The sequence below is a fragment of the Streptomyces drozdowiczii genome, from assembly GCF_026167665.1.
Taxonomy (GTDB): domain Bacteria; phylum Actinomycetota; class Actinomycetes; order Streptomycetales; family Streptomycetaceae; genus Streptomyces; species Streptomyces drozdowiczii_A.
This window is the reverse complement of the sequence record NZ_CP098740.1, coordinates 7,262,893-7,318,657: the sequence shown is the minus strand read 5'-3', so window position 1 is coordinate 7,318,657 and position 55,765 is coordinate 7,262,893. Positions and strand designations below refer to the sequence as shown.

Here is a 55,765-nt window from a genome sequence, read left to right as displayed (position 1 = left end):
AACCGGGTCCCCTTGTCCAGCCAACTCGGGCGCCTCGAAGAGCTTGGACTGATCAGCCGCACCAGCCGCCTCCACCCCCGACCCCGGTCCTGCGCGGGCCGGGGCGGAAACGCTGACCCATTTGCTGCGGGCAGTGACCCAAACAGTGCCCCAAGCCCCGCGAACCGGTTCGGGGTGGTTGCGTTTCTCCTGGACAGGGTTCGCTACCGGGCACCGTCAGACCGCGGACAAGGGGTCTCTTCGCATGCTGCCCGGGTCCTGTCCTGGTGGCTGTGAAGGAGCCCTCGATGACCACTACCACTCGCCCGCGAACCGGCCGCCGTACGGTGCGCACCGTACGAGCCAGCATCCTGGCACCCCGGCGGATCAGGCCCGGCAGCGCCCTGCGGCGGCCACTGTGGATGCCCCTTGGGATTCCCCTTTGGTGCCCGGCCGCCGAAACCAGGCAAAGTTGCTGGTCAGGGCGGAACGGAGCGTTGTCACACCCCTTCTTCTCTCCTCCTTGTAGTGGAGGAGAGCATCGGGTGCCGGCCCCGGACGCCCGGCGAAGCCCAGCTGGCAGTCGGCTGGCAGCGGGACGCGCGGCGAAGGCGGCGAGCTGATGACGACGGGGAAGCAGAAGTCGAAGGCGGCCGGGTCGACGAATACCTCTCGCGCGGATGTGCTGCGCGTCCTCGGGGTGCTCAAGGTCGCCACCACGGATCAGATCCAGCGGATCGCTCTGCCGCACCTGAACCACCGCCACACGGAGAAGCCGACGGCGGCGAAGCGGAAGACAGCCCGCACCGCCACCCACACCGCCGCCCTGGCCGACCTGCGCACCCACCGCCTCACCGCGACCGGCGGTTCCACAAGCACGGGCGAGGCCCTGCGTCACCTGACCCTCAAGGGCCTGGAGGCCGCCGCCACGGAGCTCCAGCGCCCCCTGTCGGAGATGGGCGCCACCGCACGAGGTGCGGGCGCCGGCGGTGCCACCCACCCGATGGCTGTCAACGAAACCGTCATCGCGTTGCTGCGCCCGAAGCCGGACCTGGCCAAGCTGGCCACGGATCCGCCCGCGGTGCGGTCGGCCGCCCAGGCCGTCGTCGACGCACCTGACGGTGTGGGGAGCATCGGCTCGTACTGGACCGAGGTCCCGTTGCCGGTGGCCGGGTCCTGGAGTACGCCGGGCCGAGGCGGCGCTCAGGCCGACATCGTCCTGACCGCGCCCCAGGACGGTGTGCCGCTGCTGTTCGTTGAGGTCGACAACTGCCACGAGACCGCGGAGGAGCTCGCGGACAAGCTAGAGAAGTACGCCCGCTTCTTCCGCCGCAAGGTGAAGGACACCGAGGGCAAGGCCCAGCCGATGTGGCGCACCCGCTGGACCACCCCACCCGGGACGCGGCCCGAGGACTCGTACCCGCCGCTGCTCCTCGTCTTCAACCCGCGCGGCGCCCGCAACCTCGAACGCACCATCCCGCGCCTGGCCGCCCTCACCCGCCACCTCTGGGCAGGCACCAAGGACTACGACGAGGACTTCCACCACTACGACAGGAAGATCCCCGTCATCACGACCACCCTGGACGACCTCCGCGAGCACGGCCCGCACGGCCACGTCTTCCGCCGCTTCGGCCGCCCCACTTCACAGTCCCTGTTTGACGCGATCGGCAACCCCCGCCGCGACGCCGCCCACGCCCGCTACTGGGCCCAGCAGCGCGCCCGCGAGCGCGAGGCGAAGGAACGCGAGCGCCAGGAGGCCGAACAGCGCGCCGCGGAACGAGAAGCACAACGACCCGCGTGCGCGCGCTGCGGGACGAAGTTCACCGACGCAGGCTGGAAGGCGACCCAGACCGCAGACTGGGGCACCCCGGCCGACAGCCACCCCACGCTCTGCGATCGGTGCAAGCGCCGCGCCCTCGTCGCCGTACAGCTCGCCCAGACACTCCACAACCGTCCCGAGCGCCACGACCAGGAGGGCCAGGAGCAAGCAGGGCCGGAGCGGCGGGAGCCCGGCCGGTGGTTCTCACGCTGGCGCACTTGAGGTGTGGGTGGCTGCGAGCCCGTTGGTGACCTCCAGCCGCCTCCAGCGGTTAGAGGGTTGTGACGATCTCGCACCTGCCCCCCGGGGCTCCTGATGACGTTCCGTGCGAGCTGTGGGAGGGCGAGGAGGAGGCCCTGGCCGCCGCTGCGGCTGCCGGCCGCCGGGCAGCGGCCTGGATCCGCTCCCTGCCCGGCGCACCGACCCCCGGCCCGGTCGGGGCCTGGCTTGCCCGGGAGTTGCCGGAGGCGATCGAGACCGCGACGGCCTCCCTGACCCCGGAGGAGTGCGACCGCATGGACCCCTTTGGCGTGATGAGCGACGGGACGGGCGGCCTCGACGAAGTGACGCGCAGCGAGCTGGCCGCCGTGGCGTGCGTGGTCCAGGACGCGCCGTGGCTCACTGCGGATCAGCAGATCCGGCTGGTGGCGGTGGCTTCGCTGGTCGCAGGGGCAGCGCGGCTGCTCGCGCAGGACCCGGGCACGGCGATCGAGCACGGGCAACTGGATCGGATGTGGGCACTGGTGGACCACGCCATCGTCTGACGTGCTGACGCCCGGTGACTGAATCGAAGAGGAGAGCCTTGTGGCAGCGGATCGGCGCCCCATGGACCTGGACGCGTACGAGGCCAGGGTGCGTAACGGGCCATGCTTCATCTGCGCGTTCGTGGCGGGTGAGCCCGGGCATGTGACGGTGTACGAGGACGATCAGCACATCGCCTTTCTCGACCGGTATCCCACCGTGCCGGGAAAGGTGCTGGTGGCTCCCAAGACCCACATCGAGCACGCCGTCCGCGAACTTGGGGAACCCGCCTACCTTGCGCTCATGTCCGTGGTTCGCAAGGTGGCACTCGCGGTGGAAGCGGTCGTCGCACCCGAGCGCACCTACCTGCTGTCCCTGGGCAGCCAGCAGGGCAACGCGCACCTTCACTGGCACATCGCCGGCCTGCCCCCAGGAACGCCGTACAGGGAACAGCAGTTCCACGCCCTGATGACCGAGAACGGCACGCTGTCTTACACGGACGTGGAAGCAGCGGCGCTGGGGGAACGTCTACGCGCCACCCTTGCCGAAGGGTGAGTTTCCAAGCTGGCCGCGTCTCGAAGGTCTGCCGAGCGCGGGAGAGAGCAGGACTTCGGCGGACGAGACACGGGGCCGGACAGGATCACCCTGCCCGGCCCCGCTGCTCGTTCCCGGCTGCTCACCGGCTGAGTCGGATGCGCGGCCCCCACGCGAACTCGAGGTCGTCCAGGAAGACGGTCTCCAGCTCCTCCTCCCACCGGCTGATCGCAACTCGATACGCGCCCCAGCCGGGCCGTGATGGACCGGGCGGCTTCCCGCGCTATCGCGGCAGTCAGGCCAGCACCGACAGTGGGCTGTTGGCTCAACGATCTCCGCGAGGGGCCCGGGCTTCGAGCTCTTCGATGATGCTGGCCCAGATTTCATTTGCCTGGCTCGGCATTTTCGCCTGCGCGTCCTTCATGGCCTTAAGGATCTCGACATGCTTGTGCTGGAAGGTGAGGGACCATGATGCCGACGCCAGTACGGCAGAGAGCTCCGTGAGGACGCGCTCGGGCGCGGAGTGGTGTTGTAGCAGTTCGGCTGCGCAGTCAGCGCTGGCAGCGGCGTACGCGTGCGCCTGCCCGTCCTCGTTGACGAACAGCCCCTGGACCACCCCGTGCCGGTAGGCATCCGGCCACCGTTCCGGGTGTTTCGCACACGCGCAAATACCTTCCAGGCGGACATTATTCGTCTCGTTCGCCGCTCGTTGCCCGACGGCAACACCCAGGCGATGCTGCTCAGACTCCTCGAGTCCAGGGACGTTAGCTGCCTCCAGCCGAGCCTCAAGATCGCCCCCGTAGAAGACAGTGCCGTTCTGAAGATCAGACACCAGCGGCGAGACCGCGCCCAAGAGCACGGTATGAAGCCGAGCCAGCGCCCATCGCACCCACAGCAGTGCCGCATGGACGGCCGCCTCGGCAACCTCGTCGGTGACCTGGTGCACGACTGCTCGACCATGCCCAGTCCCGTAGGCGTTCCGTAGATCACGCAACTGGCCAGCCATCTTCTTCGCTGCGCCAGGTATCTGGCGCAGCGGATGATTCGCAGGCACCGCATCCCCGATGACATGCTCGACGACCGAATGCGCCTGTCCCAGCACCTTCATGTACTCGTCGCCGTCAGCAACTACACGGCCATAGGAAACGAGCGTGACGCGAGCAACGCTCTCGACCAGCTCCTTCGCCGATCCCACGACCAACGGACGGTCGTCGCAGGCAACGGCAGCTGACAAGCGACCGTAAGCGTCACTGATCGCTTCCCATTGATCGTCCTGCACCCACTCAGCACGAGGGAGGGGCTCCTGAACCAGATTCCTTATCACCATGCGATTCTCTCCTTTCTACTGCGTCCCTGGTCGGCGATCGGATCGCCCGCACGTCCCCGTTGCCTGGTCCTCGCTGCTGCTGTTTCCGTCGACGGCGCATCCACACCCTGACAAGGCCTGAGAGAATCTCCTGTCGCGCGGCCTACCTGCGTTCGAGGTGCGCCACCCAGGTAACGGCCTGGACGGTGCTGGGGAGTTCGCCGAGGCGGTGAGCGGCGAGACGGTAGCAGTCGGCGAGGGTGTTGTAGCGGCCGAGCGCGCCCAGGCCCCGTTCCCGTTGGCCGTAGATTTCGCGTACGGCGATGTCGTGGGCGTGACGGTCGATCACGACGGTTTCCGGGTGGTCCGGTTGTGCGATGCAGACGTAGAAGCATCCGGTCTTGATGTTCATGGGGAGGACTTCTGCGGGGTCCGTTCCGGCCATGATGCGGTTGGCCTTGCTGATCGCGTCGGAGAAATGTCCGCTTGCGGATCCTTCGTAGAATGCTTTTCGGGCCAGTCGGCAGTTCTCGCTCCACGACTTGTTGGCGGAGAGTGCGGCAAGAACGCCCGCGCCTTTGTGTGTGTTTCCGGCTGCGATTTCTGCTGCGAATTCGTGTGCTTTCGAGTACCACGTGCGGCCGCGTCGTACTTGGTCACGGGTGGCCGAGTTCCACATGTCGATAATTGCTTGGGTGTAGGAGGCGCGCTGCTCTTCGGTGCTCTTGACCGGAATCACGGGAGTCCCTAAAAGGATGGGGAACAGGCGAGGAGTGGTGAGGAGCGGGCCCTGTGGGCGGCTCAACTCGAACCGGATTGTGCGGAGATTGGTCTCGGGGGCGTCGGGGCTCTGCTCAGGCAGAGCCCCGACACCGCAGGTCAGCTACTTCGTGCGGAGGTGGGGAATCCTCGGCACGGAAATTTCGGCGAGCTTCAGAAACTCGCGGCAGGCGTCGAGGGTAAGGCCGGTGTGGGTGCCGTCATCGGCGTCGGTGAGTCCGCCGGTGAGCGCGATGCTGCCGTAGTAGTGCTCGGCGGCGAGGCCCGCTGCGCAGTGGACCCTCTCGGCGAACCGGTTCAGCGGCGCCGTTCCCTGTGCTGCCTCCGCGTCCGTCCACATCGAGCAGTCGGGCCAAAGGCCGAGCGCGGCAATGCTGAGGGTGCGGAACTCCTGGGCCAGGACGGTCAGGCCGGCCGCGAGTTCGGTGGGCCAGTCGATGACGTCGAAGGAGCCGCCGGGGCGGAGGATCAGCGCGAAGCGTGCTTCAGACATGGGTGTCCCCTTATTCGTGTGAGCGATCTCGGTTTGCGGTCGGCTGCCACCGCCGACCAACAAGAAAAGATACCTGAATTAGTGTCATCGATCAAGGGATCTCGGCGTGTTTCCGCAGGTCAGAGCGCACGCGTGCCCGGGGCGGGGCGTGGTCGGGGCGCCGCCTGCCCCGCTCCGCGCAGCGGAACGGGGGCCCGTCCGGCAGCGCGCAGCGCTCGGGGCGGGGAGCGAAGCGAACCGGTCCCGCTCGGCCGGGCGGCCCGACGTGGGAGCGCAGCGGACACGCCGGTGATGCGGAAGGGGAGCGCAGCGGACCCCGCATCCGCGTGAGACCGGCGAAGCGGTCGTCCGGGGTAGCGCAGCGGACCCGGCACGCGCGGGGCCGGGGAGCGCAGCGGACCGGCCCCCGCCACGGCGCCCCGGCCGCGCCCCGCCCCGGGCACCCGTACGGAAGGAATGTGGCGCCTGGCTGGCCGAGGGCGCCACACCGGCTTGTTGCGCCCAATTCCCCGTGCTGCGCCCCGTCCGCTCCCCTGTGCTGCGCCCCTGAGGGGCGGCAGGAGGGGCGGGGGCAAGACGGCCCGATGCGTGTGGGCGCCCCGGGGCGGCGTGGTGCCGCTCCGGGGCGCATGGGGGGGTGTCGGTCAGGCTGGCGGGGTCACGTTCGTGTCCCGTGTCCTGACGGGTCGGTGTGCTCGGGGTCCAGGTCGACCGTGACGTCTTCGGTGTCGCTGCGGACGGTAAAGACGGTGGCCCAGGACGCCGGATTGCGGTGGATGGCCAGCGCGGCCCGGGCGGCCTCGACGGGGCCCGGGGCCTCCAGCTCGATGGTCCAGGAGACCTCGTACTCGGGCATCGGATTCCTCTCGGTGCCGTGGGTGGCTGCCGCGCCACGTCGGGGCGCGGCAGCCACCAGGTGTGGGCGGTCAGGCGGTGAGCACGATGGCGGCCTGGTCCAGGTGCCGCTCGTTGATGTACAGGACTGCGCCGACGGGGTCGAGATCGTCCAGCCAGACGTCTTCGTTCTCGGAGAGGTAGTCGTGCAGCTCGTCGGGGTCGGCGGCAATGCCTGCCGGGATGTCGATTTCCGAGCGGAATTCGTAGGTGACGTCCTCGGTGACGGTCAGCTCGACCGTCACCGTGACGGTCTTCGCTGTGGCCTCCGGTGCGGTGTCGCACGGGGCCGGGGTGCGTGTGGTGGTCATGCGGTTCTCCTGGTCTCGGGACGGGCCCGGCGGTGCGACCGCCGGGCCCGGGGGGTGTCAGCTGTCGGCGCGCAGGAGCTGGTTGCCGGTGCGCTGCCAGTAACCGGCCGGGGCCCGGTCGGCGCGGTCCCGGTACGTCGCCGAGGGGACTACGGGGATCTCGAAGCCGTCGTCACAGAACAGCATGCGGGCGCCGGGGATGAGATCGAGGGTGGGGCTGTCGGCGGGGAGGTCACGGAAGCCCATGAAGCGGTGCGCCTCGTTGAGGAACCAGAAGGCGTCGCCCTGGACGAGGTCGTCGTAGCGGATGCTGACCGTGTCGGAGGGGCGGCGCTGGCGCCACATCCGGACGCCGAGGTCACGGCACACGGCGCCGAGGTGATCGTAGAAGTCCAGAACGGTGCCGGGCTCCATACCGGGCGCGAGGTACGGGCCGGTGGACACGCCGGTGAAGTGGACGGGCCCGTGGATGCGGGCCCCTTCGTGCCCGAAGCGGGCGGCAACTGCGACCGCGAGCTCGTTGTGGGCGCCGGGGTCGCCAGGGCAGTGGTGCATCTCCACCCCCGGCATGAGCGGGAGCGTCGCGTACGGCTGAGTGCCGATGCTGGTCAGCTCCAGCAGCGTCTCGGGCTTCTCGTACGTCTCGTCCGTGAGCAGGTACGGATCAACGATCGTGAAGACGCTGAACTCAAACGGGTTGCTGAGGTCGAAGGGCACGGGGCCTCCTCCGTGATGGGGTGTCTGATCTCGGTGTGGGTCGGCTACCACCACCGACCAACAAGAAAAGGATACCACGCATTCGTCATTCCCGGTGGTTCTCGAACCCTCAACGCCAAGCATTGACACAGGTCACAGCACCGCTGACTAGTGTCGCCGCAGGTCTGCCCCGAACGCGAGAAGGGCCCCGCAAGCGGGGCCCTTCTCTGGTCTGCGCTTCTGGCCGGCCCGGGGCGACGTTGCGCGGTGTGCCGCTACGTCTGCCAGGCTTCACCGGAGCAGGCCGTCGGGCGGTACGACTCGCGCGCCGCTCCACCCTGGGCCTGGCGGGCTGTCAGGGGGCGCCGCAGACGGGAGTCTGAATCTCCACCAGGTCGGCGCACCGGAGCACCCTGATCCGGTCCTCCCCGTCGTGGAACCCTTCCTCAACAAGGTGGCGGATGACGACGTACAGGCCCTCGTCGTCAAGGTGGTCGAGTACCTCGGCGCACCGTTCGTCACTCCAGCCGTTCGGGTCGAAGTCGGCCGGGTTCTTCCAGACGTCCAGCACCTCCACCCATCGGCCGTCGATCCGGACGCAGTCGCGAAACCGGAGGTCGACCGGCTTGATGTAACCCGTTGTCCACATGGCGCGGCTCGTGGTGCTCATCGCGGTTCCTTCTGCGGGGGGCGGTTGGTGAGCGGGGGCCGGGCAGGCGTGGGCTCGCGGCACACCCGCCCGGCGGTGCGGGTCGGCTCAGGTCGTCCACTCGCGTGCGAACTCGGCGGCGGCGGCCTCGTGGTCACCGCAGGCGGGGAGGGTGAAGCCGCAGTACGACACCATGCGCTCGGCGACAGTCGGAGCGTCATGCTCGGCGGAGTGGCAGATCAGGGGCCTACCAGCCGGGTAGATGAGGATCGGGCCGCACTGCGCGTGTGCGCGCCCCAGCTCGTCACCGCTGGTCGGCGCCGGGATCTCGATCATCAATTCCGAGGTTCCGGTAACGGCGGCCTGTACCGCGGACGCGACCCTCACCGACAGGGCAAACAGCCCCTCGGTGGCGCGGGCCGCTTCGAAGAACATGCCGCCGGGGTACACCGCGACACCATTCGGCATGACCTCGGGCAGGAGCTCGTCGGACGGGCGGGTGTAGTCGAGGCACAGGTCGCCGGACTCGTCCACCCAGAGCAGGAAGGTGCGCGACTCGTTGAAGAGGGTTGCGGAGACGCCCCAGTCTCCGCGCTTGACCGCCCAGTCGCGGCCAAGGGTCCTGACGGCCGCGCGAGCGAGATCGAAGATGCTGAACCGGGTCTGATCATCGGGGTGGGGATACATGGGTGTCCTCCGTGGATCGAGGGTGCGGATTTCGGAGTTGGGCGACTGCCACCGCCGACCAACAAGAGAAATATACCATGCGTCTGCCATGCATGTCGGTGGTTCGTGCGGCGCGGCGGCGCGGCCGACAAGGCATCGACCGCAGGAGCCGATCGCGCGAGCAGGGGCCCCGCCATGGGCGGGGCCCCTGCTCACTGCCACTGCATCCCCGGGCCGGTCAGGCCCGGGGGCGCGATGATTCAGTCGCCGATGACGGCGCGGATCGCGTCCGCGTACCGTCCGGCGAGGTAGTCCAGGCCGTCGCTGTAGGTGGCCAGTTCGAGGTAGATGCCGTCGTCGCACCCAAGGAAGCCGTCGGGCAGATCCAGGTCTTCAGGGATGTCATGGGACGGGCACTCGGCGATGAGGTCGCCTTCGTGGTCGACATAGATCTTGAAGACGGCTCCGCAGGGGCTGACGACGTTGCCGTCCAGGCCCCAGGAGCCGGTATCGACCGTCCACCCCTTGCCGAGGAGGCGGGCGACGGCGCGCACCACGTCGGAGACGGAGAAGGGGAACTCGGTCCCCGGCGGCGGGCAGTAGACACCGCTTGCGTGGACGGCCGGTGCGAGCGCGGGGGTGGCGGGAGCGTCGTGGCCCTCGCAGTCACCGGACTCCGCGTGCGCGCCGATCCACGCGGCAGCAGCCTCCCGTCGACCGGCGGCGCCGAACAGCGCGAGAAGAGCGTCCAGCTCCGCGCACGAAAGGGCGGGCGCAACGCTGGTGCTGCTGCTCCACACGGCCACGAAGTCGTTGAGAGCGACGGCGTGAGAACTAGTCATGATGTTGATCCTTAAGGGGGATGGCGTGAGTTCGGCGCTGGTCGACTGCCACCGCCAACCAACAAGAAAAATATACCATGCATTTGTCGCGGAGTGTTTGTGTTCCGCCCTCCCCAGCCAGGACACCCTCGGCATCAACTGCCGTTCCCGACGCGGACGACCGCATTCCCGGGCGGTCTCACAAAGATGGGCACCCGCCCGTAAGCCCACAGACCACACAAGCGGCGAGCAACGGCGCCTGAACGGACGGATGGCCCCGCGCACGTGCGAAGGTTCCGCGAGGCCACCCCTGAGCGCCACGTCCTGTCAGGAAGCACCCGATCCGACGGTAGGTCAGGCAGGCGCCGGCCGCGCGTCCACGGTGAGACTGATCATCCGGACGGCTGGCCCGCGTCAGACGACCAGGGTCAATCGCTCCAGATAGGCGTCCGACTCGTAGTCCGCCATCCGCTCCAGGTACGCCGCCGCGGCTTCACCCCCGAGGTGTGTGCGCAGGGCGTCTCCGCGTGTCCAGGTGAGCCGGCCTTCGCGCTCCTCGACGTGGCGGGCTTCGGCGACGACGTCGGCGAGGCTGTACTGGTCCTTGAACCGATGGCCGATGCGGGCTTCGAGATCGGTGTACTGCTCGGGCAGGGGCAAGTCCAGGGCCCAGCACAGGCGGACCGCGCGGACCAGGACGTCGAATCCGGCCAGGACGCAGAAGACGCAGCTCAGCCGTGGCATCAGCGCGTCGTAAGCCGGGTGGTACTCCAGGGTTTCGTCCGCGATCGTCTGCCAGACGGCGGTCTCGGAGAGATCGAGGATCGGATGCCACGTCAGTACGAGGCGCTTGTTGTTGCTGGTCCGGGTATCGATGGAGAGCGGGGACTTCTTGCTGCGGGCGGGTGACTCGGCCGCGCGCAGTCCCATGCAGTTGAGGACGAGCACCTGGCGGTCGAGGCCGAGCGCGGCGACGATCTCCGTGAGCAGGACGTTGGCCCGGTCCCGCTTCAAAGACGCCGTGCACAGGCGCCGGGCGGCGTCCGGGAACATTCCGCGCTTCTCGACGAGTCCGAGCAGGCCGCCCGTGGAGTCGACGGCGACGAAGCGCAGCCCGTACCGCTCGGCCTGGCGCTGGGCGAGCTTGCGCACCCCCGGCCACTCCGAGTTCTCGCCCAGGTCGCAGTGGACGACGACGACCTTGTCCGTGCAGCCCGCCCGGGCCGCCCAGGTGGCGATCCGGTGCAGCATCACGAGCGAGTCCTTGCCGCCGCTGGACTGCACGAGCAGGACGTCGGCCGCCTGGATCAGATCCAGCGGCATGGCCACCAGTTCATCCAGCAGACCCGCCGTCACAGACGAGAGGCGCTTGCCGCCTGTCCCGCGCCCTCGCGCGTGCGGCCGGTAAAGGGCGGCCAGCTCCCGATTCGCCCTCCGGGAAGCCGTGAACGCGCGGCGCCGCCTGCTGTCGGCCTTGCGGCGGCGGCCGGTGCAGTCGCGGTGCGCTTGCCGGGCGTCGTCCAGAGCAGCGCTCGCGGCCATGGCCTGGGAGAGGTGACGGGTGGCGGCCAGCTGCTCCTCGCAGTCCGTGATGGTCACAAGCGCCTGGGCGGTCGCCCGTGCGGAGCGGTGGAAGGAGCGGTCCGCGGCGCTCAGGGCGGTGTCGGCCTGGTAGGCGCGGCGGGCGGTGTCGAGGAGGTGGAGGCGGGTGGTGATGTCCACGGGTGTGTCCTCACGACGGAAGGGTGGTGTGTCTTCGGTCGGGGGTGGCTGCCACGGCCACCCCCGGGGTGGCGGGCCGGCCCGCCGGGTCGAGGGCCCGGCGGGCGGTGCAGCTCAGCTGGCGGTTCGGGTCAGCTGACGAGTGCGAGTCCGGAGCGCTCCAGCGCGGCCAGGCGCGCCGCCGGGTCCGGGAGATGGGCGGCGCCGAGTTCGCCGGTGGTGATGAACTGCTGGCCGATGTAGTGGGTATAGGCGGGCGGGATCGCCTCGGTCAGCTCCTCGTGCACGTCCGTCCAGGTGATGCCCATGGCCTTCTGCATCTCGGCGACGGTGCCCTTCCCGCCGCCCTTGCCGTACGCGGCGATGTAGGGGCCGTCCCGCCAGACACCGTGGCGCCATCCCCGTACGGAGCCCCGGTGCTTGAGATGCCGGGGCTGCTCCGGTCCCGGGGTGCCGAGCCATCCGGTCTCGAAGTCGCGGTGGCGGATGACCCCGAGCCCGAACATCTCCCCGCACAGGCTGAGGTCCCGGCGGATGTCGGCGCCCGGCACGTTCTCGATCACCCAGTCCACGCCGAACCACAGACACAGCTCCCGCATCTGCGGGATCAAGTCGATGTAGGTGCGGCCCTTGTTGGTGCCCTTGGTCAGCGTGGTGTGCGCCTGGCACGGCGGAGAGGCGTGGACCAGGTTGAACTCCTGCCCCCGCTCCCGCATGACGTCCAGGGCATCCCCCTGGATGAACTCGAAGGGGTATCGGGGCCGGGGCACGATGTCGACGCCGACGACGTCGAATCCGGCGAGCCAGTACCCCATCCCCGCACCCCCGAGCAGCAGAAGAGGTCGAGGACTCGCGGGCGGCGGAACCGCCTGCCCGTCGGCAGGAGCACGAAGGCGGTGGTGGACCGGGCCGACGGGCGTGCGGGCGCAGTCGTCGGCGCGCCCTGCGGCTCCCCGGCCTGCTGCGCCCCGGACTTCGGACCCTTCTCGGTGCGACGCCCGGGTTCCGGGCTCGGCGTGCCGACGCCCGGGCAGTAGCCGCCCTCGCTCTCCCACTGCTCGCTCGCCTCGCGCGCGGCGCGGGCCTCCTGCTCGACGAGGGTGACCGGGCGGCGGTAGCGGGCCATCCTCCAGCGGTCCAGGGCGGGCAGGCGCCGGGCGGCGGCCTTCTTGTCGTCCATGCTCATGTGCCGTTTCGCGACCCGGGCGTAGCGGGCCTCGTAGGCCGCCTTGTCGCTCTCGTGCAGGCCCTGCGGGTACAGACGGGCGAGCTCCAGGGCGACCTGACCCATCGGGGTCGGTGTCAGGACGCGGACCCCGTCGATGGCCCGGGCGGTGAGGAAGCGTGCGGCGTACAGGGCCTGGGTCCGGTCCTTGCTGACCCTGCGGCCGCCGCTGAACCCGCCGTCTGCGGGGGCGCGCCGTACCTGACCGTCGCGGACGTACAGCCGTCCGGTCGCGGCGGCCTCCAGGACGCGGAGGTGACCGGCGGTCCAGCCGAGGTCGGGCACCACCTCTTTGGCGAGGTAGCCGTTCATGGCGGCGAGGTGCCGGTTCTCCTGGTCCATGCCGGTGGCGGCACGCTCTGCGGCCTCTTCCTCGGCCTCCTGCTTGCGCTGGGCGCTCTCCCGCTCGGCGCGCTCCTGGGGGTGAGGGCGCGCTCCAGTTCGCCGCGCAGCGCGAGGGCCGTCAGCTCGACACCCGCTTCGCGCTGGGCGGCCAGGGCGTGGGTGACGGCCTGGGTCGCGCACCGCCGCAGCGCCCGGTCGGGCATGCTCGGGTCGGCGTCCCACTCCTCGGCGAGAGCGGCGTAGCGCTCGGCCTCGACCGCCTCGCGGTGGGTGGCATGCATGACCGTCTCCAGGCGGGCCATGCTCCTGGTGCTGCTCCTGCAGAATGCGTCCAGCGCCGCGTCGTCGGCGGCCGCGGCGAGAGTGGCGGCCGCTCGGACCACGCGCAGGCAGGTCTGCGGGGTCGCCTCCCCGAACTCGGTCGGGGTGGGGGGCTTGCTCAGGGCGGGGTCGAAGGACATAGGGGTCTCCCCTGGGGTGCGTGTGCTTTCGGATGCGGGTCGGCTGCCACCACCGACCAACGAGAAAAGCTTACCATGCATCTGTCACTTCGCGGGGTGTGTCGACCACCCCTCGGAACAGAACACCCGGATCCCCCACCACGACTGACGAGCGATCCGATGCGAGCACCACCGCAGCCCCGCACCCGCCAACGCCGCGCCCCTACCGCCCACAATCAGCTTGCCGCCCGCGCCCCGAGACCGGCGCCATGTCCGCTCAGCGCTGCGCGCCGACCTTCGCAAGCGAGCCGATCAGGACCTCCGGATCCGGGTGCGTACCGGAGGCGAGGTAGTGAATCCCCTCTCCTTCCGGGCGAGTGCCAGCGTCCTTGCCGATGGGGTGGCGGCGGCTGGTCGCGGTACGCCACCCGAACCGCTCGTCCCACACAAGAGCCGGCGCGCCCTGCCCCGCGGCGAGCGGAACGGCGGCAGCCAGGTGCCCGCCCGCCAGCTGGCGGACCTCGACCTGGACGGGCTCGGCCACCCCGGCCCGGGCCAGTACGTCTGCCACGTTCTGCAGGTACGGCAGGGCGCTGCGCGCATGGAGCTCCGCCTCAGCTGCGGCGACCGCGCCCTTGCGGGTGGCCTTCGGGAAGCCGAGGCGCTCGGCGGCCTGTGCGGCTGTCAGCTCCGGCTCGGCCTCGACCAGGTCGGCGATGCGCCGGCCGCGGACTCGGACGAGACCGGCCTGCGCGGTGGGGAACACGACGCCCAGGGCGTCGACGACGTCGCCGACCGTGACCGCCGGGTTCGCGTCGAGGAGTTCGGCGATCCGCGGCTGCAACTGGTCCCGTGGGACCACGTCACCGCTGCCCGTACGCCGCCCGCCCCCGGCGCCGCGGCCCGGCCTGGAGTTCTTGAACTCGCGCACGACATACCTGGGCCAGTGCTCCGTCCCCCCTCCTCCGGCACCTGGACCACATGCTCGGCCAGCCTGGGGTCGCTCTTGTAGCCGTTCCAGGTGGCCGCGGAGACGCCCAGTTCGAGAGCGGCTTCATGGCGGTCCAGGAGGTCCTGGTCGTCATCCGTGTCCGAAAGAGCCGGAACTGGCTTCCCCGCATGGAACGCCGCAGTCTGCTCCGAGTCCCAGAGCTGGACCCGCGCCGTCGGCGAACTGATCGGAGCCGGATGCCCCTCGACCGCGTGCAGCCTCTTGTTCCTCAAGGTGCCGTACGAGACACCCAGCTGCTCGGCCAGGCCGGCCAGCGTCTGCACGTACTTGAGCCGTCCGGCGCGGATCATCGCGTTCGTCCCGTCTTCGATTCGAGGAGGCAGGAGCTCAGGCGATCCCGCCGACAGCGACGTGGCACCCGGACCGACGAACGTCGACCCACGGCAACCACCCCACCAAGGGAGACAAAGATGCCACGTTTTTGTCATGCTCCGCAAGCTCTCACCACCACGCGCCCTCGCCACGGCCACACGAGCGGGACGGTAACCTGGTCAGCGAGTCCCCTCCCGGGTTCGCCTGCGGGGGTGTGATTTCGGTTGGCCGGTGCCCCTTGCCACCCGCTTCGGCGGACCGGGGCACCGGCCGCTTTCATGCCCGGGAACAGGTAGGTACACGGCCCTCGTGGCCTTGGGCCTTCAGCTGAGCCGAACCAGTTCTTCCGCTGCCGGCCGCCGCGGGGAGGGGAGAAGCAGAAGGTCTCTTCCCCTTCGGGGAAGAGGTGTCGCCGGAAGGAAGCGCTGACCCAATGACGGCTGACCTGCGGCTACGCACTCCCATGGATTTCGGGTAGACAACCCGTAGCACAACCCGTAGCGCACCTTGTCCGGCAACCTGTAGTACAACCCGTTGCGCAACCAATAGAGCAACCGGCGTTGAGTCGGCACCGCGGCGTGCCTTGCGGTCGGTGCTGTGCGACGCGGGCGGTGCCGTCGATGGGGACGGAAAAGGCGGCGGACGCCTCACGCAGGTCGATCGCGGCGAGGGCGCGAGGGGCCGCGAGGTTGAACGGCAAGCTGACGTGCCGTCTGCCTTCGGGGCAGCTGCGCCAACAGCTCTACCGAGTCGGCTTCACCACATGCCCCAGGACGACGAGGCCGACTCCCACGGCGTGAAGCGACGGTGAGTCCACGCTCAAGCTGAGCAGCATCAGCAGAGCGCCCCCTCCCCAGAGTCTCGGCTGCCGCACGCGCTGCTGGAGCCAGTGACCCGGCATGCGGCCAAGGAGCAGACCGTGCACGCCGAGAACGGCCCAGACGATGACCAGGATGAACAGCATCAGGCCCAGCAAAACAACGATGAACGTCGTGCCGGGGAGCGGAGCAGTGATGCTTCGAGCTGAGCGGCGCTGGTTTCTTCAGGGGAACCGCAGGTGGCTGACCCAGTGCTGACCCTGCTGACCCGGCTCCGTCCCCCAGGCCGGGGTCAGCATTTGGGCAACCCCTTGACCTGCGCTTTTTGGGGCTCGGGTCAGCGATTGGGTGGGGGGTCCTGAGAAGCATTCACGGCATCACCTGAACGGGAGTCGTCGTGAATGGAACACGGGTTTTTGAGTCGCTGAACGCCGAGTGGGACGTCGTGTGTGCCGAGCCGGGCCACGCGGAAACAGTGCTGGGCTGGCTGCGCGAGGGCGGCATTCCGCTCGCGGACACCGCAACCGCGGGTGGTCTGTCGGAGGTGCTGGCCGAGCTGGGGCGCCGGGGCCGGGCACAGGGGCGTGGGCACAGCGACCGGTGGCTTCGGGTGCTGCTCGAGCGTGCGGGTGGCGAGGGCGCGGGGGCGTTGCTCGCGGCGCGGGTGGTGGTGCAGGCGATGGTGCCGGCCGCGATGCGGCTGACGCGTCGGCTTCAGGCGGGCCGGGACTTCGACGAGACCGGGCAGGTGGTCCTCGCGTGTCTCTTCCAGGTGGTGCGCTGCTTTCCGCTCGGGCGTACGAGCGGGGCCGCGGCGAACTTGCTGTTGGAGACACTGCACCTGGCCAGTCGTGAGCTGAAGGCCGAGGGCGCCGAGTACGACGTCGTGCTGTATCCGTTCCTCGACGAGGTGCTGGTCGGTGAGCCGGCGGTTGACGATCCGGCCGAGGCCGTGTGGGCGGGCGTCCTGGGTCAGCGGGCCGTGCAGGCGGGGCTGCTGCGGGACGGGGAAGGCATCGACGGGGCGCGGGGCGAGCTGGTCGAGCTGTTGGTGTGGGCTGTTGACGCGGGCCGGATGGACGTGGGCCGGGCGCGGCTGATCGCGGAGGAGACCCGGGCCGGGGCACAGCGTGCCGGGGTGTCGGCGGTCGCGTGGCGAAAGCGGCGCAGCCGGGCGGTGCGGCAGATGCGGGCGGTCGCGGAGCAGTGGGTGCAGGCGGCATGACGCCTCATTTTCAGATTTCTCGGATTCGTGGGTCACGTCTGGGCGCTGGCGGCTCCTTGGGGTGGGTGGCGGCAGAGGTACTGCCGGAAAGGGGTGGGCGGGTCATGACGGACCCTGGGCTCACAACAACAGACAGCGACGCGAACGAACAGTCGGATCTCGCCGTGCTGGTGCGGGCACGCCAGAGGCTGCGCGAACTCGTGGTGCAGCTGGAGGTCGCACCGTTCGCACAGCAGACGGCGGAGTCGATGCGCGCGTATCTCGACGAGGACGCCACCCGGGCGAGCTCCGCTTTCGCCCGCTGGCGCCGCCTGCCGGAGCAGAGCCGGACCAGTCAGGTCGGCCAGGCGCTGCGGGGGCATCTGTGAGGCGGCGCACCGAGGACGTAGAACTTCAGGACGTACTGCCGGGTGAGGCCGGTGGGTGGGCGCTGGGTTCCCTCGGCGCCGCCGCCAATGCGGTGACGGTGCTGCGTCGTACGACGTGGGCGCTGATTGTGGCCGGGCCGGTCCTCACGGTGTGGGTGTTGGTCTCGCGGCCCGCTCCGGTGGCGCCGGTGGCTCCGGTCCGCCAGGAGCAGCCCGCGGTGGGGCAGTCGGCGGGGCCGGGCGGGTTCGCGGAGCTGTTCGTCAGCGCGTACCTGGCGGCCGGTGAGGGCACCGAGGACTCCCTCGCCCCGTTCCTGCCGACCGCCCGCGACGTGACGCTGAGGGCCGCTCCGGGGGCGCAGCGGGCGCAGGAGCTCGCGGCGGTGAAGGTGCGCGAGGTGTCGGGCGGGTACTGGTCGGTGACCGTCGCCGCCCGCGTCGTCCCCAGCGGGGCGACGGACACCAAGGCGAAGCCTGAGGGCAGGTCGGGGTCGGAGGCGGGCTCGGCTCCGTCGAGGGCGGTGCTGCGGTACTTCCAGGTCGCGGTGCGCTCCGGTGCAGGCGGGGCGTTGTCGGCGGCCGCGCTTCCCGCGGAGGTCGCAGCACCGGTCTCGGGTGAAGCGCCGGCCCTGGCGTACGGGCAGTCCGTGCCCGTACCGGCCGCGGATCCGGCCGGGCAAACGCTGACGGGGTTCTTCGCCGCGTACCTGGCCGGGAGCGGACAGCTGGACCGCTATCTCTCCCCCGGCACCACACTGTCCGCCGTCTCGCCCGCGCCGTACTCGCGGGTCGAGGTCGCGCAAGTTGCCGAGACCGGCACCAACGACCCGGGTGCGCAGCAATCGACGCCAGCCGACGGGGCGCGGCGGGAGCTGTTGGTGCAGGTCGCCGCGACGGATGCGGCCGGACAGGAGCGGCCGCTGGTGTACGCCATCGCGATCACCGCGCGGGACGGGCGCTGGGAGATCGGGTCCGTGGAGGGAGCTCCCGTGCTGAGCAAGGGCTCGGCGCGGGCCGATGAGAAGGAGGCGCAGTGATGCATGCGGATGTGATGGTGCTGGCGGGGGCGGTCGACGACGTCGACCGGCTGGCCCAGAAGGTGACGACGCTGCTGAGCGGCTCGGTGATGCTGCTGATGGTGGTGGCCGCCGTAGTGGTCACGTGGGCGAAGTCGAAGTCGGTGGTGGCGGCATTCGTCGCGGCGCTGGGTGGCGCGGCGCTCTGGTTCGTGGTGCTGAACGCGCCCATGTTCCGCGACAGCGTCGGTGACGACCTCACCCCCAGCAGCAGTAGCAGTAGCGCGGTCCACGGGGCGGGCCCCGAGAGCGCGGTCGTCCAGAGCTACGCCCCGTCGCCTGATCGGGGTGAGCAGCGGTGAGCAGCGCGGTGGTGGCCGGTTCGGGGCCGGAGGTGCTCGTCGGGCGGTGTTACACGCGATCTCGGCGGCATCCGTTGATGATCGGTCGGTGGCCCGGCGGGCGCGGCCGGATCTGGGGCGGGCCCTACACGGTGCCGCAGATGGTCGTTCTCGCCGGGTCACTGACCCTGCTGCTGCTGACCCGGGCGGTGTGGGCGCACTTCGGGCTCCTCAACTACGTGCTCGCGCTCGGCATGCCGTACGGGCTGTCCCTGCTGGTACGGCATGTGCAGGTCGACGGCCGTAGCCCGCTGTCGGTGGCCGCCAGTTCGCTCGGGCTGCTGACCCGGCCCTCCGGTGGCCGGCTCGGCGGGCGCCCCCTCAAGGCTCTGCGCGGTCGGCGGCCGGTGATCGGGGTGTGCAGCATCACCTGGGCCCCGGATGGAGCGGTACGGGCCCCAGAGCAGACGGTTGCCGCGCCGAGGCTCCGCGCCTCCCGGGCCGGTACGGGCGTGCCCGGCTCGGGGAGCGCCTTGCGCCCGGGCGCAGTTGCTCGTCGTTGCGTCGACCGCGACCAGGGCGACGACCTCGACCAGGACGACGTCGTCCTCCCGCCCACGGGCGGTCTCGGGGCAGCAGGGCGGGACTCGGCCGACGCGAATGGCGCAGGTGGGGCCGGTAGGGACGGGGCCTTGGTGGAGCGGCCGGTGCCGGTCGCCGCGGCGCTGCTGGCAGCCCGCCGCCGCAAGGTCCGGGAAGACGTGAGCGATCCGCGTGGTGCGCGGCGAGGGGTGTGATCCGGGGTGCGGATGCCGATCCGGCATGTGGCCGGGAATGTGATGTGGACGGTGCACGGGCAGGTCTGGGCGGTGTACCGGGTGGCGGGGTCGGGCGGCGGTGATACGTCGCGGCGTTCGAAGGACCGGCGGCTGGGGCAGCTGGAGGCGCTGGTCAAGTCGCTGACGGGTGAGTCGATGCTGCTGAGCCTGTGCCCGGCCGTCGACCCTGAGAGCGTCCTGGCGAAGATGACGACGGGCATCGACCTGACGGTCTCTGCCCGCTACCGGGAGTCCACCGAGCTGCTGCGCGGGCAGCTGGAGCAGCTGGAGCTGACCGGCCGTACCGACTGGCTCGCCGTCCCCTTGCCGTTGGCCCGTGGAGAGGCGGTACGCGAGGTGTTCGCCGCCGCCCGGGCCGACGTCGCCCTGCAGCTGGGGTTGCTGCCGCGGCCGGTGTCGGCGCGTGAGGAGGGCGAGCGCCTGGCCCAGGCCGAGCGGATGGCGTCGATGTGGCCGTCGGGGATCGCGCTGCGGGCCGCGACGACACCCGAAATCCTGTGGATCTACGGCCACAGCGCCCGGCGCGGCCTGCTCGAACCCGTACTTCCCGAAGGGGAACAGGCACGAAGGCGCGGGCGGGGCCGGGGCGCTGCGTCACTCGGGCAGGTCGCGCTCGCTGAAGGCGGCAACCTTCTGGAGGACCTGGAGGACGACGACGACGGCGGGGTGAACGTGGGCTGGGGCCCTCACCGTACGGGCCACGGAGCTGTTCATGGCCGGGCCGGAAGGCGCGGGCGCCGGCGCGGGCGCAAGACAGGGCCGGTGAGTCCGTTCGCGCGGCGGTGGCTGGAGGTCACGACGGAGTGGGGTCCGTCGTATCAGGTGATGCTCGCTCTGGCGGAGATGCCGGAGGCGTTCGTGTTTCCCGGCTCGGAGTACCTGGCTTCCCTGGACGCGTTTTCGTTCCCGGTGGACTGGGTGGTGCGGTTGCATGTGTCCTCCGGGGCCGAGGCGGAGGCGAAGACCCGGCGCCAGGCGCGCGAGCTCGCCCATCAGTACGCCGAGTACGAGGGCGAGAGTGCCGGTGTGCCGGCCAGCGTCGACAAGGCCGTCGGCGGTCTGGATGAGTACCGCGAGCGGCTGACCGCGTCGAGTACCGAGGTCGAGGTGCGGGCGATGGCCGCGCTGTGTGTCTGGGGCGGCACCCCCGAGGAGGCGGAGCGGCGTGCCGGGGAGCTGGCCGGGCACTTCGCCGGCAACGAGTACACCTTCGCCCGGCCGCGCGGGGAGCAGGAGAACCTCTGGTACGGGATGCTGCCCGGCACCCGCACCCCGCAGGTCATGGCCCAGTACGCCCAGTACTTGCTGGCGCGGGACTTCGCGATGGCCGCCCCGTTCAACGGCGGCGGGCTCGGCGACAGCACCGGGCCCCTGTTCGGGCTCCAGCTCGCCGGAGGCGGCGTACGCCCTGTGCTCACCGACTGGACACGCGGCCCCAGGGAGAACACGTCGGCGACGGCGGCGTTCATCGGGGAACTCGGCGCGGGCAAGTCGACCGCGATGAAAGCGGCGGTGTACTCAGTACTCGCAGCTGGCCGCAGAACAAGAGGGAGCTACCGGCGCGGCCGTGTCGTGATCGTGGACCGGACCCCACGTCAGGAATGGCTCCGCTACGCCCAGGCGTGCCCGGGCCAGACCGAGTGCATCACCATCGACGATCACGCCCGCATCTCCCTCGACCCTTTGCGGACCTTCACCGGCCGCGAAGCCCAACGCTTCACCGAGTCGTTTCTGACGTTGTTGCTGGGGCTCGCGCCGATGAGCGACGAAGGCATTGCTCTGTCCGAGGCGATCGAGACCGTCCTCGCCCAGCCGCATCCCTCGATGCGGGTCCTGGTCGAGGAGCTCACCAACCGCGGCACCTTGGGCGACGCCTGCTCGGCGATGGCCGCCCGCAGGCTGTCCGCTGTGCGCCGCAAGGACCTCGCCCGGGCGGTGTTCGACGAGACGCTGCCCGTGGTGAGGGGTTCGTCGGCCGACACCCTCGTCTTCTCCGTGGCCTCGCTCGCGCTGCCGACGAAGAGCGAGCTGCGCGAGGGTCGGCTGGAGAAGATGGAGTTCGAGAAGGTCTTCGGCCGGGCCGTGATGTACCTGATCGCCGCGCTGTGCCGGAAGATCGTGTACGCGGACCTGGACGAGTTCGCGCTCGTGGTGTGGGACGAGTGCTGGTGGCTGACCTCCAGCCCCGAAGGTCTCGCCCTGGCCCTGGAGCTCGTACGCGACGGGCGCAAGCACGGCGCCGGCGCCCTGTTCGGCGGGCACGACGACGAAGACATCGGCTCCGGGGACTTGGAGGACGGGCAGATCCTGCGCGGCCTCATCCCCCGCAAGTTCGTCTTCCGGCACACCGACGTCACCCTCGCCCGCCGCGCCCTGACGTTCCTGGGCTGCGACCCCAACGACCAGGACCTCCTCGCGCTCGTCACCACCGGGCTCTCGCCCAACAGCCCCGAGCTGAGCGATGACGAGCGTGCCGCCCGGGCCGGCGAGTGCCTGCACCGCGACCTCACCGGCCGGATCGGCGCCATGCAGATCACCCTGCCCGCCGACGAGCAAGCCGTCGCCCACATCCACTCCCAGCCCCTGCAGAGCACCACGGCATGACCCTGCGGCGGGCCGGGACACCGGCACAGACCAAGGACCAGCCCCGGGCCCGGGACGCAGCCGCCGAACGCGGCCGCAGCGGCTTGAACCGGGGCCGGTACGGACGTGTTCCCCTTCGGGGCGCGGCCCGGGCGCTGGGCGGGCGCGTTCCCGTACGCGTGCTGCGTGTAGTGCGCGGTGTGCGGCGGTGGTTGCGGCCGGGGAGGAGCATGGCGGCCGGGCTCGTCCTCCTCGCGCTCTCGTGCCTGATGTCCGTCGTACTCGCCGGTGTGGCCGCCCACGCGGCGCCCAGCCCGACGCCGTCCCCGTCGGCCAGCCGCGGGCTGCTCGACAACCCGTTCGTGCCCGGCCCTCAGGGGCCCGTTCCGGGTACGTCCGGGTCCACGTCCTCTCCCCCGATGCTGCCTGGGCCGCCGAACCCGCTCAAGCCGAGCCCGCTGGTACCCAGCCCATCAGCCACGGACAACGGCCTCTCCGACCTCCTCGACGATGCGCGTGCGAAGGAGGAACGCGAGAAGAGGGAAGCCGCCGAGGAGGAGCAGCGCAAGGAGAAGAAGGCCCAAGAGGAGTTCGACAAGAAGGTCGACGCGTACAAGAAGGACCGGGCGGCCCAGGGCGGGGTGCTGTCCGCGTTCGAGGTGACCGACCGGGACGGGAATCCGGTCAGCTCGTACCGCATCTACGCCGACACCGGTGACTGGAAGGACTGGGACCTGAGCATTGAGGGGTTCCTCGTCGACATGCTTTTCCTGGCCATCAAGTGGGCAGTGAGCTTCGCGTGCTTCCTCATCTCCTGGAGCCTGTCGTTCTTCCTGGCCGGGCTCCTGCTGAAGCCGGCCCTCCAGGTCTCGACGTCGCTGTACGGCAGCGTCGTCACCCAGCTCGGGCTTCCGCTGCTCTTCCTGACCGTCACCATGGTCGTGGCCGCCTTCCATCTGCTCTTCGGGAACCGGGTGCGGGGCTGGGGCGAGATGGCGGCCGCGCTGGTCATCTCCGCACTCGCCATCGGGGCACTCGCCTCTCCCCCGCAGCTCCTGCTCAGCAAGGACACCGGGGCCGTGGCGAGCGTACGGAACCTCGCCGTGGAGACGGCCGCCCTGGTCCTGGACAAGGAACCCATCGACACCACACGGCCCACCACCGACGCCGGATGGGAGAAGAAGCCGTCCGGGCACAGCGTCGGTGAGCAGGTGCGCTCCGCACCCAGCGCGCTGGCCCGGCCGATCACCGACGCCCTCGTCGACGCGTTCGTGGCCCGGCCCGCGATGCTCCTGTCCTACGGGCAGACCTTCGACGGGAAGTGCGGGAAGGAGTTCCGTGACTCCCGGATCGAGCAGGCCGTCTACGACCAGGAAGTCGACCAGCGCAAGGAGAAGGGCAAGTCCTTCCTCAAGCACATCCCCGGCCTCGGGGTCGCGCTGCCCGGCCCGGTGAAGGACTGGCTCCTCGACACCACCGTGGACGTGGCCACCGACGAAGTGATGAACATGATCCACGGCTCGGGGCCGGTCGCCAGCTTCGAGAAGGACTGCGTCAAGGACGCCGGCACGGTGAAGAAGGCGTCGATGGACAAGGTCGGCGGCGCCGCGTTCATGCTCCTGGCCGCGTTCCTCACCTGCGCGTTCATCACCGTCCTCGGATGCGGGTTCCTCTTCGCGCAGGTCAACATCGCCATCGAGGCGATGATCGCGAAAGTAGCCCTGGCCGCCGGCATCCTGCCCGGCCCCGGGCGGGCATGGCTGTGGGAACGGGCCGCGGCCATCGCCCGCAGCCTCGCCCTCATGCTGGCCTGCGTCACCTCCCTGGCCGTATTCGTGGTCGTCGTCAACACCGTCCTCAACACCCCGGAGAGCGATCTGCCCGGCGGGTTGACCGTGCGGTTCATCGTGCTCGACGGCATCTGCGTCGCCGCGTTCCTCTACCGCCGCAAACTCGCCCGCACCACCAAGGGCATGGTCACCCGGGTCCGCCAGCGGCTCGGGAACAGCCCCCTGGGCGGGGCCGCCACCACGCCCCCGGGGCGGGAGCGGCGCGGAGTCGGGAAGCGGCTGGTCCTCGGCGGGCTCGCCCTCGGCGCCGCAGTGGCCACCGGCGGCACCAGCACCGCGCTCGGCACAGCAGCCCGGATCGGCGGCGGGCGCGCGGCCGCCGGGATCACCACGCGCCTGGCCCGCACCGGCGGCCGCACCGCAACCGGACTGGCCAACGCCGCCGAACGCACCGTCCGGGCAGGAGCACGCACCGCCGTACGGGCCGGGAGGGTCGGGCTCCAGGCCACCGTCGGCCTGCCCGTCTACGGGCCCCGCGTCGCGCGCCGGGTCGGGCCCGCCGTGTCCGCGCTGCCGGGGCAGGCATCCGCGCGCCTCTCGGGTGCGGTCCGGCAACTGCACGACCGGAGGCAGGAGATGAGCACCCGGGTCCAGCCGGCTCTCGAACTCGGCCGGGAAGCCCGGCACAACGTGCGCTCTCTGGGACGCATCGTCCGCGGCCGCCCCGGCCTCGGCGCCTACCACCCCGCCACACCGCCGGCCCCGACGCCGGTCCCGCAGCAGGCTCCGCCGACTGTGCCCGCGGCCCGCCGCCTCCCCGCACCCACCACCCCGGCCGCCGAACCGGGGGCCGCAGAGCCGGGGTCCGGACCGGACCGGGCGCCGCGACCGGGCGGTGTGCGGCGGCGGCCGGCTCCCCGGCGCGGTCTCCAGCCGCCCGCCAGCGCGGCGCACGCACGCCTCCACCAACAACTCCACCGCGTACGGCACAACCGCGCCACCGACCCGGCGCCCGCGCCGCGCGCACCGGGGCAGCCGCGTACCGGGCGCCGCCGGAGAGGGCCGGGAGCAGCGTGACCGGGAAGGGGAAGGTGTTCCTGGCCGGGTCGGCGCTCCTGGCGCCGGTCGTCCTGGTCCTCGGACTGGTGGTGCTGTTCGTCGCGGCCGTCGCCAACGGGGCGGCCGGCCACGAAGAAGCAGAAGCCGCCCCTGTCGCGGGGGCGGGCGGGGCGCCGGGGAAGGTGGCGGGGATCAACCCGGTGATGCTGTCCGCCTACACGCGCGCCTCCAGCCAGGTCACTTCTGTGCGGCCGAAGTGCAAGGGCATGCGGTGGTCCGTCATCGCGGGGATCGGGAAGGTCGAGTCGAACCACGCCGCCGGGCGCACCGTCGCCGCCAACGGGAACATCACCCCGCACATCCTCGGTGTCAGGCTCAACGGCTCCGGCGTCGGCGGCAACCGCACCTCGTTCACGGACACCGACCGCGGCCGGCTCGACGGCGACACCTCGTACGACCGGGCGGTCGGCCCCATGCAGTTCCTGCCCTCCACCTGGAACGGACCCACCGGGCAGGACGGCAACAACGACGGCCTCAAAGACCCGCACAACGCGTTCGACGCCGCGCTCGGCACCGCCGCTTACCTCTGCGGCACCACCGCCACCAACCTGAAGAAGACCGACCAACTACGCAAGGCGATCTACCGCTACAACCACTCCAACACCTACGTGAACGACGTCACCGGCTACGTCGCCGAGTACGACGCCCTGCCCGTCGGCACTGGCGGGAGTGCGGCGGCGGCCGGGCAGGCCGGGGCGGTGATCAGGGCTGCGAGCGCCGAGATCGGCACACCGTATGTGTGGGGCGGGGGCAGTACCACCGGGCCGACCAAGGGCGGCTACGACTGCTCCGGCCTCATGCTCTACGCCTTCCACACGGGCGCGGGTGTCGCCCTTCCTCGCACCTCCCAGCAGATGCGCCACACCGGCACGCACGTCGACCGCGCGGACATGCAGCCCGGCGACCTCATCGTGATCAACAACGACGGGAACTGGGGACACGTCGGCCTCTACACCGGCAACCACACCATGATCCACGCACCCCGGCCCGGCAAGACCGTCGAGACCACATCCCTGGCCGGGTACTGGGAGAAGTACGACTGGGACGTGCGAAGGGTGCTGTAGCGCCCGGGCCTCGGCCGGTGGCGGAGGCCCGGGCGGCTCGGCCGCGGGCCAAGATCCCGTCGGAACATCGGCCGGCAGCCAGACAGCCATGGGGCGGTATGCCTCGGCCCTCCACGGCGAACGTACGAGTCTGGCCTCCCGGCTTGCGAGCTGACGAAACTTCTTCGCGATTCGCTGTCACGTTTCGACCCGACGGCGTCCTTGTGGTGGGTGCGAACGGCAGAGCGCCGTCGTTTGGGAGGTGCGCATGGCTGGGGTGCCTGATGTTGCCGCCGGTCCGGACTGGCTGGTGGGGGCGGTGCGGGGCAGCCGGTGGTGGGTGCTGGCCGGGTGCGTGGGCGCCGTGTGCGTCTGGAGGGCGGTGCGGTGGTGGTGGCTTCGGCGGGCACGGATCATGCTGTCGGACAGGACGGTGGTGGCCCTGGTGCCGGCTGCCGGGTTCGATCCGTCGCCCGAAGAGATCGACCGGCATGCCGCGCGGCTCGCGAGGGTGCCGGCGGTTGTCGGTTGGGCGCCGCGGCGAGGTATGGCCGTGCGGCTGCGTCTCTCCAGTACGCAGAGCCAGCTCTCATATCGGCTGGAGGGCCCGTCCCAAGCGTCGGCGCTGCTTCAGCTCCAGGATTTCGCTGACGTCGATGTCGTCGATCCGTACGCGAGTCACGACGTGCCCCGGATCCGGTTCGACGGCGCTCCCCCTCTCCTGAGGGAGAGCACTGCCGAAAGGACGGGCGCATGAGCATCGACCTGGAGAAGACGCCGTCTGCCGGCGAAGGCGCCGACGACGAGGGCTGGCTCTACGTGGCCCGGGCGGAGTTGGTGCTCGCCCGGCCCGATCACCGCCAGCTGACAGCAGCCGCTCTGAACCCGGATCCGCTGCAATTGATGGCCTCCGCCTGTGCCCATGCCGATGCCGAGCTGGGTGAGGAGGTCCAGCTCGTTGTCGACCTGGTGCCGGTGTCGGGGCCGCGCGTGGCGAGGTGGAGACGGCGGCTGCTGCGGCGTGCGCAGCAGCGCGGGCCGTCGGCGTTCGGTGAGCAGCTGTCCGGTGCGGACGGTGCGGGGCCGGGCGGGCGGTGGTGGTCGAACGTGGCCGGCGGTCTGAACGCCGGCGGTCGGGAACGCGGGCAGGGCACCGGCCGGGCGCCGCGTGCCTCGGACCTGGCCGCCGGAGTGGGAAAGTTCCTGCCGACAGCCGACGCCACAGTCTTCGCGGCACAGGTCCTGCTGCGGGCCGTTGCCCCTCATCCGGGGCAGGCGCAGGGGCTTTTGCAGCGGGCCTTGGCGGTGATGGATGCGTGGTCGGGTGAGAACTGGTGGCGTCCGCGCGGGCCGCGGTTCGGTGCGTGGCATCCGTACAGCGATGTGTGGTGGCTGCGTCGCAGCTTCGACCGCCGGTTCGAGACCGGAGAGTTCGCGCCGTCGCGGCGCCAGTGGGTGACGGGGCGGGAGATCGCCGCGCTCCTGAAGCCGCCGTCGGTGCACTGCGCGGCGTCGAACGTGGTGCGTACCGGGGGTGTGGTGCCGGCGGCTCCGTCGCGGCTGCCGGAGTGGACCGGTCAGCCCGGGGTGGTGCCGCTGGGACTGGTGACCGGGCCGGACGGGCGGGAGCGGCTGGGGGCGGTGCCACAGGAGGATGTGCTGTTCGGGGCGGGGCTGGGGCGATCGGGTTTCGGGAAGTCGGAGCTCGCGCTGCTCCAGGCGCTGACGCTTGCCTATGCGGGGTTCGGGGTGTGGTTCCTGGACCCGCACGGTGCGGCGGTCCAGCGCGCACTCCCCTACCTGACCCATCCCACACTGACAGGCCGGGTGCTGCTGATCGACGTGAGCGTCAAGGACCCCACGGCCCGGATCGGCGCGTGGAACCCGCTGTCGATGGAAGGCCGGGATGTCCACCAGGTCCAGGAGGTCGTCGGCGCGGTCGTGGGCGGGCTCGCCTCGGCGCAGGGGTGGGGGATCGGGCGCCGCGTGCGCGAGCGATCCTGTCCCACGCCGTGCAGGTCCTGGCCCACCTCGCGCTCCTGATGTGCGCGCAGGGGCGGCCCGACCTTCAGCCCACCCTTTTCTCGATCACCCGGCTGCTGACCGACGAGGAGTGGCGGACACACGTCCTCAAGCAGCTGCCGAAGCGTCTTTCCCGGTTCTGGCAGCTGACGTTCCCGCAGTACGAGGCGGGGGCGGTCCCCGTCGTGACGCAGATGCTGGAGCAGCTGGAGACGTCGGACTCGCTGCGGGCGTTCCTGGGGCAGCCGCGGTCGACGTACGACGTGCGGGCCGCGATGGACGAGAACAAGATCGTGATGCTCCGCTGCTCCGGCTCAGGGAGCGCGGACCAGATCATCACGAGCCTGCTGCTGTTCGATCTTTTCCTGGCCGGTCTGTCGCGTGAGGGGGTGCCGCAGGAGGACCTGGCGACGATGTTCGCGTTCGCGGACGAGCTGACCGCGATCGACGGCGCCTCCCGCGGCTACGTCGCCGCGATCCTGGAGCAGCTGCGCAAGTACGAGGTGCGGCTGATGGGGCTCACACAGATGGTGATGCGCCTGTCGGAAGAGACCCGCCAGGCCCTGATGCAGAACCAGTCCCTGCTGACCGCTACCGGCGCGGACCACAACGAGGCCGCGTTCGTCGCCAAGCGCCTGGGCGGGATCGCGCCCGAGGTGCTGGAGCAGCTGGCGAAGTACCAGTACGTGGCCTCGACCATGCTCGACGGCGAACGCACCACACCTTTCCGGGTCCGGGGCGTCGCGGTCCACCAGGCCCTGGCCGACTACCACCGCCCCGACCTCATGCCCACGCTCGACGAGGCAATAGACCGCAACCTCAAACGGCGCCCCGTCGGAGAGGTCCTGCGCCTTCTCGACGGGGACGAGGACCAGCTAACGGGTCTCGACGACACGATCCTGACCCACCTCAAGAACCTCACATCCACGCAGAAGACCCCACCATCGAGCAGAGCGAGGTCGCCTGATGCCCCACCCCCTTGCCGAAGCACCCACGGGGAGCGTCTCCCGGTTCAGTCAGCGGCTGCTGCCTCTCCTGTACCAGCACCGGCTGATGTCCACCAGCCAGCTTCACCGCCTCCTGACACCGCACACGAAGCGCCCGGAGTACCTGCTGCGCCAGCTACGGCACCTCCGCACCACGGGACTCGTCGAGTCCGTCGACCGGCGCGCCAGCCGACTGGGGCGCTGTGAGCTGCTCTGGCACGTCACGCCTGCGGGCTGTGAGGTCGTCGAGGCCAGTAGCGCTGTGACCACGCGCTCGTACCGGATGAGCACCAGGGCGGCCGCTTCCCAGCTCCAGGAGCACACCCTCGCTGTCGTCGATACGGGAATCACGTTCACGAAATGGGCCGAGCATCTGGGTGATGAATGCGGCGCCCTGGACTGGGAGCCGGAGCTCGCGCACCGCGTCCGTGAGGGTGACAACCGCATGGGCGACGACGCGTTCCTCATCCCGGACGCGGTCCTGCGCTACACCCACACCACGCAGGAGGGGCGCCGGCAGATGCTGACGTTCTTCCTCGAAGTCGACCGGGCCACGATGCAGGTCGCCCGCCTCGGCCAGAAGCTCAGCACGTACGCCCGATACGCGACGTACACGCCGCTGGCGGGCAGGCGCCGGCAGGCCCGGGGTGCCCGGGAGGCGTGGCGCGACCGGTACCCAGTCTTCCCCAGGTTGCTGATCATCCTGTCCGGCGCCGGGCCGGCGGCGCTCGCGCGCCGGACGACGGACCTGCGCGCTCTCGCGGCGGTCGACCCGCGGCTCTCCCAGGGCGGGCTGCTGCGTGCAGGGGTCACGACCGCCGAACTCCTCAAGGAAAAGGGCCCGTTCGCGCCGGTCGTCACGCCGCTCCTCGGCCCGCCGGAGTTGACGAACGTACTGCTCACCCCGTTTCAGACCACGTGACGACACGATGCGCTGGAGGATTTCCCGATGAACCGCTATGCCTTCCGACGGGGCGTCACAAGGTCTCGGATTCATCAAATCCCGGAACAATGCACGGAGTTCCATCACGGAATGTGCCGTTTCACGGCGTGCGGGGCGATCTCAACTCCTCGAACTCTTTGGGGTTATGACGCGACTTTGCGTAACCTGACAGCCGACCGAAGGGTTTGTTTCAAGGGCGCGAGAAGGCCAACGCCACCTCTTGTGGGCGGATCGCGCAGTTCGGGGGGCATTGTGGCATATGCACAAGGAGGCTCGATGGCTCAGCAGGCACGACCAGCAGGAGCGAAAGTTCGCAAGCGGAACCATGCCTACATGGGCACTCTGGTTGCCGTGGCCTGCACGATGGTGGCCGCTTCCGGATGCAGTTCCGACAAGTCCTCGGACCCGAAGGCTGCCCCCTCGGCAACGGCTACGGCCAAGAAGCCGTCGGCCAAGCCGGCCGACCCCGCCGAGGCTGCCAAAGTCGAGGCCATCGCGACGTACAAGCGGTACTGGGAGGAAATGCAGCACCTCTACGCCGACAGCCACAACAACTTTGCCGGGCTGACGAAGTTCGCGGCAGGTCCCGCCCTGGAAGGGGCCAAGACGGACGCAAAGGGGATGCACGACAAGGGCAACCTCATCACCGGCACGGTCGTCGTCGGGAGACCCACCGTGACGACGATCGACGTCGACCGAAAGATTCCGAATGCCGTGATCTCAAGCTGCCTCGACATCACGCGCTGGAAGGTCGTCAAGGCCACAACGAACAAGGCCGTCCCGCTGCCGTCGGAGAGGCTGACTAAGTACCTCGTCGTCTCAACCGTCGAACGGTGGCCCGAAGGCTGGCGGGTCATCAAGGACGAGCCCCAGGGCAAGCCGTGCTGAGCCGGTGTCTGACCCTCGCCCTGTCCGTGGTGGCCCTGGCGGTCGCTGCCCCCGCCCATGCGCAGGAGAGCCCGGACGAGGGTGTGGAAGGCTGCGGACGCTACGTATGCGTCACCGCGAAGGAACAAGGGAAGACGGGCACCCGCGGCCCAGGATCTACGAAGACCGGGACCACACACAGTACGACGACGGGACCCAAGAATTCGGGCGGGGACACCAAGCCCACATGCACGTCGGCAAAGAAGCTTGACCCGCAGCCGCCGGCCTCAAGTGAGCTGTGGGAAGGCCATGACCCTTCCGAGGGTGGAGCCGTGTACGTGCGAAACTGCCCGGCCTTCATGGACGGGGGAGGATTGGCCATGATGCCCGAGGCGCTCTACGGCGGTCCCGACGGTCCGCCCGAACCCACGGTCGCGCCGGTCGTGCTCGCCCAGGTTGCCGTGGACAAGATGCTGCTCAAGGCCCCGGCGATCGGGATCACGCCGAAGCCTGGCGGCAAGGGCGTCGTGGGCATGCCGGTCTATATGTGGACGGCCAAGGGGCCCGAGACGTACGGGCCGAATACCGCGTCCGCGACGGCGGGGGCGGTGACCGTGTCGGCTACCGCGAGGGTCAGCAAGATCGTCTGGGCGATGGGTGACGGCACGACGGTCACCTGCACGACCGCGGGGACCCCGTACCGGGCGGAGTACGGCAAGAAGCCGTCCCCCGACTGCGGGCACCGCTACGCCTTGCCCTCTTCCACCCAGGGCTCCGGGAAGTACCACGTCACCGCGACGTCGACCTGGACGATCGACTGGGAGGGCGGCGGCCAGAGCGGCCAGCTCACCGAAGTCCGTGACAGCGCGGTGGACGTCACCGTCGCCGAGGTCCAGGTCCTCAACTAGCAGCCTTAGTGCACTGATCCGATATGAGAGGCAACACCCGCATGGAGTCCCCCGTCGCCGTGCCCCCCGCACCCCGAACCGGCGCGCCGACCCGCCCCGACGTGCCCATCACTACCACCGCACCGGTCAAGCGTGAGCGGCGCTGGTCGGTGACCGCCCTGTGCATCGTGCTCGCCGTCCTGTGCGGGCTGGGGGCAGCAGCGGCGGTCACCTCTGCGTCCGACCGGACCCAGGTGCTCGCTATCGCCCGCGACGTTCCTGCCGGTCAGGCACTCACCCAGGACGACCTGACGGTGGCCGAGGTATCGGCCGACGCACGCCTCTCGCCGGTGCCTGCTTCCGACCGGGCTTCCGTGATCGGGAAGCGTCCCGCCGTCGAGCTGCGCAAGGGCGGGCTGCTGACCGCCTCTCAACTGGCCGCCGGTACCGGGTTGGGTGACGACAAGCAGCAGGTCGGTGTGCAGGTCAAACGGGGCCAGGCCCCGGCAGGAGCACTGGCCCCCGGCGACAAGGTGCTGGCCGTCACCACCCCGGCCCCGGGTGAGCAGGCCGATCCGAAGGATGTCGAGGCGCCACCGACCTCGATCAAGGGGGTCGTGGTCTCCGTGTCCCGCCCGGACGCCTCGGGCACCATCGTGGTCAACCTGGCCGTGGCCACCAGCGACGGCCCGCTGCTGGCCACCCGTGCCTCGACCGGACGGATCGCCCTGGTCCGCGAACCGCGGAGCAACTGACCATGGCCGTGACCGCACTTGTATCCGCGAAGTCCTGCGGCGTCACCACCTCCGCGCTCGCCCTGACCCTGGCATCGAGGCGGCCCTCGCTGCTCGCCGAGTGCGACCCGGCCGGCGGCACCCTTCGAGCAGGGTTCCTCAACGGGGAGGCCGCCGCGGGGTTCGGGCTCTTCCACCTCGCCGCCGCCCAGCGCAGCGGCCCCGAAGCCTTGTCGAACGCGTTCGTCAATCACCTGTGGCCGCTGGACGAGGCCGGACACCGCAAGCTGCTGCCGGGCCTCACCGACCCGGCCCAGGCATCCGCGCTCGGGCTGACGTGGCCGCGGCTGTCCGAAGTACTGCACATCCTGTCCACGCAGGCCGGACACGATGTGGTGATCGACGCCGGGCGGCTCGCGCTGGACACCGGGCACCTGAACGAGACGCTGACACCCGCCCCCCTGATCCATCAGGCCGACCAGGTCCTCCTCGTGATCCGCAGCTCCGAGGCGTCCCTCGCGCTGGCCCGCCACATGATCGATCCCCTGCGCACCGAGCTACAGGAACGCGGATCAGGTCCCGACACGCTCGGTCTGCTCCTCATCGAGGACGGCCCCTACCGGGCGCACCAGGTCGGTGACGCGTTGAAGACGCCGGTGCTGGCGACCTTGCCGTGGGACCAGGTCACGGCCGAGTACTTCGCATCCGGGGGCCGGCCGCCGCGCGGGCATGCCCGCAGCCCTTTGCTGCGTCACGCCCGTACGGCGACCGAACAGATCGAGGCGGCGGTCTCGCGCCGCCGGATCCAGCAGGAGTACCCGGCCCGCCGGTGCAACCCGCAACTGGCCGGCGTGCTCCAGCACCTGGCCGGGCAACGAGGGGGCAACCGTGGCTGACACGCATCAGCGACCCGGGCCCGCGGCCCTGAACCCGCAACAGCTCGCTTCGCTGCTCTCCGGGCACCTCGGCCAGCACGCCGCCCCCTCCCCCGCTCCTCCCGCGCAGGCCCCAGCCAAGGCGGTCGCGGCCGACCCGGGCGCGGTGCCGCGTTTGGCCGGGCTTCCCGGTGAGCTGCCGGTGGGGTGGGAGGTGATCGAGGCGCTCCAGGGTGAGGTGTCGAAGGCGCTCAGCGCGGAGGACCCCGACAAGCACTTGGAGGAGGCCGACCGGCGTGCGCTGGCCCGGACGCTGGTGACCAGCAAGGTCGCGGAGTGGGCGACCAAGCACGCCCACGGCAACGTCCCGCTGACCGCCGAGCAGGAACGGGCGATCGGCACGGCGGTCTTTGACTCGATGTTCCGCGGCGGCCGGCTGCAGTCTCTGCTCGACGAGCCGGGGGTCGAGGACGTGATGGTCGACGGGCTGCGCGCCCATGTCGAGTACCACGACCGGCCCCGGCGCACGATCGAGAAGGTCGCCGACAGCCACGACGAGCTGATCACCTGGGTCAACCGGATGGCGCGGCTGTCCGGGCACGGCGAGCGGGCCCTGACGCAGGCCACGCCCATGGTCGGGTTCCGGATGCCTGACGGCTCCCGCGTCACCGCCTCGCTCCTCACCTCCCGGCCGTCCGTGGTCATCCGCCGCCATCGCATCCGCCAGCACGGCATCGCCGAGCTCGTCAGGTGGGGCTCGATCAACCCGGTGCTGGAGCGGTTCCTGACCGCGTGCGTCCACGCCCGGATGAACATCTTGGTCGTCGGCGACATGGGGGCGGGCAAGACGTCGCTGCTGCGTGCGCTGGGCCGCGAGATCCCACCCGCCGAGCGGCTCGTCACTCTGGAATCGGACCGCGAGCTCTACCTGGACGAGCCCGGCCCGAAGCCGGGCCCGGTCACCTTCGCGTTCGAGGCCAGGCAGTCCAACGGCGAGGTCCGCGCAGGCGACCGGGCCGGTGAAGTCAGCATCGCCGACATGTTCAGCACCGCGCTGCGCTACAACGCCACCCGGGTCATCGTCGGCGAGGTCCGCTCCACGGAGATCGTGCCGATGCTGAACGCCATGTCCTCCGGTGGGTCCGGCTCGATGTGCACGCTCCACGTCCGCCGTCCGCACGCGATCATCAGCCGCCTGGTCCAGCTGTGCACCGAGTCCGGCATGCAGACCGAGGCCGCCCACCACCTCATCGCGTCCTCGATCGACGTGGTTGTCTATCTGACCTACCTGGACGAGACCGCGATCGGCGGGAAGAAGCACCGGTTCGTCAGCAGCATCCACGAGGTCCACGACGTCGTCGGCGAAGGCGGAAGGCCCGTCACCACCGAGCTTTTCGCGCCCCAGGGCGGCGAACCGCGGGCGGTGTACAAGAACATGCCGTCGTTCATCGGCGACCTGGAGCGCACCGGGCTGCTGCGCCGGCAGTGGCTGACCGACAACCCGTACGGCGCCTGGCAGGAACCGCTTCAGACCGTGGGGGCCCGGTGAACACCTCACAGCTCTCGCTCGTCGCGGCCTGCTGCACCGTGCTGGCCCTGTTCGCCCTGTCCGCCGCGGTGCGCGAGTTCCGGGGCCGGACCCCGGATCCGGCCCAGCCGGCCTCCCACATGAGCGGGCGCCTCCAGCGGGCGAAGGCGGAGCTGCCGCTGGCGTGGCAGCAGCGCTGGCGGTACCTGCTCACCACGGCGGGTGTCACGGTGCTGGTGGTGTGGGCGTGGACGGGCTGGCCCGTGCACGGGCTGCTCGCCGGCGGCGCCGTTCTCGCCCTGCCGTACCTGCTGAACCCGGGTACGGCGGCAATGCAGCGGATCGAGCGCCTGGAGGCGCTCGGGCAGTGGCTCAACCACCTTGCCGGAATCCACCAGGCCGGCATCAGCCTCACCCAGACGATCCAGGCATCCGCGAAGGCCGCCCCCGCACCCATCGCCGGGAACGTGCGGGCCCTGGCCGAGCGGCTGCGCTCCGGGATGGAAGCGCACGACGCGTTCGCGCTGTTCGCGGACGAGCTGGCCGACGGTGTCAGCGACCACGTCGTGCTCCTGTGCCAGTCGCACGCCGTGTACAAGGGGCCCGGTCTGTCCGAGGCGCTGGAAGCGCTGGCGGCCACGATCCACCAGCAGGCGGCCGATGCCCGCGACGTGGAGGCCGACCGGGCGAAGGTCCGCAAGAGCGCGCGCCTAGTCTCGATCGTGATCTGCGTCGTCGTCGTGGGCTGCATGCTCAACGACGCCTGGTCCGGCTGGTACCAGTCCCCGCTCGGCCAGCTCGTCCTCGCCGGCCTCGGCGCAGCGTTCGCCTACACCCTGCGGTGGCTGCGGAGTATCGCCCGTACGAAGCCCGACCCGCGGCTGATCTCGCCGCTGCCCGCAGCCGATCACCTCGACCCGCTCACCTCTGGAGCCGCCCGATGATCCCGATGTCGGCTGTGGTGCCGGCGGCCGCGGCCGGTGTTCTGCTCGGTCTCGCCGTGCGGGCGGCGTTGCCTGCCCGCCGCGACCTGTCCTCGGTCCTTGACCGGCTGGACGCCTCCAAGACTGCGGGCCCGCTCCTGGCGACGGCCGCACCCACGGCTGGAGGCTCGCTGAGCGAACGCGTCGGGACCCGGCTCCTCGACGAGTTTGGCGGGCATCTCACGCTGCCCGTCAAGGACTTGAACCTGCTGCGGATCAGCCCAGCCGCGCACCTCGGCAAACGCTTCCTGTACGCGGTGTACGGACTGGTGCTGCCGCAGCTGGTCCAGGCGCTCCTGGCCGCGGCGGGCACGCCGTTCCCGTTCGCTCTCCCGGCGCTGTTCTCCCTGGTCATGGCCGCCCTGTTCTGGTTCTGGCCGGTCAAGGAAGTCGCCCGCGACGCGGCAGCGGCACGTCTCGTCGTCCGGCACGCGGCCGCCTCCTACCTGGAGCGCGTTGCGCTGGCCCGCATCGCGAACTCCGGGGCCGCCCAGGCTTTGACGCAGACCGCGGAAGTCGGCGACGGGTTCATCTTCGTGCGCATGCGTCAGGTCTTCCACGAGGCCGATCTCTCCGGAGTCACCGTCTGGGACGCCCTCAAGCAGCTCGGCGAAGAGCTCGACATCCCCGAGCTCTCCCGCCCCGCCGACACCCTGGCCCTGGCCGGTGACGGCGCGGCCGTCTACACCACCCTCCAGGCACAGGCCCGCCAGCTGCGGATCGCGCTGCTGTCGGACGCGAAGGCGCAGGCCAACGCGGCGAGCGCGGCGATGATCCTGCCGGTCACCTTCGGCGTGATCCTCATGCTCACCTTCGTCATGATCCCCGTCACCGTCACCATCCTCGGAAGCTGAGAGAGAAGGCACTCATGGACATCCAGACCTTGACCGTGTGGATTCGCAGCCACTACGCGGCGCTGAAGGCCGGCAAGGACTCCGGGCAGACCTCCGCCGAACTCGCCCTGATCGCGGGCGCGCTGCTGGTCGGCGCCGGTCTGCTGGTCCTCGCGATCCGGACCAAGCTCATGGAGAAGATCGGCATCATCAACGGCGGCTGACCACCTTGTCCGCACTCAGCACCGTCATCACGTCGAGAGGAGGATCTGTCAGTGCCCCGACTACCAGACGCCCGACCGACCGCCCGGGCTGCCCGGCGTGGCCGCCGGTTCGGGGGCGATCATGGTTTCGGGAGCGTGGAGTTCGCGGTCCTGGCCGTAGTCGTTCTCGCGCTGGTCTTCACCGCTCTCCAAGTAGGCCTGTACTACCACGCACGCAAAGTCGCACAGTCCGCCGCCCGTCAGGGTGTCGAGGCCGGGCGGCAGTTCGGCGCCGGTGAGGGCGACGGTGTCGCCCAGGCGCAGGAGTTCCTCGCCCGGTTCGGTGACAGCGTGCGCGGGGCGAGCGTGTCCTCGGCCGGCAGCAGCGCGCAGAGGATTCGCATCACGGTGCGGGGCAGCGTCGCCACGCTGGTTCCCGGCCTGACGCTGGACGTGGTCCAGCACGCCGATGGTCCTGTCGAACGCTGGAGCACCCCGTGACCTCCCACTCCCGCACCCGCATGTTCAGGCTGGCGGTCCGGGTACGAGGCGGTGACCGGGGCTCGTACGCGGTGGAGACCGCGATCCTCGCGCCCGTGATGATCGCCCTGATTCTGCTCATGATCGCGTTCGGGCGGGTGACCGACGCCGACGGTGCGGTGGACTCCGCGGCCCGGGCGGCGGCCCGGGCCGCGTCCCTTGAGCGTGACGCCAGCAGCGCCCAGGCTCAGGCACAGGCCGCTGCGGACCGCAGCCTGCAGGGCGAGGGCATCCAGTGCAGCACCTCCAGTGTGGTGGTCGACACCGGCGGCTACGCCCTCGATCTGGGCACCGAGGCGAACGTGACGGCCACCGTCGCCTGCACGGCCAGCCTCTCCGACATCGGTCTGCCCGGCCTGCCCGGCGCCAAGACGTTGACCGCGTCGTGGTCCAGCCCCATCGACACCTACCGGGGACGCCAGTGAACCTCTCTGCCCGCCGGCTCCTGGTGCGGTGGCATGCGGCCATGTCCGCCCGCCACCGGGACCGGGGGTCAATGTCCCTGTTCTTCGCCCTGGCCTCGCTCGCGATCCTGATGGTGATGGGGCTGCTCGTCGACGGCGGCGGCGCGCTGAACGCCGGGAACCGGGTGACGTCGCTGGCCCAGGAAGCCGCCCGCACCGCCGGACAGCAAATCGACCCCGCCCAGGCCATCGAAGGCACCGCCATCACGATCGATCCCGATGCCGCCGCCGGCGCCGTACAGGACTACCTCGCTGCCGCCGGTGTTCGAGGCGACGTGCAGATCACCGACAACGGACAGAGCCTGACCGTCACCGTCCACGACACCTACGACACGTACTTCGCGCAGCTCGTCGGCGTGGGATCCATCAGCGTCACCGGCACCGCGAAAGCCCATCTGCAGACCCAAGCTGGAGGCTGAGCCACACCATGGCCAACCGCTCCCCCGCCCCGCTGCGCGCAGCCGGCACCGTACTGCGGGCGCTGCTCGGCCTGTCCCTCCTGGCCGCCTTGGTCCTCGGCGCCCCCTTCCTGCTGCTCACGGTGGGCCACCAGCCCACCGAACTGCCCGGCGGCACAGAGCTGCTGACCCAGCAGGACGACGGGTCGCTGCTCCTGGTCGTCATGACCTGCATCGGCTGGGCCGCCTGGGCGGCTTTCGCCTTCTCCGTCCTGGTAGAACTCATCGCGGTCCTGCGCCGCCGGTCCGCTCCCCGCATCCGCGGCCTGGGCGGCATGCAGTCCCTCGCGAGCTTCCTGATCGGCGGCATCGTGCTCCTCGCCCCGACCGCCGCCTCTGCAGCCACGGTCGCACCCGCAGTCGCCGCGACCGTCTCCCACACCGACGGGCAGGGCGCCCACAACACCGGCGACACACCGGCGCCGCCCGTGGCGAAGTTGCAGCACACCGTCACCTCCGCCACCGAATCGCCATGGGAGCTCGCCCAGACCTACCTCGGCAGCGGACCACGCTGGAGGGACATCGCTGCCCTCAACCCCGACATCCCCGAACTCATCGCGGGCGACCAGTACCTCCCCCAGGGCGCCGTGCTTACCCTGCCCCAGGACGCTCGCCTTCCCGTACCGATAGCCTCCGCCTCCGAAACGGCGGATCGTCCCACGAGCACGATGCACCAGCAGGGCACCGCGGACGAAGAAGCAGCGACCACCTACACGGTCCGGCCTGGTGACTACCTATCGAAGATCGCCGAGACCGAACTCGGCGACGGTGACCGGTGGCCCGAGCTTTACGAGGCGAACAGGGGCAGCGAGCAGCCCTACGGGCATACCTTCACCGACCCGGACCGGATCTACCCCGGGCAGGAACTCGCCCTGCCCGGGACAGTCCGGCCCGACCAGCCCGGCGCCCGGACCGCCCCGGACCGGTCAACGACTTCGCGTACCGGCCAGCAGAACGCGCCGGAGACCAACGAACACCAGGCGACACCGACTCCAGAGAAGGAGCACGCCCAAGGCGCAACGCCCCGGGCCCAGCAGCCGCAGCAGAGTGAACCCGGTGCTGGGGCGGCCGGGGAGCAGACCCGGGAACCGACCCGGGCGGCGCCGACCGGGTCTACGGCCGCTGACCCGGGCCCGTCGCGGCCGGCTGCTCCGGAAGCCAACACGACACCGTCGGCGCCGACGCCCACCGAGTCCACGACGACGGCGGCGGCACCGGCGGGTGGGCAAGAGAAGGAGACGTCGGCGGCTGGCACGCGGGCCGGGAGGATCGGCCTGGGAGCGACAGGATTCCTGGCGGCGGCGCTGGTCGGGTCGCTGGCCTACCGCCGCATGATGCAGCAGCGCCGGCGGCGCCGCGGTCACCGCATCGCGATGCCCTCCGGGCGCACCGCCGAAACCGAGCGCGCCATGCGCAGCGTGGATGCCGGTGTGGAACTGGCACTGTTGGCCGATGCGCTGCGTACTGTCGCGCTGAACCTGGCCCAGGAGGGGCGGCCGCTGCCTGAGATCACTACCGTGCAGCTCGGCGCGCGAGGCGTGCGTCTGCACCTCGCCGAGGCGGTGGCGCCGGTGGCGCCGTTCACCGCCGCTCCGGATGAGAGTGCGCAGTGGTGGTGCCCGGCCGGGACACGGGAGCTGCTGCCGGCCGAGGAGCTGCGGGACGTCGACCCGCCGTTCCCGGCTCTGGCCGTCCTGGGCGAGGACGAGGACGGTGCGATCGTGCTCATCGACCTGGAGCACGTCGGTGCCCTGCACCTGACAGGTACCGGGCGCCTGGCGTTTCTGCGGACGTTGGCTCTGTCGCTGGCGCTGACCCCGCTGGCCGAACAGATCGAGATCGCTGTGGCGGGGGAAGACACAGCACCCGGGCTGTCCATGCTGGACGGCAACCGTGTCACCCCCTACCCCGATCTCGGCGACGCCGTACGGGTGCTGGAGCAGCACCAGGCCGGGCAGCAGCAGGTCCTGGGAGAGTTCGGGGAGGAGGGTTCGTTGTCCGTGGCGCGGGCATCCGAGGACCTCGTTGAGGAGCTGTGGCCGCTGGTCGTGCTCGCGGATCTCGACATGTGCCCGGACGGGGAGCAGAGCCAAGGGCGGTTGTGGCAGGTGCTGGAGGCGCCGGTGCGGTCCGCGATGGCGATTGTGACCAGTAGCACCGTGGCCCCGGACAGGGGTGGGGTGTGGTGCGTGGACACGGACGCCGGTGAGCTGACCGTCCCGGGCAGCGGGGTGCGGGTCAGGCTGGTCACCGTCACGGAAGAGGAGTACATCGACGTCCTGGAGCTCGGGCTCACAGCGGACTCCCCCACCGACCACCCGGGCCCACCGCTGGGGCCCCGGAACCTCATCCTGTTGCCCCGGCTGTGCCGTACTACAACGAAGAGCCGGCGTACACGGAAGCGGGCACCGACCCCGCGGGCGTCAGCGGCCCGGGCGGGAAGGGCGTGCGGGGGCCGGGTCTCCTGGTCGGGCTGGCCGATCTGGACGACGAACCCGACGCACCCGAGGAGCGTCCCGTCGACGAAGGCCCATCGGTCCATCAGGAGTCGGCTGCGCCTTTGGCTCCGTCGGCGGCCTCGTCGCCTGGCGAAGTCCTGCCCGCACTCGTCTCCACAGCCAAGGTCAGCGTCCGGCTGCCGCAGCCGATCGACGCGGGCGCGTCCGGGTCCGTCGAAGAAAGGACCGACATCCCCGCCAAGGCCTCAGCCGACGATGCCTACATCGACGCTGACGGCGATTCGGGCCCGCTGGTCTGTGTGCTCGGGCCGGTGGAGCTGAGGGGGGCGAGGGGTTCCGTTGCGTCGAACCGGCGCACTCTCGCTTTGGAGCTGACTGCATGGCTGGCCTTCCACCCTGGTGCCAACAGCCACCAGCTCGATGAAGTCATCGCTCCTTCCGGGCGCGTCACCCGGGCCACCCGCAACTCGCGCATCGGGGACGTTCGCAAGTGGCTCGGCACCAACCCAGCCGCCCCCGCTGACACCTTCTACCTGCCCCACATGAACCAGCAGCCGGACAAGCTCTACCGGCTGGACGGTGTGCGCTGCGACTGGGCAGAGTTCGAGCGCCTGGTCCATGAAAGCCACCGCACGGACGGCGCCGACGCTCAGCAGCTGCTCCGTGAGGCGCTGACCCTCGTCCGCGGCCGGCCGTTCGCGGGGATCCCGGCCCGCCGCTACACCTGGGCCGAGCCCCTGTGCCAGGACATGGTCTCCGCCATCGTCGACGCCGCGGACGACCTGGCCGCCCGGTGCCTGAAGATGGGTGATGCCCGCGGTGCGCTGTGGGCGGTGGCGCGGGGTCTGGACGCGGCGCGGGAGATGGAATGCCTGTGGCGGCACCGATTCCGGGCGTTGGCGATGCTCGGACAGTTCGACGATCTGGCGTCCGAAGTCCGGGAGCTGGACGCACTCGTACTGGACCTCGGAACCAGCGTGGAAGAGGCCACCGAAGAGCTGCTACGGCAGTTGGAATCCCACCGCTGACCCGGCTACGGCCCGGATTGGAATCCTGCACGGGGCACTGCACCTCTTCCCCGTAGCATTCCAACCCGGGCCGAGTTCTGTGCCGGCCAACCCTGCGGCGTCGCCGATTCCAACGCGTTCCACCCGCCGACCACGCCCGGCCGCTCACCCCACGAGGCACGCTCGTTCATTCGACCGAGCCCGGGCCATCCCACCGCCGGCCGCTGCGGCCTTCTCGGATGGAGGGTGGGTCAGCGCTGACCCGAACGCTGACCCACCGCTGACCCAAACGCTGACCCAGTTGGAAAATCGCAGGTCAGGGAGTTTTCCAACTGGGATATTCCAAGTCACTGCGGATTCCAGCACGGCCGGTTCCCTGCGCCGTCTCCCAGGCCGGGGCCTGGGTCATCGGCCGCCGAGAGACTGGAACGGTCCTTCGTGGGTGCGCCCACGGGGAGGGGCGGGCACCTCCTGGCACCCCAGTTGGAACGCCATCGAGTACCGCCCGGACATCGGGCAGCCGAGCTATTCCAACCGCGTTGGAACGGCCTCCCCTCCGTTGGAATTCTCAGCCTTGGACCTAACTCGGCATCGCGGCGGCATCGCTCCGCTTGATCTGTCCGATGTACTTGCGGACGGTCCCGACCGCGTATCCGGTCTGCTCAGCGAGCACCGGCGCGAGCGCGTTCGCGGACCGCTGCTGCTCCTCCGGCGACAGCTCCCGGTAGTGGTACTCCACGAGGGCAGGCCCCAGCAGCGGCACCGATGAGCCCGGCTCCTCCTCGGCCGACTGTCCGGGCTCCGGCTCCGGGAGCACCTCGCGCGTCTGCTCGGGACTCCCGGCCGGGGCCGGGATCCTCGCCTGTGCAGTGATCCGCGGAGCGGCGCCCGTCCGGTCGGCCGCCGTCCCGGTGTGAGTCCACGGCCCGTCCTCCTCGATCAGGGCGCCCTCACCGAACACCTCGGGCTCCGGCTCCCCGGGGGCTCGACGGCCGCCGAGGCGTGGCCGGCAACCGCAGCGGGCCGGTCTCTGCCATCGTCATGGTGCTCACTACCGGACGGAGCCGCCGATCGCGCCTCTACGTCCTCGTGCTCCAGGACGGACTGCATGTGGTTCCGGATGCCGTCCAGGACCGGGCCCAGCAGTGCCTCGGGGAGCGGGTCACCCGTGGCGTCCACAATTCCGTACTGCGCGAGGAAGGAGCTGAGCTGTACCGCGTCAGGGAAGCGGCCGAACTGGGCGAGGTAGCCCTGGACCGCGTCCCGGTAGTCAATGTCAGGCAGTGCCACGACGGACTGCTGCTCTTCCTGCTCCCCCGCGTCCACGAACTGCCGACCCGTCACGACCGGCGCGCTAGCCTCGATCTGCGAAGGCCCCGCGCCGCTTGAGCCCACCGGACGGCCGCCCACAGCAACATCCACGGCCGCGGCTGCCGTCACCGGCACCCGGTCGCTGTCGTTCACCACGCCCTCATCGGCCACTCCCGGAAGAGCCGGGGCCGGGGGGAGTAGGGCCGGTTCGATGCCGGCGGCGGCCAGGCCCGCGGGGCCGGTCTCGGCGAGCGGGACGCCGTACTTCGCGAGGCGCAGCGGCATCAGGGACTCGACGGGGGCCCGCCGCCGCCAGGCGCGGCCGTAGCGGGCCTGGAGGCGGGCCTGGTAGATCAGGCGGTCCTGCTCCAGCTTGATGACCTGCTCGTAGCTGCGGAGCTCCCACAGCTTCATCCGGCGCCAGAGCCGGAAGGTGGGGACCGGCGAGAGCAGCCACCGGGTGAGGCGGACGCCCTCCATGTGCTTGTCGGCCGTGATGTCCGCGATCCGGCCCACCGCGTGCCGGGCGGCCTCGACGGCGACGACGAAGAGGACGGGGATGACCGCGTGCATCCCGACGCCGAGCGGGTCGGGCCAGGCGGCGGCGCCGTTGAACGCGATCGTCGCGGCCGTCAGCAGCCAGGCCGTCTGGCGCAGCAGCGGGAACGGGATGCGCAGCCAGGTGAGCAGCAGGTCCAGGGCCAGCAGGACGCAGATGCCCGCGTCGATGCCGATCGGGAAGACCAGCGAGAAGTCCCCGAACCCCTTGCTCAGGGCCAGCTCGCGCACCGCGGCGTACGAACCGGCGAAGCCGATCGCGGCGATCAGCACCGCACCGGCCACGACCAGACCGATCAGGACTCGGTGGGTTCGGGTCAGCTGCATCATCCGATCACACTCTCATGTGGCCTGAACGGCCTGTGCTGCTGCTGGCCGACGAGCAGCAGATCGTCAGCGAAAAGTGATCGAGGTATTCGCCACCGAGCAGCCTGGCTGAAGGTTCACCGGACACGACCGAGTCCAACGCCACAACCGTTCACCAGTCGCGCAGAGAAGCAGTTGCAATCCAGCCTCCGGCAACCGCTGGGGCCTTCGTAGAACGCACTGGCTCGGCCACCCAGAGTTTGGGTGGCCGAGCCATGGCGCCGTTTCCAATGGAAACGGGGTCAAGTGCGGTCGGGGAAACCAATGCTGGACATCAGCTTCCGGTAGTCGACGGCCGGTACCGAGTTGGGGAGGAGGATGGGGAGGGGCAGCAGTCGTCGTACAGCTTCTTGGCGTCAGCGGAGTACCGGATGTAGGGCGTGAGGATGTCGCCGTATAGGAACTCTGCGAGCGCCGTGGCCTTCCTTGCTGATGCTTCGGTATAGCTGGCGGTGGGGGTCCCGGTGAGGATGAGGTGGTTGACCGTCGGGCGGGCGGGGACCGAGCGCCGAAGGCGGTTCTTCTCCCGGACGCGGTCGAGTTCCTCGAACAGGGGCACCAGCAGCTTGACGTCCTTCGGATCGGCGCGGACCGACGGGATGACGGAGTCGTCCTCGTCGAGCATGCGGATCACGGAGTAGACCATCTTCCCGTAGCTGGCCGGGAAGTCGAGCCAGAAGACGTCGTCCTCGTCGCCGTCGTAGCCGAGCAGGATCTCGGCGAACCAGTCTTGTCGGTCCGCGTCCTCGGCGATGGCGGTGTCCGCGCTGGACATCTCTTTGCAGCTGGGCACGAGGCGCAGGCCGGGGATGTAGGCGAAGGCGTCGTCGTCGTATCCGTCACCGATGCGGTAGCGCGCCGGGAGGGCGACCTCGTCCAACGTCGCGGTTCCGTGGATGAGGTCGAGGACGGTCTTGCGTCCCTTCATGGCCTCTTCGTCGTAGCCGAGGATTGTGGTCGTGGACCGGTTGGCGTCGAAGTCGAAGATGGTGCCCTGATACCCCCGCAGTGCCGCCTCGGTCGCCATGGAGGTGGCACTGGTGGTTTTGGTGGAGCCGCCGCACTCAAGGATGAAGGCGTAGATCTTGGGGTGGCGCCGCCCTCTGGGGCGAAAGCGGGGTTCGACTGTGCGTGTCACTCGGTCTCTCCTGTGGTGTCGAAGGCCAGCTCCTTCTTCTCCCACGCGGTGTCCGGGGTGTACTGGGCGTGCTCTTGGAGAAGGTGGAGGTAGCCGGTCTCGCGGGTTCCCCACGAGTGCCGGCGGGCGGCAGTGCGGAGCTCGGCGGCGGCGAGCGAGATGGCGAAGGCGGCGAGCCTTTGAAGTTCGCCGTCACCCGAGTCCTGGACTGCGTTGAAGTACGAGCTGGCGTTCTGGTCGTCGAGCCTGTGGCGTTCGGCGCGGCGGAGCCAGACCAGGGCGCGCTGCTGTGCGGCGGACTGCTGCTGCGGAGCGAGCAGTGCACCGGTCATGGCCTTGAGGAGAAGCTCGCTGTTGGCGGGGTCGCCAACGTCGGTGGTCTCCACGAGGAGCTGGCAGGCGGTGTCTCGGGCTGCCGCTGCAATCCTTCGGTCTTGCTCGTACTGGTCAGCCGACGGCTTGGGCTGTTCCTTCTTTGCCGTTGTCCGGGACTGGGGGGCGGCGTTTCCACTGGAAACGGCAGGCTTTCCTTCGGCCGGCTCGGTCTCAGTCTGCCGCTGCCGTGCGAGGATCTGCGCCTGCGCCTCAAGCGGCCGCATCCCGCCCTGCACTAGGGTCACGGCCTCCCGCTGATCCTCCGCACTCATCTTCTGGAGCTTTTCGGCAGTGCTCACAGCCAGGGTGCCGTTTCGGAGAGCTCCTTGGACCTCCGGCTCCAGCGCGAGGAGCTGCACTCGCTTCCACACGGTGCCCTTGGAAATGGCCCCCTTGGCGGTCTCGCCGACCTTCTGCGCGATTTGCTCGTACGACAGCCCGCTGCTTCGCAGGGCCACGTAGTGCTCGGCCTCTTCCAGCGGGCTGAGCTGTGCGCGCCGGAGGTTCTCAATCAGCGTGATGAGGCGGGCGTCCGCGACCTTGTCGTCCATCAGGACGCTCGGGATCATTTCCCAGCCCAGGGTTTGGACGGCGCGCCAGCGGTGCTCCCCGAAAAGGATGACGTTCGCAGCGGTGATGTTGTCGGCCGTCTCCGGGTAATGCGCGACCCAGATGTCCGCCGGGATGTGTGCGATGTTTTGGAGGAGGCCGACTTCTTGGATCGTGGCCGCAAGCTCCGCAACGCCCGACATTGCCCGCCGGTTGAACGGGTTGGGGCAGAGGTCTTTGGGGTGGAGCTCGACCACGTCGCCGCTACGGTCCTTCCCACCCCGATAGAACGCCGCTTCCTTCGATGGAGCCGCAGAGGGCTTGGTGCTCGTGCGCTTGGGCCTCGGAAGGGGGTTGGCAGCCATAGATTCTCCAGGACGACAGACGGTACGGCCAGAGACTAGCCGTTTCCGTTGGAAACGCTGATCCCCTCACGCAGCCGCGCGGGGATAGCTGGTCGTCTCGCCGAGCGGCCGGGGGCTGGCTCGTCGAAGAACCACCGGGCTCTATCCGGGGGTTGACGGAGAAGCATCCCCGCTCCGGGGCAGTGGATCGGACTGGCGTTTCCATTGAAAACGCCAGACGGACAGACCATCAAAGACGCCACAAAACAGAAAAAGCCCTGCCCCGGGGAACGGGGCAGGGCTTCGAGGGCGGTACGCAGCGGGCGGGCCTGGACAGGTTGCGGGCATCCCCTACGGAGGCTTCGAGCCAACTTGGTGTGTCAGGAGGCTGTGGTCGCGCGGAGGATGTCGGCGTGGTCAAACGCCAGGCGGTCCGGCAGGTGGTTCAGGGACCACCAGTGGGCAGTGCGGGCGTCGTCCCCGGCGACGATCGAGGCGCCCGCCGGGACGACGGCCGCGTAGGCGACGGTGACGTATCGACCACGCGGGTCACGGCCGGGCGCGTCCCAGACGCCGATCTGGCGCAGGTCGTCGGCGGCCACCAGGAGGCCGGTCTCCTCCTGCAGTTCGCGGGCGGCTGCGGCGCGGCTGGTCTCGCCGGGATCGACGTGTCCGCCGGGGCAGGGCCCACATCCCCTTGTGCGGGTCCCAGCCGCGCTGGATCAGCAGGACGTGGCCATCGGTACGGGTAACGACGATGTCGGCGGTGTAGCGGATGGTCTCGAACGTCTCGGTCACGGTTGTTGTCCTTTGGTCGGTGGGTTGTTGTGGGTGGTGGGCTCAGGCGTGGTCGTCGCGGCGGCTGCGTCCGGTGTTGCTGTCGGAGGCGAACCGGCCGGTCCGGGCCTCAGCGGGATTCGCGGCGATCCAGGCTTCAGCGCAACTTTTGTGCGCTGGCTCGCCAGTGTGGGAGCGCAGCGGTGTGGGGGTGCCGCACAGGGTGCAGGGGTGGTCCTGTCGGCGGTCGTAATGCCGGGGGTCGCGCCAGTCGAGGAGGCCGCCGGGGAGCGGGATGGGGCCCGGCTCCCACAGCGGGCTCTTGGAGCGGGTGCGGGTCACGGCCGGAACGCGGGCAGCTGCTGGAGGACCTGGTCGACGAGATCCTCCGTGGGGCGCCAGGGCCCGAGTTGCCCGCGCGCCGGGATCGGCAGGGGCAGCTCTTGGATGTCGGCGAGCACCAGGTGCCAGGCATCTGGTTGGGCCCACTCGGAACAGAACGTGGAGCGGTCCGGGTCCTGGTGGCAGTCGGTGATCCGGGCGATGCCAATGACCGCGCCGGTGGTGAGTTCGCGGTGTCGGATCGTGCGGGCGACCAGCGGGATGCGCAGGGAGTGGCGGTCGGTCTGCTGTCCCGCGTGCAGGAGGACCCATCCCGGTTGCCAGGGCCGGGGGCGGTTCTCCACGTCTTTTCCGGCGAGGATGCAGGTTGCCCAGGGCTGACGGATGGTGATGCCGCGGATCCAGTCGCCAGCGGGCAGCGGGGTGGGGATCACGCGGCTCGCCCCTTGAGGTTGGTACCCGGCCGTCCAGCGCGGCGGCCGTTCACCGACGGGACAGCGGCGTGGGAACGGTCAGCGAGGAACACGCGGCCGCTGTGCTTGCCCTCGTACATAGCTGCGTCGGCGGCGCGCATCAGGGTCGGCAGGTCGGTGGCTGCGACGGCGGCCGGGGTGGCTGCGCCCAGCGAGACGCCCAGGGGCAGCAGCCCGTCCTCGTACGGGACGGGGCGGGACATGAGGCGGGCGAGGTGCTCCAGGCGCAGCCCTTGGTGTCGGGGCTTGATGCGGGCCAGGGCGGCGAACTCGTCGCCGCCGAGGCGGCCAACGACGCCGCGGGGCCCGGACCACTCGGTGAGCCGGGTGCCGATCGCTGCGAGTGCGGCGTCGCCCGCCGCATGCCCGTACGTGTCGTTCAGGGCCTTGAACCTGTCGGCGTCCGCGAGGACCAGGACGACGTCACCGGGGTGACGGTCCACGAGGCGCTGCGCGCGGACGGTGAACTCTGTGCGGCGCCAGGCCCCGGTGAGGGGGTCGCGGTTGGCCTGGGTGAGGCGGTGGTGCAGGACGGTGCTGTGGAGGGTCCATCCGGCCAGGGGGAGGGCCATGGCGGTGATGTGCAGGGCCTTACGCGGTAACAGCGCGGTGGTCATACTGAGGTTTCCTTCTCGTCTGCGGTACGGGAGGGGACAGCCCGGGAGCGCCGTGTCAGCGGTGGTCCCGGGTATTTGCGTTGCGGGTCAGAACGGGGGAGTCGCTCAGGTCATAGGCGGAGGCCGGTGCGCAGAGCTCGTAGGTTTGGGGCTGGTCCACCTGTTGGGGTTCGTCCAGCGGCAGGTAGTCGCGGCGGGCCGGTCGGGCTTCCAGCCGGGCCGGTTTCCGCGGGCGCCTCTTCCGTGGGTTGAGGGGCCACCGCGACCGCCCCGAGACCGTGCGGGGTCCGGGGCGGCACGGAGCGCGCTCAACTCAGGTGAGGGTCAGTTGGCTGATGCGATGGCGGAGCGCAGGTGCGTGCGCGCCTGCGCCAGGAGCGTGTGCTGCTCGTCGGCCGGGCTGGTCAGCGCCTCGGTGAGGTGGTCGGCAGCGTGGTGCAGGTCGTCGCTGGCGTCCTCGTGGTGGGGGAGGCGGGAGTCGGTCAGGAGGTCGCGGACCTCTTCGACCAGGTCGATGAACTGGGTCGGGGTGAGGCTGCGCGTCGGCAGGCGGCCGGTGAGGGCTGCGAGGTCCGTGCTGAAGCACGCGTCGAGCGCGGCGAGGGTGTCGGTTTGGACGGCCATGAGGGCTTCCTTGTCAGAAGTCGAGCCGGATGGTGATGGAGGGCGCGGCGGTCGCCTGAGTCGCGGTGGGGGTGCGGCCTGTCGGCGGCGCGGCTTGCCGGCCCTGGCCCCGGGCCGACTGGCGGTCGGCGAGTGCGAGGAGTTCCAGGGCGAGTTCCGGGGCGGACAGGATGGTGCGCAGGATCGAGGTGATTCCGTCGCGCTCGATGGGGTTCAGCCGGTCCCACACGGCGTGGGCGTCGCTGTGTGTGTCGATGGCCTTCAGGTAGTCGGCCTCGGTGGTGGCTGTGTTCTGGGCGCCGCACCGCCCGCACCGGAAGACGGCCTGGTCCCACCCGCACTCGGGGGCGTTGGTGCTCATGCGCTGATCGCCTCCAGGGCCTGGGCCTCAAGGTCGGCGCGCCCGTCGGGGTCGTCGTCCCAGCCCTGGTAGTGGTCGTCGGCCTCCTGGTCGACGTCGTCGGGGCCGCCATGGGTGGTGCAGATGATGTCCGGGTCGTTGTCCATCGCGCCGGTCAGCGCCTTGTGCAGGTCGATGACCGAGTAGACCGGCGCCCACGCCTGCCCGGCGCACTCGGGGTCCGTGGGGCAGGGCAGTAGGACGTCGAAGGAGAAGTCGCCCACGCCGTCGACGTCTTCGCGCAGTGCCAGGGTGAGGGTCTGCTGTCCGAGGCGGAGCTCCGCGACGCGGTTGCCGCCCGCCAGGTCCGAGCCGGGCCGCCACCGCCACAGCGGCAGGATCTCCGGGCCGAAGAACCTGCGAGCCAGCCACAGGTCGCCCAGGCCGTCGCTGCCGTCGCACCCGAGGTCGGCCTTCCGGGCCTGGGAGAGCCGGTTGAGGTACGGCTCCAGGCGGTTCAGGGCGTCAGCGAAGATGACCGTGTTGAAGCCTTCGGCCGTGAGTCGCTGGTGCGAGTGGACCATGGCCCGGTGCTGGGAGCGGACGATGTCCTCTGGCACGCGCCGGCTGTCCGGACGCAGGCTCTGCCGCTGAAGGCACACGGTCAGCGGCGTGGCGACGATGACCGCGACAGTCGGCATGCCGTGCCGCTTGGCGGCCGTCACCAGCTCCATCCGCACGGTCTCTTCGACGTTGGTGGCGTCGATGACCGTGTTGAGCTTGCGGGCCATCCGGCGCTCCAGAATCAGCTTGAGGATGTCGGCGGCGTCGCCGGTCGCCTCTTGGTTGCCGGGCTCGTCGCTGACCGTGCCGCGCAGGGCGTCGAGGGAGAGGACCTGGGAGGACGGCCAGGTGCGGGCCAGTGTGGACTTGCCTGCACCGGAGGCGCCGATCAGCACGATCAGCCCGTGTTCGGGCAGGTCCGGGTAAAGCACCGAGGTCATGCGGGGTCTCCTTGCGGGTGAAGGGAGCGGGCTGCCTGGGTCAGGCGGGGCCCGGCGGTGTCGGTGAGCAGGGCGGCGGCCTCGTGCAGGGGGCAGGAGGCGTCACCATCGCGGTCGGGCTCGATCTGTTCCGCTCTGCGAGCGGCGGTGGTGAGCAGCTGCGCGAGGGCGGGGACGAGGCCGATGGGGACGTCGGTGTCCTCTTGGAGCTCGCGCAGGATCGCGGCGAGCTCCTGCTGGTCGACATCGTCGGCCTTGAGGTCGTCCTCGATCTGCTGGAGGGCCAGCGAGACGATTCCGGCCGCGGCGCGGACGCGCTCCAGGCGGGTGCGGTTCACCGGCGGGCGCCGGGGCGGGTGGTGAGGGTCAGATGGTGCATGCTGAGGTTCTCCTGATCTCGAATGCGGGTGAGGGAGTGGGGCGGCCGGCCTCTTGCCGATGCTGCGGCCGCCCCGGCGAGGGCTCCTTCGCTGCAGCAGAGGGCCGAGTTGAGGACCCACCGTGCCGTCCCGGCAGGGCCGGGGCGGCACAGAAGGCGGTCAGAACGGCGCGTCGTGGGAGCCGGATGAAGGGGCCGAGATGCTGGCCCAGGGGTCGAAGACCGGTCCCACCGGGCGCGGCTCGACGGGCGCGTCGACGCCGTCCAGGTCGTCCTCGTCGTAGGCGTCGGCGTCCTCACACGCGGTGGAGCAGTACTTCCCAGAGGAGAAGAAGGGGGCGCCACAGTTGGCGCACTCGTTCTCTTCGTCGTCACAGACCTTGGACCAGTCGATGATCACGCTGGGGTCGATGCAGGCCGCGCAGCGGCCGTCGGCCTGGTCGACGACGCCGTTGCAGCCATCGCCGCAGAACTGCCACCCGAGCGCGGTGCACCCGCAGGAACAGAGCACCTTCGGCGCATCCGTCGGCGGGGGCGGCACGGGCCGGGTGAGGACCTGCTCCAGGACCTCCCACAGCCGCGTGTTCGGCCCGAACTCGGGATCCACCACAGTCACGTAGTGGGACCCGGCGATCGCGTCGACTGCTTCCGGGGCGCAGCCACGCCACATGAAGTCCAGGTCTCCCATGCTCAGGGCCGTGCCGAAGCTGGTGTTCGGCTTGCCGCCGCGGGTCGTGACGGTGACGGCGTCGCTGCCCCACGCATTCAGCAGGCTGTGCAGCTGTACCTTGAGGTCGGCCTTCTCCCCGGCGTCGATCAGCGCAAGGAGCAGGGCCCGGTCGGCGATGAACCCCTCGACGGCGGCGCGCTGCTCCCAGAGCTGGCCGTCGAATCTCGTGTCGGAGGAGCCGGGCTGGCTGCCGATGGTCAGGTAGCCGGCGCGGTTGGCGGCAGCGAGCACCCCGGTGAAGGGCAGGGTCTCCTCGTCGGGGCCGTAGCGGGGCTGGTAACCGGGCCAGCTGCCGATCTCGCCTTCCAGCCATAACGCCATCAGCTCGGTGACGGCGGGGAACGAGGAGGCGTTCCTCCACTTCCTCTTGTCGGAGCGGCTCATCCACGGGAGCTTCATCAGGGCGTCCTCCTGGACGTCGTTGAGTATCGGAGAGAAAGAGGGCCGGTCGGCCACCACCGGCCCCGGGCGGTGGGCTCGGGGACGGTAGAAGCGGGCCGGGTCAGCGGGTGAAGAGGCTGATGACGTCGTCGACGGGGGAGGCGATCAGGTCGCCCGGCCAGGACCCGCTACGTGGCAGGTGCGGACGGCGCGCTCCCTCGACGTTCCCGGGTCCTGGCGGCCCCGAAATCGGCTTGCGGTCAGGCGCGGTAGACGGGCGGTCGGGCGCCAGCACGGAGTTCGCGGATGATCGAGCAGGGGCCCTTGGTGGCGCAGTACGCGTCGTCGGTGTCCGGCAGGGCGTTGCCAGTGGTGCCCCACATGTCGCGGGCGACCGCGTTCACGGCGCGCAGCATCTCGCCGTTGTTGGGTCGGCAGGCGCTGTTCCTGTCGCCGACGCCGTGCCGGGCGGCGCTGATGATGTGCTGGCGGGCCTGGCGGGCGGCCCACCGGCGGCTGCCGGGGCCCTTGTTCTCGTGGACGTGGCCGCTGTCGTGGAAGGTGTCCATGTGGCAGGCGGTGCAGTGGTAGGTGACCATCTGCTTCGGTTCGCCGCCGGGGCTCCACATGCCCTCGAACTCGTAGACGATGACCTCGGCGCCCGGCGTCTCGGTGTGGGCGAAGGCGGTGACGAGGCCGACGCCGTCCGCGACCGCGCCGCGCCATTCCTGGTTCCAGAAGACGCGGGGGAGGAAGTCGTCCCAGGCCTTGCCGTGGGGCCACTGGGCGTACGTGACGCCCTGTGAGGCGTCGAAGGTTGCCTTGCCGTCGGCGTTGTCACGCTTGTACTGCTCGATCTGCTCGATCGGCCCGAAGTACGTCGCGCTGAACTCCTCGGACTCCAGGAAGATCAGCCCGTACCCCTCGGGTCGGGTGTCGTGGCCGTTGTCCTTCAGTATTTCGACCATGCCCTGGTAGCCGGGGTTGCCGGGCGTGATGGTGCCGACGAGGGGCAGCCGGTAGTAGTCGCAGCTCGTGACGTGAGCCGGGTTGTTCTCACTGACGTTGTGCGCGGTGCCGTACGTGTTCGTGATCGTGATGCTCATGCGTGGGTGTCCTTCCTGGGGGCGGCTGGCTGGTGCCAGTGCGCTGGTTCACGAGGTGGCCCCTGCGAGTGCAGAAGGTCGGGCGCTGCGGCTAGCTGCTGAGCCTGCAGCGGCAGTTGGGGCCGTGGTTGGTCGCGAGGTCGTGCAAGTCCTTGATGGACAGGTCGCCGAGGGTGGAGCCGTCGACCTTGAGGCCGTTGAGGTTGCCGGCGGGGAGCTTGTCCGTGGCGAACTGCCAGCCGTCCGAGAGGACGGCGGTGCCGCCCTGGAGGTGAAGCGTGCCGGGCCGAGTAACCTGCTGGCGGCGTTCCTGCGTCGCCGCCTGTTCCTGTTCCTGGCGGGTCTGGCGGCGTGCGCGGGACGTGCGGTCGAACGACTTGTTACGGGTTACCTGCTCGGTCTGCTGGAAGGCGCCGGAAGCGGCGTACCTTTCCTCCTCGGTCTGCATCCGCGAGAACTTCTTGCTCGGTCCGAAGAGGCCCATGGCTGATCTCCTTCTGGGCGTGGGATGGGATGTGCGGGTCAGGCGGCTTTGGCGACCGCGGGCGCTATGTAGGTGCTGGGGTCGGCCGGCGTGCCCTCGTGGCACTCCAGGCAGATCCCGAGCGAGGTACGGAGGCAGTAGAAGTAGCGGCGCATGCACTCGGGGCAGGTCTGGCGGGCCGCCATCGCCCGGTCCAGCGCCTGCTCCTGGGCGAGCGTCGGGGTCCGGCGGGGCTTGGCCTTGGCGATCTCGTAGAGGAAGCCGTTCTTTGGACCACGGGTCTCGACCTCGGCAACGACCTGCTGGCCGCCAGGACGCAGCCCCATTGCCCTCAACTGCCGTTTTGTGGCGAGCCCTTGGGGTGCTTGGTTCCGCTTGTAGACGGGCAGGCAACCGTTGCCGGAGTCGTGCGGGCCGGTGGCGGCCAGGTCGTCGTTGGCGTCGTGGGCGTGCACGGGTGCCTCCCCCGGAGTCAGTGGGTGGTCTCGCTCGGTGCACCACCACCATGCTGTAAAGGGGTTTACTGTGTCAACGGGTTGCCAGGCGAAAGACGTTGACAGGATGGAGGGTTGGCTTGATCCTCGTAGGCATGACGAATTCGGATACTTCCGCTACCTCGCACGTGGGGGTCACGGAGATCGGGGAGATGCTGGGCGTCAGCCGCCAGCGGGCGAATGTCCTCGTTGCCAGGCCGGACTTCCCGGCGTGCTTCGCACGAACGAAGGCAGGCCGCGTGTGGGAGCGGGCGGTCGTCGAGAAGTGGGCAAAGGGATGGGACCGTACGAACGTCGGCGGCCGGCCGCCGAGATCCGCCCCGCAGCAGTAGCAGCACGCAGACCGGCCCCGAGCTGAAGTGCGCCGCACGGATCATCCGTGCGGCGCACTTCTGTGTCCAGCTGGTGCGTCTCAAAGGGGCGGCGGTGCCGGTGGCCAGACGGGGTGACCAGTCTGGCGGTGAGAGCGAGGAACCCCTACCGGATGCGAGGGCTGCGCATCAGCAGGGGCGGTTGCAGGTGTGGGTTCCGTTCGGCATCTGGGCGATGGCGGCGAGTTCCTGCCCGGTCAGGTACAGGCGGTCCGCGAGAACCTGGGCAACGGCGGTGATGGCGTCCCAGTGGTGGGTGATGGCCTGGTCGGCGAGGTTGTGAGCATGGCAGTAGTCGGAGGCCCCGCCGTTGAATCCGGCGTCGGGGCAGCCGGCGAGGAACGCGGTGCGGTCTGCGTACGCGCAGAGTTCGACGCCGACCGCACGGTCCGGGGTCCAGAGGTTGTTCTGGCGGAGCCAGTGGTCCTCGGCGCGTTCCCCTGCGGCGAAGACCATGGCGTAGTCGTTGCCGTGGTGGAGTCCGCAGCCGGTGACGGCGCCAGAGGATCTCATGCTGGCGCCGGTGGCAGGGAGGCTGTCTGCGGTGCTGGGGGGCGCGAGTTGGGCGTGGTGGATGTGGCCGCCGGCGGCGAGGCTGGTAATGGCGTGGGCGGCTTCGTGGTGGGCGCGGAGGGTGTGGCGGTGGTGGCTGGGGAGGTCGCCGAGGTAGTCGCTGCTGTTCTGGGTGTTGAGGGGGCTGGTGTTTCGGGTGGGGTAGGGGACGCCGTTGATCGTGATGTCGTCGTACCAGGTGATCAGGTCGGTGCTCACGGGGCGGGGTCCTTTCGGGTGGGTTGTCAGGCGGTCGGCTTGGGCCTGGCCCTGCGGCACCGGGGTGCGGGGCGACGGGTGTGGATGGGAGTGCGGGGCGACCGGTTGGTCGGTGGTGAAGTCGGAGTCGGCCGTCTGGTCAGTGGGGTGCGGGGGCTAGGGTGCGGCCGTCGGAGGCGACCAGGCGGAGCTTGGGGAATGCCTTGACCGGCGTGGTGCCGGGGACCGATGGCCATTGGTCCGCGGACAGCCCGTGGGAGGGCGGCTCCCATGTGGGGCAGCGCTTGATGACGTCCATGGCCTTGGCGTATCTCGCTTCCCAGTTCCAGGTGAAGAACAGGGGCAGCAGGCCACCGGTGTTGGGAATCGGCTCGGGCCGCTTGGTGGCGCTGTGCTCGGCCCGCTGGGCGATCGGTGTTGCGTAGGCCCGACAGCGCGGCCGGTTACAGAACCCCCAGAACCTGGCCCACCCGGTGTGCGGGTCGAACTCGCAGAAGCCGTGCACCACGCCGCGTCCGCAGAGCCGGTCCACTTTCACCATGGGGGCCTGGCAGC

58 protein-coding genes and 2 pseudogenes (1 of these 60 cut by a window edge) are annotated in these 55,765 nt (G+C 70.3%); 28 read left to right on the top strand and 32 right to left on the bottom strand.

Annotation, left to right across the window (positions count from 1 at the left end):
• Positions 1-601: 601 nt before the first annotated feature.
• The 3 genes from NEH16_RS33150 to NEH16_RS33140 all read left to right on the top strand — a co-directional run bounded on the left by NEH16_RS33150 (position 602) and on the right by NEH16_RS33140 (position 3,094).
• On the top strand, positions 602-2,020 hold the full coding sequence (locus NEH16_RS33150) for a replication-relaxation family protein (RefSeq protein ID WP_265546896.1): 1,419 nt from the start codon (positions 602-604) through the stop codon (positions 2,018-2,020).
• A gap of 59 nt (positions 2,021-2,079) precedes the next feature.
• Positions 2,080-2,562, top strand: a complete 483-nt coding sequence (locus tag NEH16_RS33145; RefSeq protein ID WP_265546894.1) for a hypothetical protein — start codon at positions 2,080-2,082, stop codon at positions 2,560-2,562.
• Between the two features lie 61 nt (positions 2,563-2,623).
• The gene (locus tag NEH16_RS33140) at positions 2,624-3,094 is read left to right on the top strand and encodes an HIT family protein (protein WP_265546892.1); all 471 of its coding nucleotides are present in this window, start codon (positions 2,624-2,626) and stop codon (positions 3,092-3,094) included.
• A gap of 304 nt (positions 3,095-3,398) precedes the next feature.
• Here the strand turns inward: NEH16_RS33140 and NEH16_RS33135 are convergent, their stop codons facing one another.
• The 14 genes and pseudogenes from NEH16_RS33135 to NEH16_RS33070 all read right to left on the bottom strand — a co-directional run bounded on the left by NEH16_RS33135 (position 3,399) and on the right by NEH16_RS33070 (position 15,709).
• Positions 3,399-4,400: an abortive infection family protein gene (locus NEH16_RS33135; protein ID WP_265546890.1), complete on the bottom strand. Its 1,002-nt coding sequence runs from the start codon at positions 4,398-4,400 to the stop codon at positions 3,399-3,401.
• Between the two features lie 142 nt (positions 4,401-4,542).
• Positions 4,543-5,118 carry a DUF7178 family protein gene (locus tag NEH16_RS33130; protein WP_265546888.1) on the bottom strand — a complete coding sequence of 192 codons (576 nt, stop codon included), beginning with the start codon at positions 5,116-5,118 and terminating at the stop codon, positions 4,543-4,545.
• 144 nt (positions 5,119-5,262) lie between these two features.
• Entirely contained in the window at positions 5,263-5,652 is a 390-nt protein-coding gene (locus tag NEH16_RS33125) for a hypothetical protein (protein ID WP_265546886.1), read from the bottom strand.
• Positions 5,653-6,310: 658 nt separating this feature from the next.
• Positions 6,311-6,508, bottom strand: a complete 198-nt coding sequence (locus tag NEH16_RS33120; protein ID WP_265546885.1) for a hypothetical protein — start codon at positions 6,506-6,508, stop codon at positions 6,311-6,313.
• A gap of 70 nt (positions 6,509-6,578) precedes the next feature.
• Positions 6,579-6,857: a hypothetical protein gene (locus NEH16_RS33115; protein ID WP_265546884.1), complete on the bottom strand. Its 279-nt coding sequence runs from the start codon at positions 6,855-6,857 to the stop codon at positions 6,579-6,581.
• Positions 6,858-6,914: 57 nt separating this feature from the next.
• Complete coding sequence (locus NEH16_RS33110; protein WP_265546882.1) at positions 6,915-7,574, bottom strand: hypothetical protein; 660 nt, start codon at positions 7,572-7,574, stop codon at positions 6,915-6,917.
• A 334-nt stretch (positions 7,575-7,908) separates the two neighbouring features.
• Positions 7,909-8,223, bottom strand: coding sequence for a hypothetical protein (locus tag NEH16_RS33105; RefSeq protein ID WP_265546880.1), 315 nt, complete (start codon positions 8,221-8,223; stop codon positions 7,909-7,911).
• Positions 8,224-8,310: 87 nt separating this feature from the next.
• Positions 8,311-8,889, bottom strand: coding sequence for a hypothetical protein (locus NEH16_RS33100; RefSeq protein ID WP_265546878.1), 579 nt, complete (start codon positions 8,887-8,889; stop codon positions 8,311-8,313).
• Positions 8,890-9,128: 239 nt separating this feature from the next.
• Positions 9,129-9,710, bottom strand: a complete 582-nt coding sequence (locus NEH16_RS33095; RefSeq protein ID WP_265546877.1) for a hypothetical protein — start codon at positions 9,708-9,710, stop codon at positions 9,129-9,131.
• A 393-nt stretch (positions 9,711-10,103) separates the two neighbouring features.
• Positions 10,104-11,411, bottom strand: a complete 1,308-nt coding sequence (locus tag NEH16_RS33090) for a phosphoadenosine phosphosulfate reductase family protein (RefSeq protein WP_265546876.1) — start codon at positions 11,409-11,411, stop codon at positions 10,104-10,106.
• A 131-nt stretch (positions 11,412-11,542) separates the two neighbouring features.
• A pseudogene (locus tag NEH16_RS33085) lies at positions 11,543-12,300 on the bottom strand (DNA methylase).
• A 644-nt stretch (positions 12,301-12,944) separates the two neighbouring features.
• On the bottom strand, positions 12,945-13,442 hold the full coding sequence (locus tag NEH16_RS33080) for a hypothetical protein (RefSeq protein WP_265546874.1): 498 nt from the start codon (positions 13,440-13,442) through the stop codon (positions 12,945-12,947).
• Between the two features lie 256 nt (positions 13,443-13,698).
• A complete protein-coding gene (locus NEH16_RS33075) occupies positions 13,699-14,352 on the bottom strand; it encodes a DUF6292 family protein (protein WP_265546872.1) in 654 nt (217 codons plus the stop codon).
• 1,135 nt (positions 14,353-15,487) lie between these two features.
• Entirely contained in the window at positions 15,488-15,709 is a 222-nt protein-coding gene (locus NEH16_RS33070; RefSeq protein WP_265546870.1) for a hypothetical protein, read from the bottom strand.
• Positions 15,710-15,960: 251 nt separating this feature from the next.
• Here NEH16_RS33070 and NEH16_RS33065 point away from each other — a divergent pair, with 251 nt between their 5' ends.
• The 25 genes from NEH16_RS33065 to NEH16_RS32945 all read left to right on the top strand — a co-directional run bounded on the left by NEH16_RS33065 (position 15,961) and on the right by NEH16_RS32945 (position 41,697).
• Positions 15,961-16,788 carry a hypothetical protein gene (locus NEH16_RS33065; protein ID WP_265546869.1) on the top strand — a complete coding sequence of 276 codons (828 nt, stop codon included), beginning with the start codon at positions 15,961-15,963 and terminating at the stop codon, positions 16,786-16,788.
• A gap of 104 nt (positions 16,789-16,892) precedes the next feature.
• Positions 16,893-17,156 (top strand): hypothetical protein, encoded by a 264-nt coding sequence (locus tag NEH16_RS33060; RefSeq protein WP_265546867.1) that lies wholly within the window; start codon positions 16,893-16,895, stop codon positions 17,154-17,156.
• The gene (locus NEH16_RS33055; protein WP_265546865.1) at positions 17,153-18,193 is read left to right on the top strand and encodes a conjugal transfer protein; all 1,041 of its coding nucleotides are present in this window, start codon (positions 17,153-17,155) and stop codon (positions 18,191-18,193) included. Before NEH16_RS33060 ends, NEH16_RS33055 begins: the two co-directional genes overlap by 4 nt.
• Complete coding sequence (locus NEH16_RS33050; protein ID WP_265546864.1) at positions 18,193-18,534, top strand: hypothetical protein; 342 nt, start codon at positions 18,193-18,195, stop codon at positions 18,532-18,534. The genes NEH16_RS33055 and NEH16_RS33050 overlap by 1 nt, the downstream gene beginning before the upstream one ends.
• 77 nt (positions 18,535-18,611) lie before the next feature.
• On the top strand, positions 18,612-19,310 hold the full coding sequence (locus NEH16_RS33045; protein ID WP_265546863.1) for a hypothetical protein: 699 nt from the start codon (positions 18,612-18,614) through the stop codon (positions 19,308-19,310).
• Positions 19,311-19,322: 12 nt separating this feature from the next.
• Positions 19,323-21,956 carry an ATP-binding protein gene (locus NEH16_RS33040; RefSeq protein ID WP_265546862.1) on the top strand — a complete coding sequence of 878 codons (2,634 nt, stop codon included), beginning with the start codon at positions 19,323-19,325 and terminating at the stop codon, positions 21,954-21,956.
• A gap of 209 nt (positions 21,957-22,165) precedes the next feature.
• Positions 22,166-24,802 carry a hypothetical protein gene (locus tag NEH16_RS33035; RefSeq protein WP_265546861.1) on the top strand — a complete coding sequence of 879 codons (2,637 nt, stop codon included), beginning with the start codon at positions 22,166-22,168 and terminating at the stop codon, positions 24,800-24,802.
• Positions 24,799-25,908: a C40 family peptidase gene (locus NEH16_RS33030; RefSeq protein ID WP_265546859.1), complete on the top strand. Its 1,110-nt coding sequence runs from the start codon at positions 24,799-24,801 to the stop codon at positions 25,906-25,908. Before NEH16_RS33035 ends, NEH16_RS33030 begins: the two co-directional genes overlap by 4 nt.
• 247 nt (positions 25,909-26,155) lie before the next feature.
• Positions 26,156-26,644, top strand: a complete 489-nt coding sequence (locus tag NEH16_RS33025; RefSeq protein ID WP_265546858.1) for a hypothetical protein — start codon at positions 26,156-26,158, stop codon at positions 26,642-26,644.
• Positions 26,641-27,930 carry a hypothetical protein gene (locus NEH16_RS33020; RefSeq protein ID WP_265546857.1) on the top strand — a complete coding sequence of 430 codons (1,290 nt, stop codon included), beginning with the start codon at positions 26,641-26,643 and terminating at the stop codon, positions 27,928-27,930. Before NEH16_RS33025 ends, NEH16_RS33020 begins: the two co-directional genes overlap by 4 nt.
• Positions 27,900-29,102, top strand: coding sequence for a hypothetical protein (locus tag NEH16_RS33015; RefSeq protein WP_265546856.1), 1,203 nt, complete (start codon positions 27,900-27,902; stop codon positions 29,100-29,102). Before NEH16_RS33020 ends, NEH16_RS33015 begins: the two co-directional genes overlap by 31 nt.
• Positions 28,990-29,817, top strand: a complete 828-nt coding sequence (locus tag NEH16_RS33010) for a replication-relaxation family protein (RefSeq protein WP_265547487.1) — start codon at positions 28,990-28,992, stop codon at positions 29,815-29,817. Before NEH16_RS33015 ends, NEH16_RS33010 begins: the two co-directional genes overlap by 113 nt.
• 297 nt (positions 29,818-30,114) lie before the next feature.
• Positions 30,115-30,726 (top strand): hypothetical protein, encoded by a 612-nt coding sequence (locus NEH16_RS33005; RefSeq protein ID WP_265546854.1) that lies wholly within the window; start codon positions 30,115-30,117, stop codon positions 30,724-30,726.
• A gap of 359 nt (positions 30,727-31,085) precedes the next feature.
• Positions 31,086-31,613: an ATP/GTP-binding protein gene (locus tag NEH16_RS33000; RefSeq protein WP_265546851.1), complete on the top strand. Its 528-nt coding sequence runs from the start codon at positions 31,086-31,088 to the stop codon at positions 31,611-31,613.
• 23 nt (positions 31,614-31,636) lie between these two features.
• Entirely contained in the window at positions 31,637-32,347 is a 711-nt protein-coding gene (locus tag NEH16_RS32995) for an SAF domain-containing protein (RefSeq protein ID WP_265546847.1), read from the top strand.
• A 2-nt stretch (positions 32,348-32,349) separates the two neighbouring features.
• Entirely contained in the window at positions 32,350-33,222 is an 873-nt protein-coding gene (locus tag NEH16_RS32990) for a hypothetical protein (RefSeq protein WP_265546846.1), read from the top strand.
• A complete protein-coding gene (locus NEH16_RS32985) occupies positions 33,215-34,750 on the top strand; it encodes a CpaF family protein (protein WP_265546845.1) in 1,536 nt (511 codons plus the stop codon). Before NEH16_RS32990 ends, NEH16_RS32985 begins: the two co-directional genes overlap by 8 nt.
• Positions 34,747-35,673 (top strand): type II secretion system F family protein, encoded by a 927-nt coding sequence (locus tag NEH16_RS32980; RefSeq protein ID WP_265546842.1) that lies wholly within the window; start codon positions 34,747-34,749, stop codon positions 35,671-35,673. The genes NEH16_RS32985 and NEH16_RS32980 overlap by 4 nt, the downstream gene beginning before the upstream one ends.
• A gap of 5 nt (positions 35,674-35,678) precedes the next feature.
• Positions 35,679-36,566: a type II secretion system F family protein gene (locus tag NEH16_RS32975; protein WP_265546841.1), complete on the top strand. Its 888-nt coding sequence runs from the start codon at positions 35,679-35,681 to the stop codon at positions 36,564-36,566.
• Positions 36,567-36,580: 14 nt separating this feature from the next.
• Positions 36,581-36,769, top strand: a complete 189-nt coding sequence (locus tag NEH16_RS32970) for a hypothetical protein (protein WP_265546839.1) — start codon at positions 36,581-36,583, stop codon at positions 36,767-36,769.
• 135 nt (positions 36,770-36,904) lie between these two features.
• On the top strand, positions 36,905-37,249 hold the full coding sequence (locus tag NEH16_RS32965; RefSeq protein WP_265546838.1) for a TadE/TadG family type IV pilus assembly protein: 345 nt from the start codon (positions 36,905-36,907) through the stop codon (positions 37,247-37,249).
• Positions 37,246-37,713 (top strand): TadE/TadG family type IV pilus assembly protein, encoded by a 468-nt coding sequence (locus NEH16_RS32960; RefSeq protein WP_308286075.1) that lies wholly within the window; start codon positions 37,246-37,248, stop codon positions 37,711-37,713. The genes NEH16_RS32965 and NEH16_RS32960 overlap by 4 nt, the downstream gene beginning before the upstream one ends.
• A 71-nt stretch (positions 37,714-37,784) precedes the next feature.
• Positions 37,785-38,171: a pilus assembly protein TadG-related protein gene (locus NEH16_RS32955; RefSeq protein ID WP_265546836.1), complete on the top strand. Its 387-nt coding sequence runs from the start codon at positions 37,785-37,787 to the stop codon at positions 38,169-38,171.
• An 8-nt stretch (positions 38,172-38,179) separates the two neighbouring features.
• Positions 38,180-40,990 (top strand): LysM peptidoglycan-binding domain-containing protein, encoded by a 2,811-nt coding sequence (locus tag NEH16_RS32950; protein WP_265546834.1) that lies wholly within the window; start codon positions 38,180-38,182, stop codon positions 40,988-40,990.
• Between the two features lie 44 nt (positions 40,991-41,034).
• Complete coding sequence (locus NEH16_RS32945; RefSeq protein ID WP_265546832.1) at positions 41,035-41,697, top strand: AfsR/SARP family transcriptional regulator; 663 nt, start codon at positions 41,035-41,037, stop codon at positions 41,695-41,697.
• A gap of 559 nt (positions 41,698-42,256) precedes the next feature.
• Here NEH16_RS32945 and NEH16_RS32940 read toward each other — a convergent pair.
• From NEH16_RS32940 to NEH16_RS32855, 18 genes and pseudogenes are all read right to left on the bottom strand, one after another.
• Entirely contained in the window at positions 42,257-42,637 is a 381-nt protein-coding gene (locus NEH16_RS32940) for a hypothetical protein (RefSeq protein WP_265546830.1), read from the bottom strand.
• Positions 42,616-43,872: a DUF2637 domain-containing protein gene (locus NEH16_RS32935; RefSeq protein WP_265546828.1), complete on the bottom strand. Its 1,257-nt coding sequence runs from the start codon at positions 43,870-43,872 to the stop codon at positions 42,616-42,618. The genes NEH16_RS32940 and NEH16_RS32935 overlap by 22 nt, the downstream gene beginning before the upstream one ends.
• Positions 43,873-44,185: 313 nt before the next feature.
• Complete coding sequence (locus NEH16_RS32930; RefSeq protein ID WP_265546826.1) at positions 44,186-44,938, bottom strand: ParA family protein; 753 nt, start codon at positions 44,936-44,938, stop codon at positions 44,186-44,188.
• Positions 44,939-45,045: 107 nt separating this feature from the next.
• Entirely contained in the window at positions 45,046-46,338 is a 1,293-nt protein-coding gene (locus NEH16_RS32925; RefSeq protein ID WP_265546824.1) for a ParB/RepB/Spo0J family partition protein, read from the bottom strand.
• Positions 46,339-46,697: 359 nt separating this feature from the next.
• Positions 46,698-47,115, bottom strand: a pseudogene (locus tag NEH16_RS32920) (NUDIX domain-containing protein).
• A gap of 42 nt (positions 47,116-47,157) precedes the next feature.
• Positions 47,158-47,436, bottom strand: coding sequence for a hypothetical protein (locus tag NEH16_RS32915; RefSeq protein ID WP_265546823.1), 279 nt, complete (start codon positions 47,434-47,436; stop codon positions 47,158-47,160).
• On the bottom strand, positions 47,433-47,867 hold the full coding sequence (locus tag NEH16_RS32910; protein WP_265547485.1) for a hypothetical protein: 435 nt from the start codon (positions 47,865-47,867) through the stop codon (positions 47,433-47,435). The genes NEH16_RS32915 and NEH16_RS32910 overlap by 4 nt, the downstream gene beginning before the upstream one ends.
• A complete protein-coding gene (locus tag NEH16_RS32905) occupies positions 47,867-48,526 on the bottom strand; it encodes a GGDEF domain-containing protein (protein WP_265546821.1) in 660 nt (219 codons plus the stop codon). Before NEH16_RS32905 ends, NEH16_RS32910 begins: the two co-directional genes overlap by 1 nt.
• Before the next feature lie 324 nt (positions 48,527-48,850).
• Complete coding sequence (locus NEH16_RS32900; protein ID WP_265546819.1) at positions 48,851-49,150, bottom strand: hypothetical protein; 300 nt, start codon at positions 49,148-49,150, stop codon at positions 48,851-48,853.
• Between the two features lie 13 nt (positions 49,151-49,163).
• Positions 49,164-49,511: a hypothetical protein gene (locus NEH16_RS32895; protein ID WP_265546818.1), complete on the bottom strand. Its 348-nt coding sequence runs from the start codon at positions 49,509-49,511 to the stop codon at positions 49,164-49,166.
• Complete coding sequence (locus tag NEH16_RS32890) at positions 49,508-50,494, bottom strand: ATP-binding protein (RefSeq protein ID WP_265546816.1); 987 nt, start codon at positions 50,492-50,494, stop codon at positions 49,508-49,510. Before NEH16_RS32890 ends, NEH16_RS32895 begins: the two co-directional genes overlap by 4 nt.
• Positions 50,491-50,832 (bottom strand): hypothetical protein, encoded by a 342-nt coding sequence (locus NEH16_RS32885; RefSeq protein ID WP_265546815.1) that lies wholly within the window; start codon positions 50,830-50,832, stop codon positions 50,491-50,493. The genes NEH16_RS32890 and NEH16_RS32885 overlap by 4 nt, the downstream gene beginning before the upstream one ends.
• Positions 50,833-51,033: 201 nt before the next feature.
• Entirely contained in the window at positions 51,034-52,002 is a 969-nt protein-coding gene (locus NEH16_RS32880; RefSeq protein WP_265546814.1) for a DUF6919 domain-containing protein, read from the bottom strand.
• 242 nt (positions 52,003-52,244) lie between these two features.
• Positions 52,245-53,090 (bottom strand): hypothetical protein, encoded by an 846-nt coding sequence (locus NEH16_RS32875; RefSeq protein WP_265546813.1) that lies wholly within the window; start codon positions 53,088-53,090, stop codon positions 52,245-52,247.
• 91 nt (positions 53,091-53,181) lie between these two features.
• Positions 53,182-53,574 carry a hypothetical protein gene (locus NEH16_RS32870; protein WP_265546811.1) on the bottom strand — a complete coding sequence of 131 codons (393 nt, stop codon included), beginning with the start codon at positions 53,572-53,574 and terminating at the stop codon, positions 53,182-53,184.
• Between the two features lie 38 nt (positions 53,575-53,612).
• The gene (locus NEH16_RS32865; protein ID WP_265546810.1) at positions 53,613-54,029 is read right to left on the bottom strand and encodes an RRQRL motif-containing zinc-binding protein; all 417 of its coding nucleotides are present in this window, start codon (positions 54,027-54,029) and stop codon (positions 53,613-53,615) included.
• A 539-nt stretch (positions 54,030-54,568) separates the two neighbouring features.
• Positions 54,569-55,210, bottom strand: coding sequence for a hypothetical protein (locus NEH16_RS32860; protein WP_265546809.1), 642 nt, complete (start codon positions 55,208-55,210; stop codon positions 54,569-54,571).
• 139 nt (positions 55,211-55,349) lie between these two features.
• On the bottom strand, positions 55,350-55,765 hold the 3' portion of the coding sequence (locus NEH16_RS32855) for a hypothetical protein (protein ID WP_265546808.1). Its footprint extends 265 nt past the window's final position; 416 of the gene's 681 nt are visible here — the last part of the coding sequence; its start codon lies off the right edge, out of view — the gene reads right to left on this strand; its stop codon occupies positions 55,350-55,352.

Bases quoted from the DNA above. Each gene is read 5' to 3' on its own strand.
- NEH16_RS33150 (WP_265546896.1), top strand. From the start codon at position 602: ATGACGACGGGGAAGCAGAAGTCGAAGGCGGCCGGGTCGACGAATACC.
- NEH16_RS33140 (WP_265546892.1), top strand. From the start codon at position 2,624: ATGGACCTGGACGCGTACGAGGCCAGGGTGCGTAACGGGCCATGCTTC.
- NEH16_RS33135 (WP_265546890.1), bottom strand. From the start codon at position 4,400: ATGGTGATAAGGAATCTGGTTCAGGAGCCCCTCCCTCGTGCTGAGTGG.
- NEH16_RS33125 (WP_265546886.1), bottom strand. From the start codon at position 5,652: ATGTCTGAAGCACGCTTCGCGCTGATCCTCCGCCCCGGCGGCTCCTTC.
- NEH16_RS33120 (WP_265546885.1), bottom strand. From the start codon at position 6,508: ATGCCCGAGTACGAGGTCTCCTGGACCATCGAGCTGGAGGCCCCGGGC.
- NEH16_RS33115 (WP_265546884.1), bottom strand. From the start codon at position 6,857: ATGACCACCACACGCACCCCGGCCCCGTGCGACACCGCACCGGAGGCC.
- NEH16_RS33105 (WP_265546880.1), bottom strand. From the start codon at position 8,223: ATGAGCACCACGAGCCGCGCCATGTGGACAACGGGTTACATCAAGCCG.
- NEH16_RS33100 (WP_265546878.1), bottom strand. From the start codon at position 8,889: ATGTATCCCCACCCCGATGATCAGACCCGGTTCAGCATCTTCGATCTC.
- NEH16_RS33095 (WP_265546877.1), bottom strand. From the start codon at position 9,710: ATGACTAGTTCTCACGCCGTCGCTCTCAACGACTTCGTGGCCGTGTGG.
- NEH16_RS33080 (WP_265546874.1), bottom strand. From the start codon at position 13,442: ATGTCCTTCGACCCCGCCCTGAGCAAGCCCCCCACCCCGACCGAGTTC.
- NEH16_RS33070 (WP_265546870.1), bottom strand. From the start codon at position 15,709: ATGCTGTTCATCCTGGTCATCGTCTGGGCCGTTCTCGGCGTGCACGGT.
- NEH16_RS33060 (WP_265546867.1), top strand. From the start codon at position 16,893: ATGACGGACCCTGGGCTCACAACAACAGACAGCGACGCGAACGAACAG.
- NEH16_RS33050 (WP_265546864.1), top strand. From the start codon at position 18,193: ATGCATGCGGATGTGATGGTGCTGGCGGGGGCGGTCGACGACGTCGAC.
- NEH16_RS33045 (WP_265546863.1), top strand. From the start codon at position 18,612: ATGATCGGTCGGTGGCCCGGCGGGCGCGGCCGGATCTGGGGCGGGCCC.
- NEH16_RS33040 (WP_265546862.1), top strand. From the start codon at position 19,323: ATGCCGATCCGGCATGTGGCCGGGAATGTGATGTGGACGGTGCACGGG.
- NEH16_RS33035 (WP_265546861.1), top strand. From the start codon at position 22,166: ATGGCGGCCGGGCTCGTCCTCCTCGCGCTCTCGTGCCTGATGTCCGTC.
- NEH16_RS33025 (WP_265546858.1), top strand. From the start codon at position 26,156: ATGGCTGGGGTGCCTGATGTTGCCGCCGGTCCGGACTGGCTGGTGGGG.
- NEH16_RS33020 (WP_265546857.1), top strand. From the start codon at position 26,641: ATGAGCATCGACCTGGAGAAGACGCCGTCTGCCGGCGAAGGCGCCGAC.
- NEH16_RS33005 (WP_265546854.1), top strand. From the start codon at position 30,115: ATGGCTCAGCAGGCACGACCAGCAGGAGCGAAAGTTCGCAAGCGGAAC.
- NEH16_RS33000 (WP_265546851.1), top strand. From the start codon at position 31,086: ATGATGCCCGAGGCGCTCTACGGCGGTCCCGACGGTCCGCCCGAACCC.
- NEH16_RS32995 (WP_265546847.1), top strand. From the start codon at position 31,637: ATGAGAGGCAACACCCGCATGGAGTCCCCCGTCGCCGTGCCCCCCGCA.
- NEH16_RS32990 (WP_265546846.1), top strand. From the start codon at position 32,350: ATGGCCGTGACCGCACTTGTATCCGCGAAGTCCTGCGGCGTCACCACC.
- NEH16_RS32975 (WP_265546841.1), top strand. From the start codon at position 35,679: ATGTCGGCTGTGGTGCCGGCGGCCGCGGCCGGTGTTCTGCTCGGTCTC.
- NEH16_RS32970 (WP_265546839.1), top strand. From the start codon at position 36,581: ATGGACATCCAGACCTTGACCGTGTGGATTCGCAGCCACTACGCGGCG.
- NEH16_RS32955 (WP_265546836.1), top strand. From the start codon at position 37,785: ATGTCCCTGTTCTTCGCCCTGGCCTCGCTCGCGATCCTGATGGTGATG.
- NEH16_RS32950 (WP_265546834.1), top strand. From the start codon at position 38,180: ATGGCCAACCGCTCCCCCGCCCCGCTGCGCGCAGCCGGCACCGTACTG.
- NEH16_RS32935 (WP_265546828.1), bottom strand. From the start codon at position 43,872: ATGCAGCTGACCCGAACCCACCGAGTCCTGATCGGTCTGGTCGTGGCC.
- NEH16_RS32930 (WP_265546826.1), bottom strand. From the start codon at position 44,938: ATGGCGACCGAGGCGGCACTGCGGGGGTATCAGGGCACCATCTTCGAC.
- NEH16_RS32925 (WP_265546824.1), bottom strand. From the start codon at position 46,338: ATGGCTGCCAACCCCCTTCCGAGGCCCAAGCGCACGAGCACCAAGCCC.
- NEH16_RS32905 (WP_265546821.1), bottom strand. From the start codon at position 48,526: ATGACCACCGCGCTGTTACCGCGTAAGGCCCTGCACATCACCGCCATG.
- NEH16_RS32900 (WP_265546819.1), bottom strand. From the start codon at position 49,150: ATGGCCGTCCAAACCGACACCCTCGCCGCGCTCGACGCGTGCTTCAGC.
- NEH16_RS32895 (WP_265546818.1), bottom strand. From the start codon at position 49,511: ATGAGCACCAACGCCCCCGAGTGCGGGTGGGACCAGGCCGTCTTCCGG.
- NEH16_RS32890 (WP_265546816.1), bottom strand. From the start codon at position 50,494: ATGACCTCGGTGCTTTACCCGGACCTGCCCGAACACGGGCTGATCGTG.
- NEH16_RS32880 (WP_265546814.1), bottom strand. From the start codon at position 52,002: ATGAAGCTCCCGTGGATGAGCCGCTCCGACAAGAGGAAGTGGAGGAAC.
- NEH16_RS32875 (WP_265546813.1), bottom strand. From the start codon at position 53,090: ATGAGCATCACGATCACGAACACGTACGGCACCGCGCACAACGTCAGT.
- NEH16_RS32870 (WP_265546811.1), bottom strand. From the start codon at position 53,574: ATGGGCCTCTTCGGACCGAGCAAGAAGTTCTCGCGGATGCAGACCGAG.